Consider the following 41319-nt stretch of genomic DNA (forward strand, 5'->3'; position numbering starts at 1 on the left):
TCCTCGCCGCCGCCGGCTACAACTTCCGCCGCCTCATCCGCTGGCTCAGCCTGTTGCTGCGCCAAATCCTCTCGGCTCTCACTGCCGCGCTTCACACCGTTCCGGCTTGAAGCCAGTGTTCTTCACAGACGACGTGCTGGTGCCGTCCTCGACGACGGTGACGCGGGGCTGAAAACAAATCGTCCCGGGCAAGCCGGGACGATGCAGTCCTGAGATCGGAAGATCGGGGCGCCTTATTCGCCGGGGGCGAGATCGTCGCTGGTCGCGGCCGGAGCTGCCTCGCGCTCGGGGCGCGGGCCGCCATGCGGCCGGCGGCGCCGCCGCGGATAGCGCTCGCCACCACCACCATTGCCACCTTCGAAGCCGCCCGGCGCGCCGCTCGCCTGCGGCTGTGCGCCGGTGATGAAGGAGGGCAGGCGATCGACATTGCCGGCATCGGCGACGACGGGCTGCGGCTGGTTCGGCGGCTGGGGCTGCTGATGATATTGCGGCTGCGGACGATGGTCGCGTTCGCGATGCTCGCGCGGCTGCTGGTTGTCGCGCTGATAAGGCTGCTGGTTGTCGCGCGGCTGATAGTCACGCTGGTGATGATCGCGCTGGCCGTCGCGATCGCGCATGAAGGGCTGTTGCTGCGGCGGTTGGGGAACGAAGCCCGGCTCCTGGCCGAAGGCCGAGAAGTTCTCGCCGTCGTCCTCGCCATCATCGCTGCTGGTGCTGACGGGCTCGTCGCCGCGCGGCTGCTGGTTTTGGCGGAACTGTTCCTGGGCCGCCGCGATCAGGCGGAAATAGTGTTCGGCGTGCTGGTAGTAGTTTTCGGCGGCAACCGGGTCACCGGAGGAGCGCGCGTCTCGCGCAAGCTGGAGGTATTTTTCGGCAATGTGCGAGGCGGTGCCGCGGATTTTGATGTCGGGACCGTTCGATTCGTAGACCCGGGTCATCGGGTTCTGGCCGCGGCGGTTGTTGTTATTGTTGTTGTTGCGGTTGCGCATCCGCTGCTTGTTCTGACCGTTTCTCATGTCCTGCCTTTAATTCCAGCCCTAAAGGTTGCACGCATTACTGATTGCTAGGAGTGACCTGACGACAGCGGTTCACAGACCTCGCGCGCACCGCGCGCAAGAGCGGATTGAACCCTGCCAATGTTCGTCGACCGTCGCGTTCAACAAAGACGCGTTCCCCACCCGCCAGCATTCATTGCCAGCGAACTCATTCATATCGCCTGCCGAAACAAGCCCAGCTTTGTTGCGTAAGTCTTCAAGCGCAATATCAGGCTTTCGTTCACTTTGCGGTCGGTAAGCGGCGCAGCTCTATCAGCCATCGCGCTCAACAGGACCTGCGGCTTGGAACCTGTAATCAGTAAAGCTCTCGCCCGAGAGCCCGGCTTTCGCCCGTAGGTCTACGGGGCCGGCACCGATGTGTTGACCGGAACGTAGTCGTTCCCACGGGATATTCCAAGAGGTTTTTTAGAGCCCAATCCGGCTTTTATGGGGGCATTTTTCGGGCCGAGACAGCCCTGGGAATGCCCGCCAGGTCCGGCTTGGGCGACCTGTCGATCGATAACGCGGCGGCGGCCATCAAGGTTTCAATATTCCCGGCTTGGCCCTGTCCGGTCTCGACGATCAGTGCCCCGCCGGGGGCGAGCAGGCCGGCGGCCTGGGGGATCAGGGCCCGGTAGGCATCGTATCCATCATTGCCGCCATCGAGCGCCAGATGCGGATCGTGCTCGCGCACCTCGATGCTCAGCTTTGGGATTTCCCCAGCCGGAATATAGGGCGGGTTCGACACGATCAGGTCGAACGGGCCGCGAAGCGCAGCTGCGTAGGAGCAGGCAACGAAGGCTGCGCGGCCGGCAAGGCCCAGGGCGGCGGCATTGCCCCTGGCGGTGTGAAGCGCCGTGAAACTGAGATCGGTGCCGACGCCGAACGCATCGGGAATTTCATGCAACAGCGCGAGCAGGATGGCGCCCGATCCGGTGCCGATGTCGGCGATGCGCGGTGGATGCGAGACGTCGCGCTCGCGAAACATCTCGAGCGCGCGCTCGACCACCGTCTCGGTGTCGGGCCGCGGGACCAGGGTTGCTTCCGACAAGCGAAATGGCAGGCCCCAGAATTCTCGCATGCCGAGAATACGCGCCACCGGCTCGCCGGCGATGCGCCGCCGCACGTAGCCGGCGAGTCGCGCAGCCTCGGCTTCGGTGAGAGGACGTGCCGCCTGCGCGATCAGGCCGGTCAAATCCAGATCGAGCGCTGCACCGGTCAGGATGCGCGCGTCGAGCTCGGCTTCGTCGAGCCCCGCCGATCTCAGCTCTGCCGCGAGCGCCCGCCGCGCGCTTTCGATTGGCCGTCCGGTGAGGGGATTGCTCACGCGTCCGTCACGCGGCCGCGCCTTGCGCGGCGAGCTGCGCGGCCTGGTGCTCGGTGGTCAGCGCATCGGTGAGTTCGCCGAGCGCCTCACCCGATATCACCTGCGGCAGCTTGTAGAGCGTCAGGTTGATGCGGTGGTCGGTGACGCGGCCTTGCGGGAAATTGTAGGTGCGGATGCGCTCGGAGCGATCGCCGGAGCCGACCTTCTCCTTGCGCTCGGCCGAGCGCGCGGCGTCGACGCGCTGCCGCTCGGCGTCATAGATGCGCGAGCGCAGGATGTTCATGGCCGAGGCGCGGTTCTTGTGCTGCGAGCGGCTGTCCTGCATCATCACCACGATGCCGGTCGGGATGTGGGTGATGCGGATCGCCGATTCGGTCTTGTTGACGTGCTGGCCGCCGGCGCCTTGTGCCCGCATGGTCTCGATGCGCAGATCCTCGTTCTTGATGTCGACGTCGACATCCTCGACCTCGGGCAGCACCGCGACGGTTGCCGCCGAGGTATGGATGCGCCCTTGCGTCTCGGTGTCGGGCACGCGCTGCACGCGGTGCACGCCGGATTCGAATTTCAGCTTCGAGAACGCGCCGCGGCCCTGCACCTCCGCGATGATTTCCTTGAAGCCGCCGACGGTGCCTTCGCTCGCCGAGATCACCTCGACCTTCCATCCCTGCAAGGCAGCGAAGCGCTCATACATCCGGAACAGGTCGCCGGCGAACAGCGAGGCCTCGTCGCCGCCGGTGCCGGCGCGGATTTCCAGCACGACGTTGCGGTCGTCCATGGCGTCCTTGGGCAGCAGCGCGATGCGGATCTTCTGGACCAGCTCCTCGATCTTCGTCTTGAGCTCGTCGCGCTCGGCTTCCGCCATGCTGCGCATCTCGGCGTCGGTGGCGGGATCGGCGATCAGCGCCTCGGTGTCGGCGAGTTCTTTGACCGCTGACCGATAGGTCTTCACCGCCTCGATCAACGGCGCGATCTCGGCGAGCTCGCGCGTGACCTGCACATACCGCTCGGAGGAGAGCTGTCCGAGCGATTCGGCTTCAAGAGAGGCATGATGTGCAAGGAGCACGTCCAGCTTGGCTTCGGGGAGTGACGACATCGGATAAGTCTCAATAGCGGAAGGAGGCGAGGGCGGCGGCAGGCCCGCTACAATGCCAGGCCTTCGGTCTCGGCAAATTCCGTCAGCTTCTGCCGGATCGAGACGCTCCCCGCAGGAGCATCCAGGAGCGGATCGAGCATCGCCGCAGCCTTCTTGGCGTCGAGGTCGATCACCATCGCCTTGACCGGGCCGAGCGCGGTCGCGGACAGCGACAGCGAACGGTAGCCCATCGCGATCAGCGCCAGCGCGCCGATCGGCTTGGAGGCCATCTCGCCGCAGAGCGACAGCGATTTCTTCGCGGCCTGCGCCTTGCGCGCGATATCGCGCAGCGCCCGCAGGATCGGCGTCGACATGGTGTCGAAGCGTTCGGAGACTTTGGCATTGCCGCGGTCGACCGCGAACAGGAACTGGAACAAATCGTTGGAGCCGACCGAGATGAAGTCGACCTTCTTCAAGAGCTCATCGAGCTGGTAGAGGAGCGCCGGCACCTCGACCATGGTGCCGATGTCGATGCGCTCCGGCAGCGTGTGGCCGTGCTGGCGCAGGTACGTCAGCTCGCGCTCGACCAGCGCCTTGGCGGAGTCGAACTCGGCGACCTCCGAGATCATCGGGAACATGATGCGCAGCGCACGGCCGCCGCCGGCGCGCAGCAGCGCGCGGATCTGGCCGCGCAAGAGGCCGGGACGGTCGAGCCCGAGCCGGATCGCGCGCCAGCCGAGCGCGGGATTTTCCTCGATCACCGTCTCCATATAGGGCAGCGCCTTGTCGCCGCCGATATCGAGGGTGCGGAAGGTCACGGGCTTGCTGCCGGCTGCATCCAGCACGGCACGATAGAGCGCGAGCTGGTCGCTGGTGCGTGGCAGGCTCTGTCCGACCATGAATTGCAGCTCGGTGCGGAACAGGCCGATGCCGGCGCTGCCGGTGTCGTCGATATGCGGCAGGTCGATGGCAAGGCCCGCATTGATCAGGAGCTCGACCTTCTCGCCGTCCTTGGTGACGCAGGGCCGATCGCGCAGCGCCACATATTGCGCCTGGCGGCGGGCGCGGAAACGCACCCGCTCGGCATAGGCCGCTTCGATCTCCTGCGAGGGGCGCACATAGATCGAGCCCGAGGTGCCATCGACGATGATGGCATCGCCTGGGTCGGCGATCCCTGGCGCATTCGGCACCTCGCCGACCGCGGGAATGCCGAGCGCGCGCGCCACGATCGAGACGTGGGAGTTGGCAGTGCCTTCCTCCAGCACGATGCCGCGCAGGCGCTTGCGGTCGTAGTCGAGCAGCGCGGCCGGCCCCATCGCGCGGGCGATGACGATGGCATTGTCGGGCAATTGTTCGCGTGATGGCGCGTGGTCCTGGCCGACCAGCTGCCGCATCAGGCGATAGCCGAGGTCCTCGAGATCATGCAGCCGGTCGCGCAAATAGGGATCGGTCGAGCGGAGCATGCGCGCGCGGGTATCGGACTGCACGCGCTCGACGGCGGCCTCCGCGGTGAGGCCGGTTGCGACCGCCTCGTGCAGCTTGTGCGACCAGCCCTGGTCGTTGGCGAACATGCGGTAGGCTTCGAGCACGTCGCGGTGTTCGCCGCCCTCGGCGACGTCGCCGCGCTCCAGCATGCGGTCCAGATCCGAGCGCAGCTTGGCGAGCGCGGCGTCGAGCCGCTTGATCTCCTTGGGCAGGTCTTCGGCGATGTAGTCCTTGATGACGACGCGCGGCTCGTGCAGCACGACGTGGCCGAGCGCGATGCCTTCCGAGAGGATGGCGCCGGCCTTCTGTGTCGAATGGCGCGCGGCCGGCTCGTGGCCCGGCTGCGCGAGCGCGGACAATTCGCCTGACGCGATCAGCTCCGCCAGCACCATGGCGGTGGTCTGCAGGGCCTCGAGCTCCTCCTCGACATAGGTGCGCTTGGCGCGGTTCTGCACCACCAGCACGCCGAGCGTGTTGCCGGCGCGCAGGATCGGCACGCCGAGGAAGGAGTGGTAGATTTCTTCGCCGGTCTCCGGGCGGAACGAGAAGGCCGGGTGGCTCTGGGCGTCGTTCAAATTGAGCGGCGTCGCCTCGCTGGCGACGAGGCCGACCAGGCCTTCATGGGCGCTCAGCACGGTATGGTGCACGGCCTCGCGGTTGAGGCCTTCGGTGGCGTAGAGCTCAAGGGTGTTGTCGATGCGCAGCACATAGACCGAGCATACCTCGGCGACCATGTTGGCGGCGATCAGCACCACGATCTTGTCCAGCCGCTCCTGGGCCGAGACCTGCTCCGCCATGGTTTCGCGGAGCCGTCTCAACAAGACGCGGGGACCTCCCGACGCGCTCCGCATGAACCGTCAATCTCCTCCGTCTGCCCGGCCCGGCGGTATCGGCCGGCGGCTGGCCTAAAATTCCAGAAAAACAATCAATTTGTTTGTCCGGCGCAGGCGCAAACCCGAATCCTCCTGAGATTTCGTGTTTGCACCGAATCAGCGGCCTGAACTGGGACACAGTCTGCGGCAGCCCACCCTGTTCGCCGTATAGCGAATTGAGGCTTGTTTTGCCAAGCAAAACGCCTGCCAAACGCGAAGGTGTGTACACCCCCGCGTTTTGCTGCGACCGCTAAGAGAAAATTAAACTAGGCCTGGTCGAGACCGTAGAGCGTATGCAGCGTACGCACCGCGAGCTCGGTATAGGCGGTGTCGATCAAAACCGAGAATTTGATCTCGGAGGTTGTAATGGCCCGGATGTTGATATTCCGTGCGGCGAGGGCCGAAAACGCCTGGGCAGCGACACCGGCATGGCTGCGCATGCCGCTGCCGATCACCGAGATCTTGGCGACATCGGTCGCGGTATCGAGCCTGGCATAGCCGATCTTGGCCTTGGCGGCGGTAATGGTGTCCTTGGCCCTGACATGGTCGGCAGCCGGCACCGTGAAGGTGAGGTCAGTGGTCTTGCCGTCTTCGGACACGTTCTGAACGATCATATCGACGTTGATATTGGCGTCCGCGAGCGGGCCGAAGATCGACGCCGCCACCCCGGGCTTGTCCTCGATCTGGCGCACCGAGATCTGGGCCTCGTCCTTTGAGAAGGCGATGCCGGTGACGACGTGGTTTTCCATGATCTCCTCCTCGCCGCAGATCAGGGTGCCGGGCGGTTGGTTGGCGTGCGGGTCGATATCTTCGGGCTTGTCGAAGCTCGAGCGGACGAAGATCGGCATGTTGTGGACCATGCCGAGTTCCACCGAGCGCACCTGGAGCACCTTGGCGCCCTGGGAGGCCAGCTCCAGCATGTCCTCGAACGCGATCTTGTCGAGCCGCTTGGCCTTCGGCACGATTCGCGGATCGGTGGTGTAGACGCCATCGACATCCGTGTAGATGTCGCAGCGATCGGCCTTGACGGCCGCGGCGACCGCGACGGCCGAGGTATCGGAGCCGCCGCGTCCGAGCGTGGTGATGCGGCCCGTCCTCGGATCAATGCCCTGGAAGCCGGCGATGACAGCAACTTCCTTGCGATCCTGGAAGCGCTTGATGATCTCGCTGCCGTCGATGTCCTCGATCCGGGCCGAGGCATGGGCGTCGCTGGTCTTGATCGGGATCTGCCAGCCCTGCCAGGAGCGGGCCTGGATGCCCATGCTCTGGAGCACGATGGCGAGCAGGCCCGAGGTCACCTGTTCGCCGGAGGCGACGACGGCATCATATTCGCGCGCGTCGTGCATCGGCGAGGCCTCGGTGCACCAGGCCACCAGCTCGTTGGTCTTGCCCGACATGGCCGAGACGACCACGGCCACTTCATGGCCGGCATCGACCTCACGCTTCACATGGCGTGCGACGTTGCGGATGCGTTCGATGTTGGCGACGGACGTGCCGCCGAATTTCATCACGAGGCGGCTCATGACGACGCGTGCATTCCCTCTTGAGGATCAGTATGGTGACCCGCGCCGGACGGATGCCCTGGGGGGTACCGACCGCGCGTATACAGAGGGGCGGGCCCGGGGGCAAGCGGGTTCCTCGGGCAGGTTCCTGGAGACCCAATCCGGGCAATGGGTTATCAGAGGTTATGGCGCGCTATATCGACGAAATCCTGCAGCCCGGCGAGCGGGTGCTGTATTCGACCAATGCGCACTGGATCTTCTATTTCCCGGCCATTCTGGCCTGGATCGTTGCGATCGTCCTGTTCGCGCTCTCCCGCCAGAGCGACATCTACAGCGTGGAAATGTTGTGCCTGTTCGGCTCCGGCCTGGTCGCGCTGGCCGCCTTGTACTGGACCGTGAAGGGCTGGTTCCACCGCTTCACCACCGAGACCGACGTCACCAATCTCAGGGTTGTGCATAAAACCGGCTTCATCAAGCGCCGTACCTTTGAAATGGCGCTGGACAAGGTCGAGAGTGTCGATGTCGACCAGACGATTCTTGGACGAATCCTCAACTATGGCGACGTGACCATCCGCGGCGTCGGCGAAGGGATCGAGACGATCAAGACCATCGCCTCGCCGCTGGCTTTCCGTAGTTCGATCACCACGCGGTAGGACCGCGCGTAACATGAGCATGCAGCAAGATACTTCCGCCACTGCCGCCGCCCAGCCGGGTTCGACCGTCGACGCCGCCGAGATCGCGAAATTCTCCAAGCTGTCGGCCGAATGGTGGGACCCCAAGGGCAAGATGGCGCCGCTGCACCGGATCAATCCGCTGCGGCTCGGCTATATCCGCGACGCGGCCTGTCGCAAATTCGAGCGCAATGTACGCAGCCTCAACTGCCTCGCCGGCTTGCGCGTGCTCGACATCGGCTGCGGCGCCGGCCTGCTCTGCGAGCCGCTGTCGCGGCTTGGCGCGCAGGTCATCGGCGTCGACCCGTCGGCCAGCAACATTGCGGCGGCAAAGCTCCATGCCGACAAGAGCCATCTTGCGATCGACTACCGCTGCACCACGGTGGAGGAGATCGACCCGCGCGAGCGCTTCGACATCGTGCTTGCGATGGAGGTGGTCGAGCACGTCGTCGATGTCGGTGTCTTCCTGAAGCGCTGCGCCTCGATGCTGAAGCCGAACGGGCTGATGGTCGTGTCCACGCTCAACAGGAACTGGAAGAGCTTCGCGCTCGCCATCGTCGGCGCCGAATACGTCCTGCGCTGGTTGCCGCGCGGCACTCACGAATGGAACAAGTTCGTCACGCCGGACGAACTGACCAAATATCTCCTCGACAACCGCCTCGTCATCACCGAGCAGACCGGCGTCGTCTACTCCCCCTTCGCCGACAAATGGACCCTCTCCTCGGACATGGACGTGAACTACATGGTGGTGGCTGAAGGAATGGTGTGAGGGTTGCGTAAGTAGGACCCTGCATCCACACCTCCGGTGTCGTCCCGGCGAAGGCCGGGACCCATACTCCCAGGGAGAGGTGATGGCCGTAGCTGGCAACTCCGAGTCTTCGCCAAACTAAATTCTGTGGTTATGGGTCCCGGCCTTCGCCGGGTCGACACTGAAGGTGTTGCGATAGCATCGCTCCCATGACGCCCGTGTGGTTGACCGCGTGAGCGGTAGCTTGCAGGTTGGCCGGACCTTTCCTGTATTAGCCACCCTCCCAATGCTCACCGTCGCCAGCCTCTGGATTCCCTTCACCGTCGTCGCTGCGCTCGGCCAGGTCGCGCGCAATGCGATGCAGCGGTCGCTGACCAAGCCGCTGGGGACCTGGGGCGCGACCAATATCCGCTTCCTGTTCGGATTCCCGTTCTCGCTGCTGTTTTTGGCGGTGGTGTTGATCGTCTCCGGCGATCATATCGGCATGCCGCCCTCCGTGTTCTGGCCGTGGCTGCTGCTCGGCGCGCTCAGCCAGATCGTTGCCACCGGCTTGATGCTGCTCGCCATGAACGACCGTTCCTTCGTGGTGACGACGGCATACCTCAAGACCGAGGCGATCCAGACCGCGATCTTCGGCTTCGTCTTCCTCGGCGATCACCTGACCTGGCTGAAGGTGCTGGCCATCGTGATCGCGACCGTCGGCGTCGTCATCACCGCACTACGTCCGGGCGGCGAGAAGAGTTTTGCCGAATTGAAACCCACCATCACCGGCCTCGTTGCCGCTGCCGCGTTTGCGCTCTCAGCGGTCGGCTTCCGCGGCGCCATCATCACGGTGCCTGATGTCTCGTTCGTGACGGCGTCGTCGTTCACGCTGTTGCTCGGCCTGTTCGTGCAGACGCTAATACTCACAATCTATCTGCTCTGGCGCGCGCCAAAGGTGCTGCAGTCGATTCTGGGATTATGGAAGCCGTCGCTGCTGGCCGGCTTCATGGGCGCCTTCGCCTCGCAATTCTGGTTCCTGGCGTTTGCGCTGACGGCCGCCGCCAACGTCCGCACGCTCGCCTTGATCGAGGTGCTGTTCGCGCAAGCCGTGGCCTATTACTCGTTCAAGCAGCCGATCGCGCCGCGCGAGATTTTTGGCATCGTGCTGATCGTGGTCGGTGTGGCAGTGCTGGTGGGAGCCTAATTCCGGTCTTCCGGCAGGGTCGGCAACGGCGATACCTCGATGCCTTCCTCGATCAGCGATTTGGCCTCGTCAGGCGACGCTTCGCCGTAGATCGGACGATGCTCCTTGTCGCCGTAATGCATCGCACGGGCTTCGTTGGCAAAACGCTCGCCGACATTGTCGGCGTTCTTGACGATGTGGTCGCGCAGCTCTTTCAGCTTGGCGCGCAGCTCGCGCTCCTGCGCCATCATCAGCGAGGTCGGTCCTGACGGCGCAGCCTCGGGCGCGGTAGTCGCAACAGGCTCCGCCGGCGGCGTAGCGCGTCCCTTTTTGCCGACGATACGCGGCGCCATGATCGCCTTGTCGACCTTGGCCGAGCCGCAGATCGGACAGGTCACCAGCTTGCGCTTCACCTGCGAATCATAGGCCGACGAGCTCTGGAACCAGCTCTCGAACTGATGGTTGCGGTCGCAATGGAGCGCGTAGCGGATCATGCCGAGCCCCGCACCAGATGCAGATGATCGGGACCTGCCTTGGGATCGGAGACGCCGAAGCGGCGGCCGTGCTGGAGCGAGGGGATCGCGCGGCGCGCGGTCTCGACCTTGGCCGGATCGATCCTGGCCATGATGATGCCGGGCTCGACATCGCCCTCGGCGAGGATTTCGCCCCAGGGATCGATGATCAGCGAGTGGCCATAGGTCTCGCGCTTGTTTTCGTGGGTGCCTGCCTGCGCCGCGGCGAAGATGAAGCAGCCGGTCTCGATCGCACGTGCGCGCAGCAGGATGTGCCAATGTGCCTCGCCGGTCTTGCGGGTGAAGGCCGAGGGCACGGTGATGAAAGAGGCGCCGCTCTCGGCCAATGCGCGGTACAGCGCAGGGAAGCGCACGTCGTAACAGATCGTCAAACCGACGCGGCCCCAGGGCAGGTCGGAGATCACGGCCGTCTCGCCCGGCTGATAGTTGGCGGATTCGCGATAGCTCTCGCCGTCCGGCAGCTCGATGTCGAACATGTGGATCTTGTCGTAGCTCGCGAGCACATTGCCCTCGGGCCCGATCAGGAAGGAGCGGTTGACCGCCTTTTCAGGCGAAAAGCGCAGTGCCAGCGAGCCGACATGGATGTGGATCTTCAACTGCGCTGCAAGCGCGCGATACGCCTTCAGCGAGGTGTCGTCCTCCTCGCTCTGGAGCTGCTCGAACAGCGCCTTGCGGTTCAGCTGCATCATGTTGCTGACCTCGGGCGTCTGCACGTAGTCGGCGCCGTTGGCGGCCGCCTGCCGGATCAGCCTGGTGGCCTGCGCAAGGCTCGGCTCGGGCATCAGGCCGGTGCGCATCTGCACCATGGCGGCGGTGAAGGTCCTGCCTTCAGCTTCATTCTGGCTCATGATACCGCCTTGACGCTTTCCAGCAGGCCGTCGAGCTTGCCCTCGCGATCGAGCGCGTAGAGGTCATCGCAGCCGCCGATATGGGTTCCGCCGATCCAGATCTGCGGGAAGGTCGAGCCCGCGCCGGCGCGGTCGTACATCTCTTCGCGCCAGGACGGGTTCTTGGCGACGTCGAATTCCGTGAAGGTCGCCTTCTTGCGGGTCAGCAACGACCTGGCGGCGGAACAATAGCCGCACCCCGGCCTGGTGTAGATCTCGACAGCAGCGGTCATGGTATCAAGCGCTTTCATGTCACGAATTTATTGAATTATATGGGGGTTTACCTGATCTCGACAACCCGGGCAAAGACCAGCACGTCGACCTGGGCCGCCTTGGCGCGCAGCAGGGCGCGCGCGCAGGCGTCCAGCGTCGCACCTGATGTCAGGACATCGTCGACCAGGACGATGCGCCGGCCCTGGACCTCGGCCTGACGGTCGGGGGATACCTGGAAGGCGCCCTGCACATTGGTGGCGCGCTGGGCCCGCGACAGGCCGATCTGCTGCTCGGTGGCCCGAACCCGGCGCAACACTTCGGCTCTCACCTTCACCCCGCTCTGGCGGCCGATGATCTGCGCCAGCGCGCCGGACTGGTTGTAGCGCCGCCGCCAGGCCCGGCGCCAATGCAGAGGCACGGGCACCAGCATGTCGGCGCCGTCGAGCAGCTCGCCGCCGGCGCGCGCCATCCAGCGGCCCATGGTGGGCGCCAGATCGGCGCGGTCCTGGTATTTCAGCGCATGCACCAGCGTGCGGGCGACGTCGTCGTAACGCACGGCAGCGCGTGCCCGCTTATAGGCCGGTGGGCTCGCGATCGCCTCCATCGACAGCATGTCGGGGCCGGGGTCGTAGACAAAGGGAATGCCGAGCCGCGGGCAGTAGGGCCGTTCGATGAAGGACAGTTTTGTCCAGCACGCCGCGCAGACGCCCTCGCCATCGACCGGCTCGCGGCAGGACACACACAGCGTCGGCAGCGCGATGTCGAGTGCGAGCCGCGCCGCGCGAGCGAGCACGTGGCGGCCGGCGGTCCATGCGGCACGCAACGGAGCGGCGATGGAACGGGATGGGGCGGCATCAGCTTCCATGAAAGGAGAAGCTAGCGCCGCATTCACCGGATTGCCAGAACCCTCGTGATGGGCGTAACCAGCGGCATGGCCCAGACCCCGCAGACTCCGCCAGCCTTGTTCGATCGCGCCCTGCTTCATGCACGGCAGCGGCGTGCGCTGGCGCAGGGTGCCGAGAGCTTCCTGCTCGACCGGGTCGCCGAGGAGATGGCCGACCGGTTCGCCGCAGTGATGCGCGAGTTTCACGCACCAGCCGATCTGTGGACGCCTGGCGAGGGGCTCACAGGTCTGCGCGAGCGGTTGCCGTCGCTGCAACGGATCGCGCTCGACGCAGCGGGGGCGGAGAAATTGCCCGTGGCGCCCGAGAGCCTCGATCTCGTCGTCTCGGCGCTGGCGCTGCAATTCGTCAACGATCTGCCGGGCGTGCTTGCGCAGATCCGTCGCGCGCTGAAGCCGGACGGCCTGCTGCTCGCGGCGATGATCGGCGGCGACAGCCTGACGGAACTGCGCCAGGCCTTCGCCGCGGCAGAAGCCGAATGCGAAGGCGGTGTGTCGCCTCGCGTCGCGCCGTTCGCCGATCTGCGCGACATCGGCGCGCTGCTGCAGCGGGCGGGCTTCGCGCTGCCGGTCACCGACGTCGATCGCATCGTGGTGCGCTACTCCAGCGCGTTCGCGCTGATGCAGGATCTTCGCCGCATGGGCGCGACCAACGTGCTGATCGAGCGGCGTCGCGCGCCGAGCCGGCGCGCGACGCTGTTGCGCACGGCTGAAATCTATGCCGAGCGCTTCGCCGATGCCGACGGCCGCATCCGCGCGACGTTCGACATCATCTGGCTCTCCGGCTGGGCGCCGCATGCCAGCCAGCAGCAGCCGTTGAAGCCGGGCTCGGCCAAGGCGAGCCTGGCGGAGGCCGTGAAGAAGGCCGGGAAGGAGTGATCTGTGTCCCGAACGCGCTGCAGCGTTCTTACGCTGCTGCGCCGAGCCGGGACCCGCTGCGTCCGGGGCGCAGAGCAACTCACATCAGCAAATCAATCAGATGCGGGATCAGCGGAATGTCCGCGGGCGGCATCGGGTAGTCGCGCAGCTTGTTGGCGCGGACCCAGGCGAGGGTCTGGCCCTCGCGCGGCGTGACCTGACCTTCCCAGCGACGGCAGATATAGAGCGGCATCAACAGGTGAAACGTCTCGTAGCCATAGCTCGCAAAGATGAGCGGCGCCAGGCACGGCTCGGCGACGGTGATGCCGAGCTCCTCGTGGAGCTCGCGGATCAGGCTCTGCTCCGGCCGCTCGCCCGGTTCGCACTTGCCGCCGGGAAATTCCCAGAGGCCCGCCAGCGTCTTGCCCTCCGGGCGCTGCGCGATCAGGACGCGCTTGTCGGCATCGACCAGCGCGCACGCCACCACCAGTGTCAGTTTGAGATCGGCCATGCGTGATTGTCGCTCGCTGAGGATCACCCGTAACGGTCTGTTAACCCCGTTAGGGCCTGCGCTTCTACGATTTGCATAAGCCATATTTAATCGACGGTTCCTAGGGTGGGAACCATCAAAACCATCTCGGGGCCGAGCCATGCGGGTTGCGCTTCACAATCTCACTCGCCGGTTCGGCCGCGACACCAGCGGCAATATCGCGGTGATCTTTGCAATTGCCTGCGTCCCGCTGATCACCGCAGTCGGCTGTGCCGTCGACTATTCCCGCGCCACCCAGATCCGGTCCAAGCTGCAGGCCGCGGCCGATGCGGCCAGCGTCGGCTCGATCGCCAAGGCCTCGCCGGCCTTCGCGGCGGCGGGCTCGATGACGTCGGATGGCTCGATCCCCGTCGGCGTGACCGATGCCCAGAACATCTTCGATGCCAACCGCGCCAATTTGACGGGCTACAGGCTCAACAGTGTGACACCGGCCGTGACCAAGGTCGGCTCGACCGTGACCTCGACGGTTGGGTTCAGCGCCAGCATCGACACCATGTTTCTCGGCCTGATCGGCAAGGCCACGATGACCGTGGGAGGCACGTCGACCTCGACGGCCAACATGCCGCTCTATGTCGACTTCTATCTCCTGTTGGACAATTCACCGTCGATGGGTGTGGCGGCGACGCCGACGGACATAACGAATTTGCAGGCAAAGACGGGTGGCTGCGCATTCGCATGTCATGACACTTCCAAGCCGGCCGGCACAAGCAACTACGACATTGCCAAGACGAATGGCATCACGACCCGAATCGACGTCGTGCGCCAGGCAAGCGCGAACTTGATGGACACAGCCAAGAGGACCCAGACCTACTCGAACCAGTTCAGAATGGCGATCTACGACTTCGGCGCTTCGTCAGCGACGATCGGATTGAGAAATCTGTTTTCGCTCTCGTCCAGCCTGACGTCCGCCAAGACCGCTGCGGGAGGCATCGACCTGATGGCGGTGGCCGGTCAGAATGACGCGTATACTGCCGATAAAGATACGCCCTTCAGCACCATTTTTCCTGCGATCAACACCGCAATCTCTTCGCCGGGACCAGGCACGTCTGCCGCACCGCTGAAGTATTTGTTTTTCGTATCGGACGGCGTTGCGGATGAGAGCAATGCTGCTTGTCTGAAGACGATGTACAACAGGAATTGGGGAAACATAGCGCCGCGCTGTCAGTCGCCCATCAACCCCGCACTGTGCACAACCTTGAAGAACCGAGGTATCAAGATCGCGGTGCTGTACACGACGTATCAGCCCCCGACGGACAACTGGTACAACGACTGGATCGCGCCGTTCAACGCCGGGCCATGGGGCCCATCCCCCAACAGCGAGATCGCGCAGAACATGCAGAGCTGCGCCTCCCCGGGCTTCTATTTCGAGGTAAGTCCGACCCAGGGCATCTCGGACGCGATGGATGCGTTGTTCAAGAAGGCCCTCGCCGACGCGCGGATCGCGAGCTGAGACGCGAGGCGCGTCATTCGGGCCGCATCGCCCCCCGAATGACGGCCTGAGCTACGACCTGTAATCGCCGTTAATCGCGACATATTCCTTGGTGAGATCGCAGGTCAGCACGCGGTCGCGGCCTTTGCCGAGGCCGAGCGAGACCTTTATCGCGATCTCCGGCGCCTTCATGGCTTCCGACACCTGGGCTTCGTCATAGGACGGATCGCGCGCACCGTTCTTGGCAACGCGGATGCCGTTGAAGGAGATCGAGAGCTTGTCGCGATCGGCCGGCTCGCCGGCCTTGCCGACGGCCATCACCACGCGGCCCCAATTGGCGTCCTCGCCCGCGATCGCGGTCTTCACCAGCGGCGAGTTGGCGATCGACATCGCGATCTTGCGCGCGGACGCCTTGGTCTTGGCGCCCTCGACGGTGATCTCGACCAGTTTTCGCGCGCCTTCACCGTCTCGTGCCACTTGCTCGGAAAGGTTGGCGAGGATCTGGTTGAAGGCTTTCACGAAGGCCTTCAGCCGGGGATCGCTGGCGCGGCTGATTTTTGGCGCGCCATGCTCAGCAGCGGCCCCCGTCGCGAATGCCAGCAGCGTGTCCGAGGTCGAGGTATCGCCGTCGATCGTGACGGCGTTGAACGTGTCCTCCACGCCGGACTTGAGCAGGGCCTGCAACGCGGCCGGTGCGATCGGCGCATCGGTGAAGATGAAGGACAGCATCGTCGCCATGTCGGGGGCGATCATGCCGGCGCCCTTGGCCATGCCGTTGATGGTGACCTTGGCCTTGCCGAGCTTCACGGTTGCGGTCGCGACCTTGGGGAAGGTGTCCGTGGTCATGATCGCCTTGGCGGCGGCGAGATAGTCGCCTGCTTCCGCTGATACGGCGAGGCGTCCCAGCACGCCGTCGAACTTGGTGGCGTCCAGCGGCTCGCCGATCACGCCGGTCGAGGCCAGGAAGATCTCGCTCTCGCTGCAGCCGACGGCCTTGGCGGCAATCTTCGCGGTCAGGGCGGTGGAGGCGCGGCCGGTCTTGCCGGTGAAGGCGTTGGCATTGCCGGAATTGACGACGAGGGCGCGCGCCTTGCCGCCCTTCAGCTTGGCGCGGCACCATTCCACCGGCGCGGACGGGCATTTCGACCTGGTGAAGACCCCGGCGACCGCCGTGCCCTTGTCCATGATCGCCAGCAGCACGTCGGTGCGGTTCTTGTAGCGGATGCCGGCCTCGGCCGTCGCAAGACGAACGCCCGCGATCACGGGCATGTCAGGGACGTTCCTGGGGGCGAGAGGAGAGACGGAGGATGACATCGGAGGGGCGCGCCTTGGTGGGATCTGGATAAGCAGATGCCCGGCCCCTCCTAGCGAAGACGAGCTTCGCTCTCGGGGCCGGGCATCGGGAAGGCTTAGATACTCTTCACGTCACCGAAGTGACAGCGAATTCTTACTTCTTGGCGGGAGGCGCCATCTTGCTGTCGGCGGGCTTCGCATCGGAAGGCTTGGCGTCCTTGGACGCGTCCGCCTGGTCCGTCCGCTCGACCTTGGCGTCAGCCCGGAGCTTGGCGACATAGTCGGCCTGGGCCTTGCGGGTGACGTACTGCTCGATCTGAGCCTTGACCTGCTCGAAGTCGGGCGCCTTGCGGTTGCGCTTTTCCTCGACCTTGATGACGTGCCAGCCGAACTGCGACTTGACGGGGTCGGAGATCTTGCCCGGCTCCAGCGAGAACGCGACGGCCGAGAATTCCGGCACCATCTGTTCCTTGGTGAAGAAGCCGAGGTCGCCGCCGTCGGCCGAGCCCGGATCCTTCGACTTCTTCTTGGCGAGCTCGGCGAAATCGGCGCCCTTGTCGAGCTCGGCCTTCACCGCCTTGGCCTCGTCCTCGGTCTCGACCAGGATGTGGCGGGCGCGCACTTCCTGCTCTCCGGTGATCTGCTTGGAGGCCTCCTCATAGACCTTCTTCATGGCGTCGTCGGTGGTCGCGGCCTTGCCTTCCTGGGCCAGCAGGCTGTCCATCAACAGGCGGTTGCGGGCGAATGCCATCCGCTTCTTGAATTCCTCGCCGTCGGCGACCTTCTTGTCCTCGGCGGCCTTGGCCACGATCTTCATGTCGATCAGGAAGGAGAGGACGTTCTCGTCCTTGGTCGCCGGATCCATCTGGGCGAGGCTCGGCCCGAGCTCTTCCTCGGCCATGGCGACGTCGCTCTTCTTGATTTCAGCACCATTGACCTTGGCCAGAACCGGATCGTCGGCCGCCCGGAGCGGACCGGCGAAGGCCAGGGTCAGCGCCAAAGCGAGGCTGCCAGCCAGGGCTGACGCATGGCGGAAACGCAGGCCGGTGGTTACCGGGAACGAGGTGGTCATGGAAAATCCTTTTGTTGAAGCAGGGGGCTGCTCGAGCGGGGCGGACACTCGCCCAATTCAGGGGGGCTTGGCAACGCGAAAAGTCTGTCAAAATGATGAATTTGCGGCAAGATCGGCCGCCGTTGACAAGGCTAGGGGCCGGCCATATCTCTGCCGGGTCGCGTCCATGGCGATGGCGTTTATTTTGCTGCGTTTTTGGCCGTTGAACCCTGACTTGCTCAATTCCCACCCATATCGCGGATGACCCCGCAGTCGGGCACTGACACCACGCGGCGTCACGGTGAGTTGATAGGCAGGTGGGTGACAACCTACTGGCTGCAACGCGGTTAATTCGCGAACACAGGAACTGGTCATGATCGGCGCGCTCGCCCGCAAGTTTTTCGGCTCCTCCAACGACCGGCGGGTGAAGGGATATCAGTCCCGCGTCAATGCGATCAACGCGCTGGAGCCGGAGGTCTCGAAACTCTCCGACGAGGCGCTCAAGGCCCGCACCGCCGAGTTCAAGAAGCAGCTCGCCGAGGGCAAGACGCTCGACGACCTCCTGGTTCCCGCCTTCGCCACCGTGCGCGAGGCCGCCAAGCGCGTGCTCGGCCAGCGCCATTTCGACGTCCAGCTGATCGGCGGCATGGTGCTGCACGAGGGCGACATCGCCGAGATGAAGACCGGCGAAGGCAAGACGCTGGTCGCAACGCTTGCGGTCTATCTCAACGCGCTCGCCGGCAAGGGCGTCCACGTCGTCACCGTCAACGATTACCTCGCCCGCCGTGACTCCGGCTGGATGGGCCAGATCTACGGCTTCCTCGGCATGACCACGGGCGTGATCGTCCATGGCCTCGACGATGCCGAGCGCAAGGCGGCCTATGCCTGCGACATCACCTACGGCACCAACAACGAATACGGCTTCGACTATCTGCGCGACAACATGAAGTACCGGCTCGAGGACATGGTCCAGCGGCCGCATTTCTTCGCCATCGTCGACGAGGTCGACTCCATCCTGATCGACGAAGCGCGTACGCCGCTGATCATCTCCGGCCCGCTCGACGACCGCTCGGATTTCTACAACACCATCGACGGCTTCCTGCCCAGGCTCGACAAGACTGACTACGAGGTCGACGAGAAGCAGCGCACGGTGACGCTGACCGAAGCCGGCATGGAGAAGATCGAGACGCTGCTGCGCGATGCCGGCCAGCTCAAGGGCGAGTCGCTCTACGACGTCGAGAACGTCTCCGTCGTGCACCACATCAACCAGGCGCTGCGTGCCCACACGCTGTTCACCCGCGACAAGGATTATATCGTTCGCGACAACGAGGTCGTGATCATCGACGAGTTCACTGGCCGCATGATGCCGGGCCGCCGCTATTCGGAAGGCCTGCACCAGGCGCTGGAAGCGAAAGAGCACGTCCAGGTCCAGCCCGAGAACCAGACGCTGGCCTCGATCACCTTCCAGAACTACTTCCGCATGTACGAGAAGCTCGCCGGCATGACCGGTACGGCTGCGACCGAAGCGGACGAACTGTTCGACATCTACAAGCTCGAGGTCGTGGAGATCCCGACCAATCTGTCGATCGCGCGCCTCGACGAGGACGACGAGGTCTATCGCACCCAGAAGGAAAAATACGGCGCCATCCTCGCCGAGATCGAGCGGGCCAATTCGCGGCTGCAGCCGGTGCTGGTGGGTACGGCCTCGATCGAGAAGTCGGAAGTGCTGGCCGAATTCCTGAAGCAGAACGGCTACAAGCAGATCGACTTCGGCAAGGAGAACGCGCTCGACAAGCTCTACGCCGCCGCGCGCGCCGGCAAGCCGGCAAAGCTGTTTGCGGTGCTGAACGCGCGCTTCCACGAGCAGGAAGCCTATATCGTCGCCGAAGCCGGCGTGCCCGGCGCGATCACGATCGCGACCAACATGGCCGGCCGCGGTACCGACATCAAGCTCGGCGGCTCGCTCGAGATGCGCCTCCAGCAGGAGACTGCCGATATCGCGGACGAGGCCGAGAAGGCCAGGAAGATCGAGCAGATCAAGGCCGACATCGCGCATTTTCGCGACATCGTGCTGAAGGCCGAAGAAACCGTCGAGATCGAGCCGGCCAAGGGCAGCAAGCCCGCCAAGACCGTGAAGAAGCCGGGCGGCCTCTACATCATCGGCTCGGAGCGGCATGAATCCCGCCGCATCGACAACCAGCTCCGCGGCCGTTCCGGCCGTCAGGGCGATCCCGGCCGCTCGAAATTCTTCCTGTCGCTGGAAGACGATCTGATGCGCATCTTCGGCTCGGATCGTCTCGACAGCATGCTGCAGCGTCTCGGCCTGCAGGAGGGCGAGGCGATCATCCATCCCTGGATCAACAAGGCGCTGGAGAAGGCGCAGCAGAAGGTCGAGGCGCGCAACTTCGACATCCGCAAGAACCTGCTCAAATTCGACAACGTCCAGAACGACCAGCGCAAGGTGATCTTCGACCAGCGCGTCGACCTGATGAAGGACGACAGCGTCGCCGAGACCGTCACCGACATGCGCCATGCCTTCATCGACGACCTCGTCGCCAAGCACGTGCCCGAGCACGCCTATGCCGAGCAATGGGACGTCGCCGGCCTGAAGGACGAGCTGAAGCGCGTGCTCGATCTCGACTTGCCGGTCGACGCCTGGGCCAAGGAGGAAGGCATCGCCGACGAGGAGCTGCTCAAGCGTATCGAGACCAAGGCCGACGAGCATATGGCGGCCAAGGTCGCGCAATGGGGCCCCGACGTGATGCGTTACGTCGAGAAGACCATTCTGCTGCAGACCCTCGACCATCTCTGGCGCGAGCATCTGATCATGCTCGACCATCTGCGCCAGGTCATCGGCCTGCGCGGTTACGGCCAGCGCGATCCGCTGCAGGAGTACAAGACCGAGGCCTTCAATCTCTTCCAGGAGATGAGCGCTCACTTGCGCGAGGCCGTCACGGCGCAGCTGATGCGTGTCGAGATCGTCCCGCCGGAGCAGGAAGCGCCCGTCCTGCCACAGATGGAAGCGCACAAGTTCGACCCGAACACCGGCGAAGACGAAATGGCCGTCGCGAGCGTCTCGCTGGCTCCGCAGGCCACCGACGCCGGGCTGCGCGACCCGAAGAACCCGGCGAGCTGGGGCAAGGTCGGCCGCAACGAGGACTGCCCCTGCGGCTCAGGCAAGAAGTTCAAGCACTGCCACGGCAAATATGCGTGAGCCTCGCGGCCTCTTCCTGCCCGCGGGCAGAGACCGGAATTCAAACGCAACCTGAATTCCGGATGCGGAGGCGCTTGCTGAGCGGAACCATCGTCACAGGGTAAGACCGGCAACAACTTTGGTGCAGCGGCATTAACCAGGACGTGATGCCGGACCGGCGCGGGTTCCAGGCCGCGCGGAATTGTCCGCAGCCCGCAATCGGTTGTTAGGAAATTGCGTTCAACCTCGCCGCGCATCGGGCGGGGCAGTCAAGGCGGACCCGGCTCTTTTCAGGGCATCAGTCGGGGGCCGCATCCTTGCAGATCACCAGCAAAGTTCACGGTCGCTACTATGTGGCGATCTTTGTGCTCGCCTCCGTCACGCTGTCCTACCAGATCCTGATCACGCGCTTCTTCAGCGTGATGCTCTACTATCATTTTGCATTCGCCGCCATTTCACTGGCCATGCTCGGGCTGACGCGCGGTGCGATGGAGGTCTACGACAAGCCCGAACGTTACGCTCCGGAACGGGTCGGCGCGGAATTTGCCCGCCATGCATCGCGGTTTGCCATCAGCAGCGTTGGCGCCATGATCGCCTTCTTGTGCGTGCCGCTCGTGGTGCCCGCGCAATGGGTGCAGGTCGCGCTGGCGCTCGCGGCGATGACCTTCGTCATTCCGTTCACGGAAGGCGGGCTCTGCATCACGCTGTTGCTGACGCGCCTGCCCTATGGCGGGGGGTGGCTCTATGCGGCTGATCTGACCGGCGCTGCGCTCGGATGCCTCGGGGTTATCCTCGTCTTGCTGGTGATCGATCCCGTCAGCGCCACCCTGTGGCTCGGCGCTCTGGCCGCCGCGGCCGGTTGGCTCGTGATACGAAACAGCGATGACGCCCGCGGCTTGCGCTTCAGCGCAGCCACCGTGTTGGCGCTGGCAGCCCTCGCCGCCGTCCATACCGGCCTCGACCTGACCGGCGGCCATCGCCTTGGCGTGGTCTGGGCCAAGGGCACCCAGCAGATCGGCACGCTGTTCGAGCGCTGGAATACCTATTCGCGCGTCAGGGTGATTCCGATCGGCGAGGTGGTTCCGTTCGGCTGGGGCTTCGCCCACGAGCAAAGTGTGAAGATAGATCAGCACTTTCTCGACATCGACGCCGATGCGGGGACGCCCATCACCAGGTTCGATGGCGATCTTCAGAAACTGTCCTATCTCAAGGACGACGTGATCAACGCCGCGTATCTGATCCAGCAGCCGGCCGACGTCGCCGTGGTCGGCGTGGGTGGCGGTCGCGACATCCTGTCCAGCCTGTATTTCGGCGCCAAGCATATCCACGGAATTGAAATCAATCCGGCGATCTTTGAAGTCCTCACCGACAAGTTCGCCGATTTCTCCGGCCATCTCGATCGTCAGCCCGGCGTGTCGCTGGTCAACGCCGAGGCCAGAAGCTACATCAACGGCTCATCCGATCGATACGATCTGGTGCAGATCTCGTTGATCGACACTTGGGCCGCGACGGCCGCCGGCGGCCTGACGCTGACGGAAAACCGCCTGTATACGGTGGAGGCCTGGGACGATTTCTATTCTGCGCTCAAACCCGGTGGCATGCTCTCGGTGTCGCGCTGGTATGATCGGGAAAAGCATCGCGGCGAGTTCTATCGCCTGATCGCGATTGCGGCCGACGCGCTCCAGCGCAAGGGCGTGCCTGCGGCCGAACTGTCCCAGCACGTCGTCGCGCTGAACGTCGACGACATCGTAACCGTCGTCAGCCGCCCGGACGCATTCACCCCGGCGCAATGGCAGGCTGCGCGCGAGCGTCTCGTCGCGCAGGGATTCAAGATCATGCTGGCGCCGGATGCCACATTCGATACGATCACCTCGAGGCTGCTGTCCGGCAAGGCCGACCAGGCCTTCCTGGATTCGCTGCCGGAGAACATCGCGGCCTCGACCGACGACAATCCGTTCTTCTTCTATACGGCTCGCCTGCGCGATCTCGCGATCAATCACGCGTCACTGTCGATGAACAACAACGCCGCGATCAACATGACATGGTGGCTCGTGGTCATCGCGCTTGCGGCATGTGTCAATTACATCGCGATACCCTTCATTCGCCTCGCGCGGCGGGTGCCGTTGCAGACGCTCGCCCCGCCCGTGACCTATTTCAGCGCGATCGGGATGGGTTTCATGCTGATCGAGATCTCGCAGATGCAGCGGTTGATGGTGTTTCTCGGCCATCCCGTCTACGGTCTGAGCGTGGTGCTGTTCACGATCCTGCTGTTCAGCGGGATCGGTAGCACCACCGTCGGCGCGTCAGGCGCTCGACCGGCGGCGGTGATCGCAAGGGTCATCGCCCTTCTCGCCACGCTGGTGGCGGCAGGGCTGTTCACGCCGCTGGTGACCGTCTGGGCACGTGCGGAATCAACCGGCATCCGTATCCTGCTGTCGGTCCTGCTGTTGGCGCCTCCGGCGTTTTGCATGGGGATGATGTTTCCGCTCGGGCTCTGGATCTGGCGGCGTCATCAGGGGCTGTTGCCGTTCTTCTGGAGCACCAACGGAATCACCTCGATACTCGCCTCGGTGCTGGGCATGACCTTGTCGATCGAATTCGGCATCGCCCGGACCTACATGCTGGGTGCCTGCTTCTACCTCGTCTGTGCGATCATGATCGTCGCGAGCCGCAGGACCAGTCTTGCTGCGACTGCGGCCGCTACGCCGGTGACGAGCCCGGCACTGGTCCCCGATCAGGACATGGCCGCCTTCGCGCCCAGCGCTGGCCTGCATCGCGAGCTGCTGACGGAAGAGAAGTAGCGGGCGCTTGCGGCGCATCGTGCAGCGACGGAGTTAGCCCCGGCGGGTTGCGACGGAGCCAATCAATTCGAGCTGTCGATCAAGCTCTCCAGCAGTCGCTTCAATTCGCTGGTCGACTTGTCGCCGTAGCTCTCCAGGATGTGCTCCTCCTGGTCGACCGCGAGTGAGTTGAGCTTCTTGCACAGCACCTTGCCGCGGTCGGAGATGAACATCAGCACCTTGCGGCGGTCGTTCGGGTCCTGCACGCGATAGACCAGCGTGTCGGAGACCATGCGGTCGATCATCTTGGTCAGCGTCGGATGGTTGAGCAGCACGGCATCGGCGAGCTCGCCCATCGAATGGCCGTCGCCGTCGGACAGCACTTTCAGGATGCGCCACTGCTCGACGGGAACTCCCTCCTTGCTCAAGCGCAGTTCCAGCTGCCGGTTGATCTCCCGGTTGGCTTGCGCGAGCAGGTAGGCGAGGTGTTCGGTGATGGGAGCGTTCGATTTTGCCACGGCTAAGACTTCGTCTTGACCCAAATGAGTGAATGTCTTGCAATCAATGCTGCATCTATATGCACTTCAATTGTTGAATATTCAATATTTTCAAAATAGGATGATTGCCCAACAAAAGGGCGGATGCCGCGGCCGCCTGCTCAATGTGCTTACAGGTCTGGAGCCAGACAGGAGTCGGCGTGCGCGCGACGGTAAACTTCCCGGCTCACGGCGGTCCGGCGTTGCCGCCGTCCTTGCTGTTCAGGAATCTGTCGTCACCGACGGCTGACGGCGCGCTGGCGCCGAACGATCACGCCCTGTTCAAGCGGCGCGGCCCGAACAAGCTGCGCGTCGGCGGCTTCATCTGCTGCACTGGCTCCCCTGGGATCTGGGGGCCCTGCGCCACCAACAGCGCACAGCTCGCGGTCGCCGAGATCAACAAGCGCGGCGGCATTCTCGGCCGCGAGGTCGAGTTTTCCGTCTACGACGCCGGCGGTCCGCTGGACGAGGTGCTGAACCGCGCCGAGCAGGCCATCGCCTTCGACGAGCTCGATCTCATCGTCGGCCTGCACACCAGCGCGGTCCGCGTCGCCTTGCGCGACGTCACCACGCGTCATCGCATTCCCTATATCTACACGCCAGTCTATGAGGGCGGCGAGCGCACGCCGGGCGTGATGGCGATCGGCGAGACTCCGCGCTGGCAGAGCCGGCCGTCGATCCACTGGCTTGCCGACGTCAAGAAGGCCCAGCGCTGGTACCTGATCGGCAGCGATTACGTCTGGCCCTGGCAGTCCCACCGTGCGGTGAAGAATTACATCAAGGAAACCGGCGGCCATGTCGTCGGCGAGGAGTTCGTTCCCCTCGGCGAAGACAATCACGAGCCGCATCTGGCACGCATCCGCGCCGCGCGGCCGGACGTGGTGCTGATCTCGCTGATCGGCACCGACAGCAGCACCTTCAACCGCGCCTTTGGCGAGTCTGGCCTGGGCGCCACCACGCTGCGGCTTGCCGGCGCCATGGACGACACCGTACTGCTCGGCATCGGCGCCGACAACAGCGAGAACATGTTCTGCGCCTCCGGCTATTTCACCGGCACCGGGGCGCGCGCCAATGACGATTTCCAGAGCCGCTATCGCGCGATGTTCGGCCCGAATGCGCCGCCGATCGGCTCGGTCGGGCAGTCCGGCTATGAAGGCATGCGCTTTCTCGAAGCGGTCGCCAACAAGGCCGGGTCATTGGCGATGGGACCGATGCTCAAAGCCGGCCGCAACATTGTCTACAGCGGCGCGCGCGGAACGGTCATCGTTCGCGATGGACGCGCGCGGATGCCGATGCATCTCGCCGAGGCCGATGGTCTCGACTTCAAGCTGATCAAGCCGATCTGACCCGCGCGGCAATCCGGCGGGAGGCCTTTTGCAAAATAATACTTGAAAAGGAAAATATTTCCGTTTTGAATGTTTCGGCGAGCTCGCCGGTGCGTGTGTCGCGCCGGGGCGGCCACGCCCATCTTCGTTCTAGGAAATTTCAGGAGAGCGCCGTGACAGTTGTCCTTCCCACGCCAGCCCAGCTTCGCAGTGTCGCCGAGCAGTGCGGCCTTTCGCTCACCGACGATGACGTCGCCTCGTTCCGCGGCCTGATGCAGGGCTCGATCGAAGCCTACAATCTCGTGGCCGCCATGCCCGACGAGGTGCCCGAGGTGAAATACCCGCGCACGCCGGGCTACCGGCCGTCGGCGGAGGAGAACCCTCGCAACGCCTGGTACCGCAAGTCGACCGTGAAGGGTGCCGCCAGCGGCAAGCTCAAGGGCAAGACGGTGGCCCTGAAGGACAACATCATGCTGGCCGGCGTGCCCATGACCAACGGCTCGTCGACGCTGGAAGGCTATGTGCCCGATTTCGACGCCACCATCGTCACGCGCATGCTGGATGCGGGCGCCGAGATCAAGGGCAAGGTGCATTGCGAGCACTTCTGCCTGTCTGGCGGCAGCCACACCGGCTCCTACGGCCCGGTGCATAATCCGCACAAGATGGGCTACTCCGCCGGCGGCTCGTCGTCGGGTTCGGGCGTCGTGGTTGCGCTCGGTGAGGTCGACATGGCGATCGGCGGCGATCAAGGCGGCTCGATCCGCATGCCGTCCTCGTTCTGTGGCATCTACGGCATGAAGCCGACCTGGGGCCTCGTGCCCTATACCGGGATCATGCCGATCGAGATCTATGTCGATCATACCGGCCCGATGACCGCGACGGTCGCCGACAACGCGCTGCTGCTCGAAGTGCTCGCCGGCGACGACGGCTACGATCCGCGCATCAAGGCGCCGAAGGTCGAGGAATACACCAAGGCGCTCGGCCAGGGCGTCAAGGGCATGAAGATCGGTATCGTCAAGGAAGGCTTCGAGCAGCCGGGCGCAGAGGCCGCGGTGAACGAAAGCGTGCGCGAAGCGGCGAAACGCTTCAAGGATCTCGGCGCCAGCGTCGAAACGGTGTCGATCCCGATGCACCTCCTGGGCGGCGCGATCTGGACCCCCATCGGCACCGAAGGCCTGACCCAGACCATGATGTTCGGCGACGGCTACGGGCTCAGCCGCGGCGATCTCTATTCGACGTCCCTGATGGACTTCCACCGCGGCTGGCGGCGGCAGGCCGACTCGCTGTCCGAGACCACGAAGTTGTTCATGCTGCTCGGCACCTACATCAACAATAATTTCGGCCCACGCTTCTACGGCAAGGCGCTGAACATCTCGCGCCGGCTGACGGCGGCCTACGACAAGGCATTCAAGGATTACGACCTGCTGCTGATGCCGACCACGCCGATGAAGGCGACCAAGCTGCCGGAGCCCAATGCCAGCCGCGAGGATTACGTCGCCCGCGCGTTGGAGATGATCTCCAACACCGCGCCGTTCGACATCACCCATCATCCCGCGATGTCATTGCCCTGCGGCATGGTCGACGGCCTGCCGGTCGGCCTGATGCTGGCCGGCCGCATGTTCGAGGAATCCACCATCTACCGCGCCGCGCATGCCTTCGAGCAGATCGGCGACTGGAAGAAAATGTGAGGATCCGGATGCCGGCGAGATAGGTCTCATCCTATGGCTAACGCGTTCGTCGCGGCGTTCGAGATCCTGAGCTTTGGCGCGATCATCGTCCTGATCGTGCTGGGGCTCGGGATCATCGCCAGCATGATGGGCATCTTCAACTTCGCGCAGGGCGAGTTCGTCCTGCTCGGGGCCTACATCACCTATCTCGCCTACGCCAAGGGCCTGCCGATCTGGGTCGGCATGGTTGCCGCGCCCTTCCTGGTCGGCGCGCTCGGCTTCGTGCTGGAGGCGCTGATTATCAGGCGCTTCTACGCCGCGCCGATCGTCGCCATGCTCGGCACCTACGCGCTTGGCCTCATCATCCGCGAAGCCGTGCGCGGGCTGATCGGCGGCTTCTATCTCACTGTGCCCGAACCGATTGGCGGCTCGATCGACATCGGCACCATGCATATCTCGGCCTGGCGCTTCACCATCATCGTCATCACGATCCTGGTGATGGGCGGCTGCTACCTCCTGCTGTCGCGCACGAGCTTCGGCCTGCGCATGCGCGCCACGCTGGAGAACCCGTCGCTGGCGCGTGCCTCCGGCATCTCGACGCCTTTGATGTACGGCGCCACCTTTGCCTTCGGGTCGGCGCTCGCCGGCCTCGCCGGCGCGTTGATCGTGCCGGTGTTCAGCCTCTATGCCGATCTCGGCATCCGCTTCCTGATCCAGGGCTTTGTCGCCGTCATGGTCGGCGGTGTCGGCTCCTTCATCGGCCCCGTCGCCGGCGCCGGCGTGATCGGCACGCTCAGCGCGGCGCTGCCGTGGGTGATGGCACCCGTGGTCGCCGATGTCCTCGTCTTCGTTCTCGCCATTGCCTTCATCAAATTCCGGCCGCAGGGCCTCATCGCTGGAAAAGGGGTTTAGTCATATGTTCGATCGTGAACTTTCGCGTCGCCGCTTTCTGTCCAATTTCGCCTTCGCCTCCGGTGCAGTCGCCACCGGCGTCGGCAGCTGGGTGATCCCGGCGCCCTGGGCCAACGCAGCCGAAGCCCCGATCAAGGTCGGCATCGCGACCGACCTCACCGGTCCGATCGCCTATGCCGGCAATGCCGACGCCAACGTCGCCAAGATGGTGATCAAGGAGATCAACACGTCGGGCGGCCTGCTCGGCCGTCCGCTCGAGCTCTACATCGAGGACACCGCCTCGAACGAATCGGTGGCTGTCGGCAACGTGCGCAAGCTGATCCAGCGCGACAAGGTCGACATGGTGCTGGGCGGCATCACCTCGTCGATGCGCAACGCGATCAAGGACCCGATCGTCGCGCGCGGCAAGACGCTCTACATCTATCCGCAGCTCTACGAGGGCAAGGAGTGCACGCCCTATCTGTTCTGCACCGGCCCGACGCCGGCGCAGCAATGCGACGAGTTCATTCCCTGGCTGATCAAGAACGGCGGCAAGAAGTTCGCGCTGCCGAGCGCCAATTACGTCTGGCCGCACACGCTCAACGTCTATGCCCGCAAGGTGATCGAATCAAACGGCGGCGAGGTCGTGTTCGAGGAATATTACCCGCTCGACCAGATCGACTTCTCCTCGACCGTCAACCGTATCATCTCCAACAAGGTCGACGTCGTCTTCAACACCGTCATCCCGCCGGGCGTGGGTCCGTTCTTCAAGCAGCTCTATGAAGCCGGCTTCCTCAAGAACGGGGGGCGTCTGGCCTGCGTCTACTATGACGAGAACACGCTCAACATCAATCAGGCGAATGAGATCGAGGGCCTTGCGAGCTGCCTCGACTATTTCAAGGTGCTGACCAAGGAGAACCCGTTCGACGCCAAGATCCAGGCGGCCTATGAGAAGGATTTTCCGGGCAATTTCCTGTTCGCTGCCGGCAGCGCGGCGACCGGCACCTATCGCGGCCTCAAACTGTGGGAAGCCGCGGTCAAGGAAGCCGGCAAGATCGACCGTGAATCGGTCGCGGCCGCGCTCGACCACGCCAAGATCGCGGAAGGTCCAGGCGGACCGGCCGAGATGGTGCCGGGCAAGCGGCACTGCAAGATGAAGATGTACACCGCGGTTGCCAAGGGCGGGAACTATGAGATCGTCGGCCGCAGCGACGGCCTCGTCGATCCCAAGGAATGCTAAGGTCAAATGCCGAAGTCGATGGGTGCAGTGAAACAGGCGATCCCCGCCGAAATCGGCGGGGGGACGGACCTCGCAATGGCTGAACGCGTCGCGACGGCCCAGGCTGTCGCGGGCCGAAAGATCCTGCCGATCGTGGAGGGCGTGGTGCTGGTCGCCGCGCTGGTCGCGCCGCTGCTGCTGCAGGACTATCTCACCGTGTTCGCAACACGCGTGATCATCCTTGCGCTGTTCGCGCTGTCGTTCGACCTCGTCTGGGGCTATGCCGGCATCATGAGCTTTGGCCAAGCCCTGTTCTTCGGCTCGGCCGGCTATGGCGTGGCACTGCTCGCGCGCGACTTCGACATCACCAACATCTTCCTGGTGCTGCCCGCGGGCACGCTGATCGGCCTCACCTTCGCGCTGCTGCTCGGCGGCTTCCTGTTGCTGGGCCGGCATCCCTCCAGCGTGATCTTCGTGTCGCTCGGCACGCTCACGGGCTCCTACGCCGCCGATCGGCTCGCCCGCGGCTGGTATTATCTCGGCGGCCAGAACGGCATTCCCTCGATCGCGCCGATGACAGCAGGTGCTTACGAATTCTCGGAAGGGCCGGCGTTCTATTATCTGGTGCTCGGCATCCTCGTCGTCGTCTACCTGCTCTGCCGCTTCCTGGTGCGCTCGCAGTTTGGCCTGGCGCTCGCAGGTCTGCGCGAGAACGAGCAGCGCATCGCCTTCTTCGGCTACAAGGCGCAGCACCTGAAAGCGATCATCTTCGCAATCGGCGGCGCCATCGCCGGGCTCGCCGGCAGCCTCTATGCCTTCCACGAAGGCTTCGTCTGGCCCAACATGGTCGGCGTCGTGGTCTCGACGCAGGTCGTGCTCTATGTGTTGTTCGGCGGCTCCGGCACGCTGATCGGCGCCGTGATCGGCACCGTGATCGTCGAGGGCGTCAGCTTCTGGCTCTCGGACAATTACCGCGACATCTGGCCGATCATTCTCGGATTATTGCTGCTGCTGGTGATCCTGTTCCGGCCGCTCGGCCTGATCAGCTTTGTGCTGGGCGAGCGCGAGCGGGTCGGCAGCTTCGGCGCCAAGGAGAAGCGCAATGCCGCTCCTTGAAGCCGCGGGTATCTCGAAGATCTTCGGCAAGCTCACCGCGCTCGATGGCGCCGCGCTCACCGTCGGCGAGAACGAGTTTCACGGCCTGATCGGGCCCAACGGCTCCGGCAAGAGCACGCTGATGAAGTGCATCGCCGGCGCCGAAGTGCCGACGCAGGGCAAGGTGAGCTTCGTCAACACCGACATCACCGCGTTCACGCCGACCGAGCGGGCGCGCGCCGGCATGAGCCTGAAGTTTCAGATCACCTCGGTGCTGCCGTCGCTGACGCTGTACGACAACATCCTGCTGGCGTTGCAGGCGCAATCCTCGCTGCTCGACCTCGTGTTCTCGCGCACGCGGGGCGCGCTGCACGATCAGGTCATGACCATGCTGACGCAGTTCCGCCTCGCCGACCGCGCCTTCGACGCGGCGGCCGCGCTCTCGCACGGCCAGCAGCAATGGCTGGAGATCGCGATGGCGCTCGCCGGCAAGCCGAAGCTTCTGCTGCTCGACGAGCCGACCGGCGGAATGAGTCTTGAGGAGCGCCGCGTCACCGGCGAATTGCTGCAGCCGATCAAGCAGCATTGCTCGCTCGTCATCGTCGAGCACGACCTCGATTTCATTCGCGACATCTGCGATCGCCTGACCGTGCTCGACCAGGGCAAGGTGCTGGCGTCGGGCACCGTGCCCGAGATCCAGGCCAACCCATCCGTTCAGGAGATCTATCTGCGCCGTGCCTGAATTTTTGGACATCAAGCATCTCGACGCCGGCTATGGCCGCAGCCAGGTCCTGTTCGACGTCAACCTCGGCATCCCCTGGCGTGGCGGTGTCGCCGTGCTCGGGCGCAACGGCGCCGGCAAGACCACGCTGATGAAGACCATCGTCGGCGAATTGCCGGCGTGGAAGGGCGAGGTCGGCTTCGATGGCCGCGACATCAGCCGCCGCCGGCCCGAGGAGCGCGTCCGCGCCGGCATCGGCTACGTGCCGCAGGAGCATTCGGTGTTCGCGCGCCTGTCGGTGCGCGACAATCTCGCGGTCGGCTCGCTCTTCAACAAGGATGCCAGCGCGGTCGATCGCGTGCTCGCCATCTTCCCCAAGCTCGGCCAGCGCCTCGACCAGCCCGCCGGCACGCTCTCCGGCGGCGAGCGCAAGATGCTCGCCATCGGCCGCGCCATGCTGGGTGATCCCAAGCTATTGCTGCTCGACGAGCCGACCGAAGGCGTCTGGATCGGCGTGATCGAGGAGATCACCGAGCGCCTGATCGAGCTTGCCAAGAGCATCGCCGTGATCATCGTCGAGCAGCACCTCGATTTGGCGCTGCGCGTCGCCGACTACGCCTATGTGCTGGATCGCGGGAGAGTGGCGCTGCAAGGCGCGGCTGGCGAGGTGAGGAGCAATCCCGAGCTGATGCGGTATCTGGCGCCGTAGCTATTCGCGCGCGAAAATGCGCGCCTACTTCACCGCGCCAAAGCGGCTGTCGAACGAGTTCGACGACACCACTGGTGCGGCGCCGGCGAGCTGGCCGCCGCTGCTCATCGCATCACCGCCGCCATCGTTCACCGACGGCTTCAGCGCAGGCCGCGTGGCAGCCATCTTGGTCTCGGCGGGCTTGGCCGGCTCCGCGGGCTTGGCAGCCGCGACGGGGGTGTCCTTGGACTTGTCGTGACCGGGCACGAACCGCGTCACCGCAGCCTTCAGCCTGGAGGCCGCGGTCGGCGGCGTCGTGGTTGCAGGGGCCGGGTTCACCGATGCGGTGGCTTGCGGCGGCGTCGTGGTCGCCGTCGTGTCTGCCGTGCTCAGGCCCATCTTGCGGCCGAGATTGGAGAAGAAGCCGCCGGACTTCTCCGGTGCTGCAGCCGAGGCGACGCGGGTGTTGGTGGCGGGCGCGCTGACGGCGACAACCGGCTCTTCCTGCGGCGTGGCGGCGACCGGCTCGAGATTCGGCTTCGGCGGGTTGACGGTGCCGGGGATCGTGCCCGGTGCCTTCGACATCGCCAGCATCTGCAGCGTGTTGCCTTCGGCGCCTTCCGACAGACCGGTCGAACCTTCCGGGATCTTGGCGGCGAAGATCTTGTTCATGCCGCCGTCGATGCCGGTGTTCATGCGCGCCACCGGCGTGCCCTTGGCAACGAGCTTGGCGTACTCGGCCTCGTCGCGCTGCTGCTTCTCGCGCACGGCGCTGGCGATGTCCTCGGGGACGATATAGGCCGGGCACTTGGCGGAGGCGTCGAACACGGGATCGCGCTTGGCGTCGGGCGCGCGGGCCGCGTCGAACACGTATTTCTTCTCGCAGAAATCGACCTTCGGCTCCTGCCGCGTCACCTCAAAATGATCATAGCCTTCCTTGATCATCTTCCAGAAGGCCATGTTCGGATTGTTGCGGTGCTTGGCCATGTTCACCGGCGTCATCCGGAAAGGATAGGCCTGGAACTGGAACGCCTTCTGGCCGCCGAAGAAGGACTCGCGACCGAGCGAATAGATCTCCGCGATCTGCTCGTCGGTCATGGCGTAGCAGCCGCGCGACGAGCAGTCGCCATGCACCATGAGCTGCGAGCCGGTGCGGCCCAGCGCCTTGTCGAACGCATTGGGGAAGCCGGTGTTGAACGAGAGGTAATAGGCCGACTGCGGATTCATCTGGCTCGGATTGATCGAGTAGAATCCCTCCGGCGCCTGGCGGTCGCCTTCGCGCACCTTCGGTCCGAGATCGCCCGACCAGCGGCAGATCGGATAGGTCTTGAGCAGCGCGAACTGGCCCGATCGGGTCTGCTTCCAGATCTCGAGCTCGGCTTCCTGCTTGAACAGGCGGATCAGGATCGGAGATTGCAGATCCATGTCCTTCTCGCCCATCGCGGCGACGAGTTTCGGCGGGACCGGCTGGTTGGCCTTGGCATTGGTCGCCAGCGACACCTGATCGGTGTCACAGCCGGCGAGCACAATGCTGGCGGCCAGCGCAACCGAAGCCAAGAGCGCGCGAGCAAGCGAACGAAAATTCAAGATGGACCCCACAACGTGCCGGGCGGAAGCGCGAACCCCTGATGTGAAGCTTGGCCTGACCGGAGAACCGGACCTCTTTCAGACCAAGCCCCAGCGCTTATGCCCTGAAGCCATTGATTAAAATTCTAACCTCCGCACCTTCCGGTCGCAACCCGACCTGACATCACGAGCCCGTTGGCGCGGCGGCGTGGTCAACAGAGACTTAAAACTGGCCGGAACTTGGACTTTGCAGCCGAACCCGTAATGAGATCGCCGATTTGGGCAAAAAAACGGTTAATGCGGGGTTACCGGGCTCCGGCGGAGGTGCCGTAGGGTGGGTTAGCCTTGCGACTGTGCGAAGCGCAGGTCGCGGGGCGTAACCCACCTCTTCTGGCTCTGCGGAGACCAACGGTGGTGGCGGTGGTGGGTTACGCCTTCGGCTAACCCACCCTACGCACCCAAATCTCCCCGAATCACCCCAGTTTCCGGCCGATATCCAGGAATTTCTGCCGGCGCTGCTTGCGGATGGCCTCGCCGTCCAGGCCGCGGAGCTCGTCGAAGGCCTTGGCGATGGCCTCGCCAGTGGTGGCGATCATGGCGGCGGGGTCGCGATGGGCGCCGCCGACCGGCTCCTTCAGGATGGCGTCGATCACCCCGAAGCGGAGCATGTCCTGGGCGGTGATCTTCATGTTGTTGGCGGCTTCCTGCGCCTTGGAGCCGTCGCGCCAGAGGATGGAGGACGCCGCCTCCGGCGAGATCACGCTATAGATCGCGTGCTCCAGCATCAACACCTTGTTGGCGGTGGTGATGGCGATGGCGCCGCCGGACATGCCCTCGCCGGTGATGATGGCGACGTTCGGCACGGTCAGGGCCATGCAGGCATCGGTCGAGCGTGCGATCGCTTCGGCTTGTCCCCGCTCCTCGGCACCGATGCCGGGATAGGCGCCGGCGGAATCGGCCAGCGAGAGCACGGGAAGGCCGAACCGTTCGGCCATCTCCATCAACCGCACGCATTTGCGGTAACCTTCCGGCCTCGCCATGCCAAAATTGTGCTTGATGCGGCTCTCGGTGGAATCGCCCTTTTCCTGGCCCATCACGCAGATGGCCTCGCCGCGGAAGCGGCCGAAGCCGGCGACCAGCGCCTCGTCCTCGCCGAACTTGCGGTCGCCGGCGAGCGGGGTGAATTCGGTGATCAGGCCCTTGATGAAGTCGTTGAAATGCGGCCGCTGCGGATGCCGCGCCACCAGCGTCTTCTGCCACGGCGTCAGGTTGGCATAGAGGTCGGCCAGCGCCTGCGCGGCCTTGTCCTCGATCCGCCCGATCTCATCCGTGATGTCGGCGCCGGAAGCCGCCAGCGTCCTGAGCTCGTCGACCTTGGAATCGAGCTCGGCGACGGGCTTTTCGAAGTCGAGATAGCTGCGCATCTGGTCTGGCATCGTTTCAATATAGGGGGACGGGACGACGAGGCGAAGCGAGGTTGGCTTCAGGCAAAGAAGTTTAGCTTCTTCAAAGGGTTGACCTGTGCGCTCTCGGCAGCGCGCCAAATCAAGGATAAGGCCACGGCTCTTTCTGCGGAGATGTGGCCGAAGTCAAGGCGGTTTCGGCCGCCGCCGCGCGGCGGCGGCTACTTCTCCGCCAGGGGATGCAGGTCGCGCACCAGGCTCTTCAGCCGCTCCTCGACCACATGGGTGTAGATCTGCGTGGTCGAGATGTCGGTGTGGCCGAGCAGGGTCTGCACGATGCGCAAATCGGCGCCATTGTGCAGGAGGTGGCTGGCAAAGGCGTGGCGCAGCACGTGCGGCGAAACCAGCCGGGCCTGCAGCCCCGAGGCGACCGCGAGCTCCTTGAGGTCGCGGGCAAAATGCTGCCGCGTCAGGTGCCCGCTCTCGCCGAAGGAGGGAAACAGCCATTTCGAGGCGGCGCGGCTGCCCTTCTTCTCGCCTTTCACAGCTTCGGTCGCGGCAAGATAATCCGCCATCGCCTGCCGCGAGGCCTCGTTGAGCGGCACCAGCCGTTCCTTGTCGCCCTTGCCGCGCACCACGATCATGCGGGCGTCGCGCTTGGCCGCCGAGCGCGGCAGCGACACCAGCTCGGAGACGCGCAGGCCCGTGGCGTAGAGCACCTCGAGCAGGCAGTAGAGCCGCAACGCCCGCAGCCGCTGCGACGGCGAAGCGTCCGCCGCCTCGCTCATCTCCTTGGCGCGGCGGAGCATGCGATCGACATCCGAGATCGACAGCACTTTCGGCAGGCCGCGGCCGCGCTTGGGGCCCGACAGGATCGCCGCAGGATCTTCGCTCCGGATGCGCTCGTTCAGCAGGAAGCGGAACAGGTGCCGCATCGCCGACAGCCGCCGCGCGACGCTGGAGGATTTGAAGCCGCGCGCATCGAGGTCGCCGAGATAGTCGCGCAGGATCTGCGTCTCCGCGTCCACAAAGCTGTGGCCGGTACGGCCGAGAAACTCGGAAAAGTCGGTGAGGTCGCGCCTGTAGGCATCGAGCGTGTTGGCGCCGGCGCCCTGTTCCGCCGCGAGCATGTCGAGGAACAGGCCGGTGAGCTTGGCGTCGGAGGGCTTGCTGGCGGAGGATCTGCGCATGCCCTTCAGGCTAGCTCCTATTTCTTGAGAAACTTATCCGGCGGGATCGTCACCGTCATTTCTCGCGGCTTCGGATTGACGAAGTTGGCCAGCGCGAACACCACGCCATAGACGATGCCGGCGATCACGGCGACGACCGTCAGGAAGCGGAACAGGCTGGGCATCGGGCAAGGTCTCGAGGAGGGTCTTGATACGGGTCTTGAACAGGCAAATTAACCAATGAAATCATCCAACATGTTCGCCGTTTCGTGGCAAGAGTCCTCTGGCGAGGGCCCCGAGGGGGTCGTATAGGTGGCCGGGATGCCGCCTTTGGCGGCAGTTTGAGCGAGATCCAATCGAGCGAAATGATGTCCGACGCCGCGCTGCCAGCACAACCGAGCCTCGAGGCCGACATCCTGTCGGCGCTGGGAACGCGTTCGATCGTGCTGGTCGGCATGATGGGCGTCGGCAAATCGACCATCGGTCGCCGCCTGGCGGCGCGGCTCAAGCTGACTTTTGTCGATGCCGACACCGAGATCGAGGCTGCGGCCGGCATGACCATACCGGAGATTTTCGAGCGCCACGGCGAGCCGCATTTCCGCGATGGCGAGGCGCGGGTGATCGCGCGGCTGCTGGACGGTGGGCCGGTGGTGCTGGCGACCGGCGGCGGCGCCTTCATGCGCGAGGAGACGCGCACGCGCATCGCGGCCAAGGCGATCTCGATCTGGCTCAAGGCGGACCATGACGTCATCATGCGCCGGGTGCGCCGCCGCGCCGACCGGCCACTGCTCCAGACCGCCGATCCCGAAGGGACCGTGACACGCCTGCTCACCGAGCGCGAGCCGATCTATGGCCATGCCGACCTCACCATCGCCTCGCGCGACGTGCCGCATGACCGAATCGTCGAGGAGTGCATCGAGACGCTGCATGCCCATCTCTGCGGTCAACAGACCGCCCAACCACCTGCCGACGTCGCGAGTGCCGTACGATGACTGCGCCTTTGAAACATTCTGACCCGGTCAACGTCGGCGTCGCGTTGGAGAATCGCGCCTACGACATCGTCATCGGCCGCGGCGTGCTGTCTTCGCTCGGTGCGCGGGTCGCGGCGTTGCGCCCCGGCGTGCGCACCGCCATCGTGACCGACCGCACCGTCGCAAAATATTGGCTCGAGCCGGCGGAAGCTTCGCTCGCAGCCGCCGGCATTCCGACCTCGCGCGTCGTCGTCGAGGAAGGCGAGATCTCCAAGACCTATGCCGGCCTCGAAAAGGTCAGCGAAGCCCTGATCGCCGCGAAGATCGAGCGCAACGATCTCGTCATCGCGCTCGGCGGCGGCGTGGTCGGCGATCTCGCCGGCTTTGCCGCGGCGATCCTGCGCCGCGGCGTCGATTTCGTGCAGGTGCCGACCTCGCTGCTGGCGCAGGTCGATTCATCCGTTGGCGGCAAGACCGGCATCAACTCGCCGCAGGGCAAGAACCTGCTCGGCGCGTTCCATCAGCCGGTGCTCGTCATCGCCGACACGGCGGTGCTCGATACGCTGTCGCCGCGCCAGTTCCGCGCCGGCTATGCCGAGGTCGCCAAATATGGCGTGCTCGGCGACGAGGCCTTCTTCACCTGGCTGGAGAAGAACCACGCCGACATCTTTAGGGGTGGTTCGGCCCGCGAGCACGCGATCGCGACCTCCTGCCGCGCCAAGGCCGGTGTCGTCTCGCGCGACGAGCGCGAGACCGGCGAACGCGCGCTGCTCAATCTCGGCCATACCTTTGGACACGCGCTGGAAGCCGCGACCGGCTTCTCCGACCGCCTGTTCCACGGCGAGGGCGTCGCCATCGGCATGACGCTGGCGGCGCAGTTCTCCGCAAAGCTCGGCATGATCGGCGAGGCTGATGCGGCCCGCGTCGAGCGTCATCTGATCGACGCCGGCTTGCCAACGCGCTTGCAGGACATTGCCGGCTTTGCCCAGGAAGGCCTTGCGGATGCCGACGCGCTGATGGCGCTGATGGCGCAGGACAAGAAGGTCAAGCGCGGCAAGCTCACCTTCATCCTGCTCGAGGCCGTGGGACGCGCCGTCATCGCAAAAGATGTCGAGCCGACCCCGGTGCGCGACTTCCTGCAAGAGAAGCTGAAAGACAAGCTCGCCGTGAAGGCCTGACACGAAGAGCGTTTTCGAGCGAAGCGGATACCGGTTCGCGTCAAGAAAACGCGTCAAGACAAGAACGTTGAGTGCTGCATGGATTGGCTCGGCTTCACCATCGTCCTCTTCTGCCTGCTGGTCTCGGGCTTCTTCGCCGCGAGCGAGACGGCGTTGACCGGCGCCTCGCGCGCCAGCATGCTCAGGCTCTCCAAGCAGGGTAATCGCGATGCCGACGTGGTCTCGCAACTGCTCGACATGCGCGAGCGCCTGATCGGCGCGCTGCTGCTCGGCAACAACATCGCCAATATCACGGCTTCCGCGCTCGCAACCTCGATCTTCACCGCCTGGTTCGGCGATGTCGGCGTGCTCTATGCCACCGGCGTGATGACGGCGCTGGTCGTGATCTTCGCGGAGGTGCTGCCCAAGACCATCGCCATCAACGCGCCGGACCGCATGGCGCTCGCGGTCGCGCGCCCGATGCGGCTGACCATGTACGTGCTGGGGCCGCTGCTGCGGGTGGTGGAGGTCATCGTGCGGCTCTTGATGCGCGGCTTTGGTCTTGCCGGCGAGCACCAGGCGATCCTGTCGCCGACCGAGCGCTTGCGCGGCGCGGTCGACCTGCTGCATCACGAGGGCAAGGTCGAGAAGCAGGACCGGGACATGCTCGGCGGCCTGCTCGACTTGCGCGAGCTCCAGGTCTCCGACGTCATGATCCATCGCACCGAGATGATGATGATCAACGCCGACATGCCGCCGGACGATCTGGTGCGCGAGGTGTTGGCGACCGAATACACCCGCATTCCGCTCTGGCGCGAGAAGCCGGAAAACATCATCGGAGTGCTCCACGCCAAGGATCTCCTGCGCGCCATCCGCGCCTCCGACGGCGATACCTCGCGCATCGACGTCTCCACCATCGCGCTGCCGCCCTGGTTCGTGCCGGAGATGCGGCCGCTCGCCGAGCAGCTCAAAGCATTCCGCCGCCGCAAGACCCATTTCGCGCTCGTGGTCGACGAGTACGGTGAAGTTGAAGGTCTCGTGACGCTGGAAGACATTCTGGAAGAGATCGTCGGCGACATCTCCGACGAGCACGACGTCGTCGTCGCGGGCGTGCGCGCCCAACCCGACGGCTCCGTCGTGGTCGACGGCTCGGTGCCGATCCGCGATCTCAACCGCGCCATGGACTGGCGGCTGCCTGATGAAGAGGCAACCACGGTCGCCGGCCTCGTCATTCACGAGGCGCGCTCGATCCCCGATCGCGGCCAGAGCTTTACCTTCCACGGCTTCCGCTTCCGCGTCCTCCGCCGCGAACGCAACCGCATCACCGCGCTCCGTATTTCACCGGTCTCGCGGGAGACCGAGATGGAAGGGGCAAAGCCGAGGCGGGCCGGGACGTCGTTTTAGCCGCCACAACGGGTGTCCTCGCCCGCCTTATGCGCGCTTGCGCACTAGGCGGGGCACGACAGCGGTGTTTTACGTCCCGCCTTCCCCTGGCGCCTGCGCGTGGATCGCCAGGGCGTGCACGCTGCCGGAAAGTTCCGCTAATAGCGCCGCATTTATCATGCGGTGACGGTCGACCCGGCTCTTCCCTTTGAAGGCTTCAGACACGATATAAACGCGGAAGTGCGTCTCGCCGCTCGGCCGATGGCCGGTATGGCCCTCATGCAAATGTGACTCGTCGACGACCTCGAGGCTTTCCGGCGTGAAAGCTTCCTGCAACTTGTTGCTGATAGTGTCTTTCATAACCATGAGTCTCATTAAAGTCCGCGATCGCGCTCCGTCAACACCATAGGCCGCCTCCGGCGGCCGTCCTGAAAACGCCGAAGTGAAACTTCGGCTACCGGTTTCAAGCTAATTGCAATGTCAAGACTTGAAGGTTTTTGCATTGCGTAGTCATAGTCAGCCCATGCCGATCGATTCATCAAAGTTCTTCGACTCCATCCGCGTGAAGCCGCGGGGCAAGCAGGCCGAAGTGAAGCCGCGCGACACCGTGGTCGGTTGCGAATGGGCCGGGTGTCAGAACAAGGGCGCGCATCGCGCGCCGAAGGGCCGCGAGAACCAGCGCGAGTACTGGCACTTCTGTCTCGACCACGTGCGCGAGTACAATCAGAACTACAATTTCTTCTCCGGCATGAACGCCGAGGCCGTCGCGCGCTACCAGAAGGATGCGCTGACCGGGCATCGCCCGACCTGGAAGATGGGCGCCAATGGTGGCAAGAAGGGTGCGGAAGCCGAGATCGACATGGCGTCCGATCCGTTCAGCATGTTCTCCGAGATCAACGGACGCGCCAGCTGGCGGAAGGGCCCCGAGGCCGAGCCCAAGGCCGAGACGCGCAAGGTGATGAACGCCGAGCGCAAGGCGCTCCAGGTCATGGGCCTCGGCCCGAACTCCACGCTCGCCGACGTCAAGAGCAAGTACAAGGCGCTGGTCAAGCAACACCACCCCGACGCCAACGGCGGTGACCGCTCCACCGAGGATCGCCTGATCGAGATCATCAAGGCGTATAATTATCTGAAGACGGTGGTGCGGGAGGCGTAAGGCTCTCGACTTTGTCGTACCGGCATTCGCCGCGACAACAGTATCGTAGGGTGGGCAAAGCGAAGCGTGCCCACGCATTTTTCGTGATCAGGAAAGATGGTGGGCACGGCGCAAGGGCGCCTTTGCCCACCCTACGATATCGAACTCGCGGTGACATCCGCGACTTCCTCACCCCTTGGGCATCGCCCCAACATACGACGAGCTCGGCCGGATCAACCGCCCGGTCCGCTGCTGCTCGCGTGCATGCGCGGTCCAGCCGGCGCTGCGGGCCACCGCAAAGATCGGCGTGAAGGCCTGCCGCGGGATCGCCAGCGCATCGAGCAGGATCGCGGTGAAGAACTCCACATTCGTCTCCAGCGGCCGCTCCGGATTCTTCTTGCGCAAGGCTGCACGGATATAGGCCTCGACCTCGCCGGCAAACGGCAGATCAGTACCGTTGGAGGCGAGCGCCTCGACCGCGGTCTTGAGCACATCCGCGCGCGGATCGCGGACGCGATAGACGCGGTGACCGAAGCCCATCATCCGCTCGCCGCGCGCCAGCGCCGCATCGACCCAGGGCTGGATCCGTTCGCGCGTGCCGATCGCATCCAGCATTTCCAGCACCGGTTCCGGTGCGCCACCATGCAGCGGGCCGGTGAGTGCGCAATAGCCGGCGGTGACGGCCGCGAACAGATCGGCCTGGGTCGAAGCCACCACGCGCGCGGTGAAGGTCGAGGCGTTCATGCCGTGGTCGCTGGCGGTGACGAGATAGGCATCGAGCGCGGTGATCTCGCGCGCGGCAGGCGCACGTCCCTGCAACATGCGCAGC

37 protein-coding genes are annotated in these 41319 nt (G+C 64.6%); 18 read left to right on the plus strand and 19 right to left on the minus strand.

From position 1 onward, the window contains the following. Nucleotides 1–233 precede the first annotated feature (233 nt). The 5 genes from G8O24_RS36030 to G8O24_RS36050 form a co-directional block, all read right to left on the minus strand. Nucleotides 234–1016, minus strand: coding sequence for a DUF4167 domain-containing protein (locus tag G8O24_RS36030; RefSeq protein ID WP_188107275.1), 783 nt, complete (start codon nucleotides 1014–1016; stop codon nucleotides 234–236). Between the two features lie 463 nt (nucleotides 1017–1479). Further along, nucleotides 1480–2361, minus strand: a complete 882-nt coding sequence (gene prmC / locus G8O24_RS36035; protein WP_188107276.1) for a peptide chain release factor N(5)-glutamine methyltransferase — start codon at nucleotides 2359–2361, stop codon at nucleotides 1480–1482. A 7-nt stretch (nucleotides 2362–2368) separates the two neighbouring features. After that, nucleotides 2369–3454, minus strand: a complete 1086-nt coding sequence (prfA, locus tag G8O24_RS36040) for a peptide chain release factor 1 (RefSeq protein ID WP_188107277.1) — start codon at nucleotides 3452–3454, stop codon at nucleotides 2369–2371. Nucleotides 3455–3501: 47 nt separating this feature from the next. Beyond that, entirely contained in the window at nucleotides 3502–5769 is a 2268-nt protein-coding gene (ptsP, locus tag G8O24_RS36045; protein ID WP_188107278.1) for a phosphoenolpyruvate--protein phosphotransferase, read from the minus strand. A 287-nt stretch (nucleotides 5770–6056) separates the two neighbouring features. After that, nucleotides 6057–7313 carry an aspartate kinase gene (locus G8O24_RS36050; RefSeq protein ID WP_188107279.1) on the minus strand — a complete coding sequence of 419 codons (1257 nt, stop codon included), beginning with the start codon at nucleotides 7311–7313 and terminating at the stop codon, nucleotides 6057–6059. Between the two features lie 164 nt (nucleotides 7314–7477). Between G8O24_RS36050 and G8O24_RS36055 the strand changes: the two genes are divergently transcribed. The 3 genes from G8O24_RS36055 to G8O24_RS36065 all read left to right on the plus strand — a co-directional run bounded on the left by G8O24_RS36055 (nucleotide 7478) and on the right by G8O24_RS36065 (nucleotide 9897). Next, on the plus strand, nucleotides 7478–7945 hold the full coding sequence (locus tag G8O24_RS36055) for a PH domain-containing protein (protein WP_188107280.1): 468 nt from the start codon (nucleotides 7478–7480) through the stop codon (nucleotides 7943–7945). Nucleotides 7946–7958: 13 nt separating this feature from the next. Continuing rightward, nucleotides 7959–8732 (plus strand): bifunctional 2-polyprenyl-6-hydroxyphenol methylase/3-demethylubiquinol 3-O-methyltransferase UbiG, encoded by a 774-nt coding sequence (gene ubiG / locus G8O24_RS36060; protein WP_188107281.1) that lies wholly within the window; start codon nucleotides 7959–7961, stop codon nucleotides 8730–8732. 265 nt (nucleotides 8733–8997) lie between these two features. Further along, complete coding sequence (locus G8O24_RS36065; protein WP_188107282.1) at nucleotides 8998–9897, plus strand: EamA family transporter; 900 nt, start codon at nucleotides 8998–9000, stop codon at nucleotides 9895–9897. Here the strand turns inward: G8O24_RS36065 and G8O24_RS36070 are convergent. The 4 genes from G8O24_RS36070 to G8O24_RS36085 are packed head-to-tail and all read right to left on the minus strand — an operon-like array spanning nucleotide 9894 to nucleotide 12374. Further along, nucleotides 9894–10370 carry a DUF1178 family protein gene (locus G8O24_RS36070; RefSeq protein ID WP_188107283.1) on the minus strand — a complete coding sequence of 159 codons (477 nt, stop codon included), beginning with the start codon at nucleotides 10368–10370 and terminating at the stop codon, nucleotides 9894–9896. The two genes, G8O24_RS36065 and G8O24_RS36070, sit on opposite strands and share 4 nt — an antisense overlap. After that, the gene (locus G8O24_RS36075) at nucleotides 10367–11257 is read right to left on the minus strand and encodes a carbon-nitrogen hydrolase family protein (protein ID WP_188107284.1); all 891 of its coding nucleotides are present in this window, start codon (nucleotides 11255–11257) and stop codon (nucleotides 10367–10369) included. The genes G8O24_RS36070 and G8O24_RS36075 overlap by 4 nt, the downstream gene beginning before the upstream one ends. After that, nucleotides 11254–11529: a glutaredoxin 3 gene (gene grxC / locus G8O24_RS36080; protein ID WP_188107307.1), complete on the minus strand. Its 276-nt coding sequence runs from the start codon at nucleotides 11527–11529 to the stop codon at nucleotides 11254–11256. Before grxC ends, G8O24_RS36075 begins: the two co-directional genes overlap by 4 nt. A gap of 47 nt (nucleotides 11530–11576) precedes the next feature. Then, on the minus strand, nucleotides 11577–12374 hold the full coding sequence (locus tag G8O24_RS36085; protein WP_188107285.1) for a ComF family protein: 798 nt from the start codon (nucleotides 12372–12374) through the stop codon (nucleotides 11577–11579). Between the two features lie 66 nt (nucleotides 12375–12440). Between G8O24_RS36085 and G8O24_RS36090 the strand changes: the two genes are divergently transcribed. Then, on the plus strand, nucleotides 12441–13289 hold the full coding sequence (locus G8O24_RS36090; RefSeq protein WP_188107308.1) for a methyltransferase domain-containing protein: 849 nt from the start codon (nucleotides 12441–12443) through the stop codon (nucleotides 13287–13289). 79 nt (nucleotides 13290–13368) lie between these two features. Here G8O24_RS36090 and G8O24_RS36095 read toward each other — a convergent pair whose 3' ends face one another. Next, a complete protein-coding gene (locus G8O24_RS36095; protein WP_188107286.1) occupies nucleotides 13369–13779 on the minus strand; it encodes a (deoxy)nucleoside triphosphate pyrophosphohydrolase in 411 nt (136 codons plus the stop codon). A gap of 139 nt (nucleotides 13780–13918) precedes the next feature. Between G8O24_RS36095 and G8O24_RS36100 the strand changes: the two genes are divergently transcribed. Beyond that, complete coding sequence (locus tag G8O24_RS36100) at nucleotides 13919–15268, plus strand: TadE/TadG family type IV pilus assembly protein (protein ID WP_188107287.1); 1350 nt, start codon at nucleotides 13919–13921, stop codon at nucleotides 15266–15268. Nucleotides 15269–15319: 51 nt separating this feature from the next. Here the strand turns inward: G8O24_RS36100 and argJ are convergent, their stop codons facing one another. After that, nucleotides 15320–16561, minus strand: coding sequence for a bifunctional glutamate N-acetyltransferase/amino-acid acetyltransferase ArgJ (gene argJ, locus G8O24_RS36105; protein WP_188107288.1), 1242 nt, complete (start codon nucleotides 16559–16561; stop codon nucleotides 15320–15322). Between the two features lie 133 nt (nucleotides 16562–16694). Beyond that, nucleotides 16695–17612: a peptidylprolyl isomerase gene (locus G8O24_RS36110; protein ID WP_188107289.1), complete on the minus strand. Its 918-nt coding sequence runs from the start codon at nucleotides 17610–17612 to the stop codon at nucleotides 16695–16697. A gap of 352 nt (nucleotides 17613–17964) precedes the next feature. Here G8O24_RS36110 and secA point away from each other — a divergent pair, with 352 nt between their 5' ends. Both secA and G8O24_RS36120 read left to right on the plus strand, forming a co-directional pair. Then, nucleotides 17965–20805 carry a preprotein translocase subunit SecA gene (gene secA / locus G8O24_RS36115; RefSeq protein WP_188107290.1) on the plus strand — a complete coding sequence of 947 codons (2841 nt, stop codon included), beginning with the start codon at nucleotides 17965–17967 and terminating at the stop codon, nucleotides 20803–20805. A 296-nt stretch (nucleotides 20806–21101) separates the two neighbouring features. Beyond that, entirely contained in the window at nucleotides 21102–23585 is a 2484-nt protein-coding gene (locus G8O24_RS36120) for a spermidine synthase family protein (RefSeq protein WP_244646202.1), read from the plus strand. Nucleotides 23586–23647: 62 nt separating this feature from the next. Here the strand turns inward: G8O24_RS36120 and G8O24_RS36125 are convergent, their stop codons facing one another. Next, nucleotides 23648–24082, minus strand: coding sequence for a MarR family winged helix-turn-helix transcriptional regulator (locus G8O24_RS36125; RefSeq protein WP_057747431.1), 435 nt, complete (start codon nucleotides 24080–24082; stop codon nucleotides 23648–23650). A gap of 179 nt (nucleotides 24083–24261) precedes the next feature. Between G8O24_RS36125 and G8O24_RS36130 the strand changes: the two genes are divergently transcribed. The 7 genes from G8O24_RS36130 (at nucleotide 24262) to G8O24_RS36160 (ending at nucleotide 31727) form a co-directional block, all read left to right on the plus strand. After that, entirely contained in the window at nucleotides 24262–25446 is a 1185-nt protein-coding gene (locus tag G8O24_RS36130; RefSeq protein ID WP_311972246.1) for a substrate-binding domain-containing protein, read from the plus strand. 152 nt (nucleotides 25447–25598) lie between these two features. After that, nucleotides 25599–27113, plus strand: coding sequence for an amidase (locus G8O24_RS36135; RefSeq protein WP_188107292.1), 1515 nt, complete (start codon nucleotides 25599–25601; stop codon nucleotides 27111–27113). A gap of 33 nt (nucleotides 27114–27146) precedes the next feature. Beyond that, nucleotides 27147–28004: a branched-chain amino acid ABC transporter permease gene (locus tag G8O24_RS36140; protein ID WP_188107293.1), complete on the plus strand. Its 858-nt coding sequence runs from the start codon at nucleotides 27147–27149 to the stop codon at nucleotides 28002–28004. A gap of 4 nt (nucleotides 28005–28008) precedes the next feature. Continuing rightward, nucleotides 28009–29223 (plus strand): substrate-binding protein, encoded by a 1215-nt coding sequence (locus tag G8O24_RS36145; RefSeq protein ID WP_188107294.1) that lies wholly within the window; start codon nucleotides 28009–28011, stop codon nucleotides 29221–29223. A gap of 6 nt (nucleotides 29224–29229) precedes the next feature. Beyond that, nucleotides 29230–30318, plus strand: coding sequence for a branched-chain amino acid ABC transporter permease (locus G8O24_RS36150; RefSeq protein ID WP_188107295.1), 1089 nt, complete (start codon nucleotides 29230–29232; stop codon nucleotides 30316–30318). Then, nucleotides 30305–31039 carry an ABC transporter ATP-binding protein gene (locus G8O24_RS36155; RefSeq protein ID WP_188107296.1) on the plus strand — a complete coding sequence of 245 codons (735 nt, stop codon included), beginning with the start codon at nucleotides 30305–30307 and terminating at the stop codon, nucleotides 31037–31039. The genes G8O24_RS36150 and G8O24_RS36155 overlap by 14 nt, the downstream gene beginning before the upstream one ends. After that, nucleotides 31032–31727, plus strand: coding sequence for a branched-chain amino acid ABC transporter ATP-binding protein (locus G8O24_RS36160; RefSeq protein ID WP_188107297.1), 696 nt, complete (start codon nucleotides 31032–31034; stop codon nucleotides 31725–31727). The genes G8O24_RS36155 and G8O24_RS36160 overlap by 8 nt, the downstream gene beginning before the upstream one ends. Before the next feature lie 24 nt (nucleotides 31728–31751). Here the strand turns inward: G8O24_RS36160 and G8O24_RS36165 are convergent, their stop codons facing one another. The 4 genes from G8O24_RS36165 to G8O24_RS36180 form a co-directional block, all read right to left on the minus strand. Further along, nucleotides 31752–33293 carry a L,D-transpeptidase family protein gene (locus G8O24_RS36165; RefSeq protein ID WP_244646204.1) on the minus strand — a complete coding sequence of 514 codons (1542 nt, stop codon included), beginning with the start codon at nucleotides 33291–33293 and terminating at the stop codon, nucleotides 31752–31754. A 452-nt stretch (nucleotides 33294–33745) separates the two neighbouring features. Beyond that, a complete protein-coding gene (locus G8O24_RS36170) occupies nucleotides 33746–34708 on the minus strand; it encodes an acetyl-CoA carboxylase carboxyltransferase subunit alpha (protein WP_188107299.1) in 963 nt (320 codons plus the stop codon). Between the two features lie 188 nt (nucleotides 34709–34896). After that, the gene (gene xerD, locus G8O24_RS36175; RefSeq protein ID WP_188107300.1) at nucleotides 34897–35865 is read right to left on the minus strand and encodes a site-specific tyrosine recombinase XerD; all 969 of its coding nucleotides are present in this window, start codon (nucleotides 35863–35865) and stop codon (nucleotides 34897–34899) included. Between the two features lie 17 nt (nucleotides 35866–35882). Beyond that, nucleotides 35883–36029 carry a hypothetical protein gene (locus tag G8O24_RS36180; protein ID WP_035669499.1) on the minus strand — a complete coding sequence of 49 codons (147 nt, stop codon included), beginning with the start codon at nucleotides 36027–36029 and terminating at the stop codon, nucleotides 35883–35885. A 183-nt stretch (nucleotides 36030–36212) separates the two neighbouring features. Between G8O24_RS36180 and G8O24_RS36185 the strand changes: the two genes are divergently transcribed. The 3 genes from G8O24_RS36185 to G8O24_RS36195 all read left to right on the plus strand — a co-directional run bounded on the left by G8O24_RS36185 (nucleotide 36213) and on the right by G8O24_RS36195 (nucleotide 39376). Continuing rightward, nucleotides 36213–36836 carry a shikimate kinase gene (locus G8O24_RS36185; protein WP_188107301.1) on the plus strand — a complete coding sequence of 208 codons (624 nt, stop codon included), beginning with the start codon at nucleotides 36213–36215 and terminating at the stop codon, nucleotides 36834–36836. Then, complete coding sequence (gene aroB, locus G8O24_RS36190) at nucleotides 36833–37993, plus strand: 3-dehydroquinate synthase (protein ID WP_188107302.1); 1161 nt, start codon at nucleotides 36833–36835, stop codon at nucleotides 37991–37993. Before G8O24_RS36185 ends, aroB begins: the two co-directional genes overlap by 4 nt. Before the next feature lie 78 nt (nucleotides 37994–38071). Then, nucleotides 38072–39376 (plus strand): HlyC/CorC family transporter, encoded by a 1305-nt coding sequence (locus G8O24_RS36195; RefSeq protein ID WP_188107303.1) that lies wholly within the window; start codon nucleotides 38072–38074, stop codon nucleotides 39374–39376. 69 nt (nucleotides 39377–39445) lie between these two features. Here G8O24_RS36195 and G8O24_RS36200 read toward each other — a convergent pair whose 3' ends face one another. Then, nucleotides 39446–39721, minus strand: a complete 276-nt coding sequence (locus G8O24_RS36200) for a BolA family protein (protein ID WP_244646206.1) — start codon at nucleotides 39719–39721, stop codon at nucleotides 39446–39448. A gap of 157 nt (nucleotides 39722–39878) precedes the next feature. Between G8O24_RS36200 and G8O24_RS36205 the strand changes: the two genes are divergently transcribed. Beyond that, a complete protein-coding gene (locus G8O24_RS36205) occupies nucleotides 39879–40511 on the plus strand; it encodes a J domain-containing protein (RefSeq protein ID WP_188107305.1) in 633 nt (210 codons plus the stop codon). A 168-nt stretch (nucleotides 40512–40679) separates the two neighbouring features. Here G8O24_RS36205 and G8O24_RS36210 read toward each other — a convergent pair. Beyond that, nucleotides 40680–41319 (minus strand): citrate synthase (locus G8O24_RS36210; RefSeq protein ID WP_188107306.1); only part of this gene is annotated, 640 nt, incomplete at its 5' end.

This window comes from Bradyrhizobium campsiandrae (genome assembly GCF_014529705.1).
In the GTDB taxonomy this organism is placed as follows: domain Bacteria; phylum Pseudomonadota; class Alphaproteobacteria; order Rhizobiales; family Xanthobacteraceae; genus Bradyrhizobium; species Bradyrhizobium campsiandrae.

Coding starts and splice junctions, on each gene's coding strand:
- ptsP (WP_188107278.1), bottom strand. CDS start 5,769: ATGCGGAGCGCGTCGGGAGGTCCCCGCGTCTTGTTGAGACGGCTCCGC.
- G8O24_RS36055 (WP_188107280.1), top strand. CDS start 7,478: ATGGCGCGCTATATCGACGAAATCCTGCAGCCCGGCGAGCGGGTGCTG.
- G8O24_RS36070 (WP_188107283.1), bottom strand. CDS start 10,370: ATGATCCGCTACGCGCTCCATTGCGACCGCAACCATCAGTTCGAGAGC.
- G8O24_RS36145 (WP_188107294.1), top strand. CDS start 28,009: ATGTTCGATCGTGAACTTTCGCGTCGCCGCTTTCTGTCCAATTTCGCC.
- G8O24_RS36155 (WP_188107296.1), top strand. CDS start 30,305: ATGCCGCTCCTTGAAGCCGCGGGTATCTCGAAGATCTTCGGCAAGCTC.
- G8O24_RS36205 (WP_188107305.1), top strand. CDS start 39,879: ATGCCGATCGATTCATCAAAGTTCTTCGACTCCATCCGCGTGAAGCCG.
- G8O24_RS36200 (WP_244646206.1), bottom strand. CDS start 39,721: ATGGTTATGAAAGACACTATCAGCAACAAGTTGCAGGAAGCTTTCACG.
- secA (WP_188107290.1), top strand. CDS start 17,965: ATGATCGGCGCGCTCGCCCGCAAGTTTTTCGGCTCCTCCAACGACCGG.
- argJ (WP_188107288.1), bottom strand. CDS start 16,561: ATGTCATCCTCCGTCTCTCCTCTCGCCCCCAGGAACGTCCCTGACATG.
- G8O24_RS36185 (WP_188107301.1), top strand. CDS start 36,213: ATGTCCGACGCCGCGCTGCCAGCACAACCGAGCCTCGAGGCCGACATC.
- G8O24_RS36090 (WP_188107308.1), top strand. CDS start 12,441: ATGGCCCAGACCCCGCAGACTCCGCCAGCCTTGTTCGATCGCGCCCTG.
- G8O24_RS36085 (WP_188107285.1), bottom strand. CDS start 12,374: ATGGAAGCTGATGCCGCCCCATCCCGTTCCATCGCCGCTCCGTTGCGT.
- G8O24_RS36075 (WP_188107284.1), bottom strand. CDS start 11,257: ATGAGCCAGAATGAAGCTGAAGGCAGGACCTTCACCGCCGCCATGGTG.
- G8O24_RS36170 (WP_188107299.1), bottom strand. CDS start 34,708: ATGCCAGACCAGATGCGCAGCTATCTCGACTTCGAAAAGCCCGTCGCC.
- G8O24_RS36180 (WP_035669499.1), bottom strand. CDS start 36,029: ATGCCCAGCCTGTTCCGCTTCCTGACGGTCGTCGCCGTGATCGCCGGC.
- G8O24_RS36195 (WP_188107303.1), top strand. CDS start 38,072: ATGGATTGGCTCGGCTTCACCATCGTCCTCTTCTGCCTGCTGGTCTCG.
- G8O24_RS36140 (WP_188107293.1), top strand. CDS start 27,147: ATGGCTAACGCGTTCGTCGCGGCGTTCGAGATCCTGAGCTTTGGCGCG.
- G8O24_RS36110 (WP_188107289.1), bottom strand. CDS start 17,612: ATGACCACCTCGTTCCCGGTAACCACCGGCCTGCGTTTCCGCCATGCG.
- G8O24_RS36100 (WP_188107287.1), top strand. CDS start 13,919: ATGCGGGTTGCGCTTCACAATCTCACTCGCCGGTTCGGCCGCGACACC.
- ubiG (WP_188107281.1), top strand. CDS start 7,959: ATGAGCATGCAGCAAGATACTTCCGCCACTGCCGCCGCCCAGCCGGGT.
- G8O24_RS36150 (WP_188107295.1), top strand. CDS start 29,230: ATGCCGAAGTCGATGGGTGCAGTGAAACAGGCGATCCCCGCCGAAATC.
- G8O24_RS36050 (WP_188107279.1), bottom strand. CDS start 7,313: ATGAGCCGCCTCGTGATGAAATTCGGCGGCACGTCCGTCGCCAACATC.
- G8O24_RS36030 (WP_188107275.1), bottom strand. CDS start 1,016: ATGAGAAACGGTCAGAACAAGCAGCGGATGCGCAACCGCAACAACAAC.
- xerD (WP_188107300.1), bottom strand. CDS start 35,865: ATGCGCAGATCCTCCGCCAGCAAGCCCTCCGACGCCAAGCTCACCGGC.
- prfA (WP_188107277.1), bottom strand. CDS start 3,454: ATGTCGTCACTCCCCGAAGCCAAGCTGGACGTGCTCCTTGCACATCAT.
- grxC (WP_188107307.1), bottom strand. CDS start 11,529: ATGACCGCTGCTGTCGAGATCTACACCAGGCCGGGGTGCGGCTATTGT.
- G8O24_RS36095 (WP_188107286.1), bottom strand. CDS start 13,779: ATGGCCGATCTCAAACTGACACTGGTGGTGGCGTGCGCGCTGGTCGAT.
- aroB (WP_188107302.1), top strand. CDS start 36,833: ATGACTGCGCCTTTGAAACATTCTGACCCGGTCAACGTCGGCGTCGCG.
- G8O24_RS36065 (WP_188107282.1), top strand. CDS start 8,998: ATGCTCACCGTCGCCAGCCTCTGGATTCCCTTCACCGTCGTCGCTGCG.